Annotated in this window: 47 protein-coding genes; 29 read left to right on the forward strand and 18 right to left on the reverse strand. The window is 66.4% G+C overall.

Annotated features, from left to right (window positions below; translation table 11 throughout):
* Positions 1 to 1,011 (reverse strand): M20 aminoacylase family protein (locus A6M56_RS04455; RefSeq protein WP_286757808.1); only part of this gene is annotated, 1,011 nt, incomplete at its 3' end.
* Between the two features lie 267 nt (positions 1,012 to 1,278).
* Between A6M56_RS04455 and argE the strand changes: the two genes are divergently transcribed.
* A complete protein-coding gene (gene argE, locus A6M56_RS04460; protein ID WP_102080140.1) occupies positions 1,279 to 2,475 on the forward strand; it encodes an acetylornithine deacetylase in 1,197 nt (398 codons plus the stop codon).
* A gap of 103 nt (positions 2,476 to 2,578) precedes the next feature.
* On the opposite strand, the gene A6M56_RS04465 is transcribed toward argE, so the two are convergent.
* The 4 genes from A6M56_RS04465 to ptsP all read right to left on the reverse strand — a co-directional run bounded on the left by A6M56_RS04465 (position 2,579) and on the right by ptsP (position 9,094).
* Entirely contained in the window at positions 2,579 to 3,733 is a 1,155-nt protein-coding gene (locus A6M56_RS04465; RefSeq protein WP_045785903.1) for an ABC transporter substrate-binding protein, read from the reverse strand.
* Between the two features lie 128 nt (positions 3,734 to 3,861).
* On the reverse strand, positions 3,862 to 5,568 hold the full coding sequence (locus A6M56_RS04470) for a PTS fructose transporter subunit IIC (RefSeq protein ID WP_045785904.1): 1,707 nt from the start codon (positions 5,566 to 5,568) through the stop codon (positions 3,862 to 3,864).
* A gap of 35 nt (positions 5,569 to 5,603) precedes the next feature.
* Positions 5,604 to 6,554, reverse strand: coding sequence for a 1-phosphofructokinase (gene pfkB, locus A6M56_RS04475; protein ID WP_062738013.1), 951 nt, complete (start codon positions 6,552 to 6,554; stop codon positions 5,604 to 5,606).
* Positions 6,551 to 9,094, reverse strand: coding sequence for a phosphoenolpyruvate--protein phosphotransferase (ptsP, locus tag A6M56_RS04480; RefSeq protein ID WP_062738012.1), 2,544 nt, complete (start codon positions 9,092 to 9,094; stop codon positions 6,551 to 6,553). The genes pfkB and ptsP overlap by 4 nt, the downstream gene beginning before the upstream one ends.
* A 224-nt stretch (positions 9,095 to 9,318) precedes the next feature.
* Here ptsP and A6M56_RS04485 point away from each other — a divergent pair, with 224 nt between their 5' ends.
* From A6M56_RS04485 to A6M56_RS04500, 4 genes are all read left to right on the forward strand, one after another.
* A complete protein-coding gene (locus A6M56_RS04485; RefSeq protein WP_102080139.1) occupies positions 9,319 to 10,308 on the forward strand; it encodes a LacI family DNA-binding transcriptional regulator in 990 nt (329 codons plus the stop codon).
* Positions 10,309 to 10,392: 84 nt separating this feature from the next.
* The gene (locus A6M56_RS04490) at positions 10,393 to 12,489 is read left to right on the forward strand and encodes a molybdopterin-containing oxidoreductase family protein (protein ID WP_102080138.1); all 2,097 of its coding nucleotides are present in this window, start codon (positions 10,393 to 10,395) and stop codon (positions 12,487 to 12,489) included.
* An 8-nt stretch (positions 12,490 to 12,497) separates the two neighbouring features.
* Positions 12,498 to 13,598 (forward strand): aminopeptidase, encoded by a 1,101-nt coding sequence (locus A6M56_RS04495; protein WP_102080137.1) that lies wholly within the window; start codon positions 12,498 to 12,500, stop codon positions 13,596 to 13,598.
* 150 nt (positions 13,599 to 13,748) lie between these two features.
* Positions 13,749 to 15,458, forward strand: a complete 1,710-nt coding sequence (locus tag A6M56_RS04500; RefSeq protein ID WP_045785909.1) for a long-chain fatty acid--CoA ligase — start codon at positions 13,749 to 13,751, stop codon at positions 15,456 to 15,458.
* Positions 15,459 to 15,519: 61 nt separating this feature from the next.
* Here the strand turns inward: A6M56_RS04500 and trhA are convergent, their stop codons facing one another.
* Together trhA and A6M56_RS04510 are read right to left on the reverse strand one after the other, a co-directional pair.
* A complete protein-coding gene (gene trhA / locus A6M56_RS04505; protein WP_102080136.1) occupies positions 15,520 to 16,137 on the reverse strand; it encodes a PAQR family membrane homeostasis protein TrhA in 618 nt (205 codons plus the stop codon).
* A gap of 102 nt (positions 16,138 to 16,239) precedes the next feature.
* Entirely contained in the window at positions 16,240 to 17,157 is a 918-nt protein-coding gene (locus A6M56_RS04510) for a LysR family transcriptional regulator (RefSeq protein WP_062738007.1), read from the reverse strand.
* 87 nt (positions 17,158 to 17,244) lie between these two features.
* Between A6M56_RS04510 and A6M56_RS04515 the strand changes: the two genes are divergently transcribed.
* Positions 17,245 to 17,772, forward strand: coding sequence for a DMT family transporter (locus tag A6M56_RS04515; protein WP_062738006.1), 528 nt, complete (start codon positions 17,245 to 17,247; stop codon positions 17,770 to 17,772).
* On the opposite strand, the gene A6M56_RS04520 is transcribed toward A6M56_RS04515, so the two are convergent.
* From A6M56_RS04520 to A6M56_RS04530, 3 genes are all read right to left on the reverse strand, one after another.
* The gene (locus A6M56_RS04520) at positions 17,773 to 19,089 is read right to left on the reverse strand and encodes an MFS transporter (protein ID WP_045785913.1); all 1,317 of its coding nucleotides are present in this window, start codon (positions 19,087 to 19,089) and stop codon (positions 17,773 to 17,775) included. It abuts the gene before it with no gap.
* Positions 19,090 to 19,176: 87 nt separating this feature from the next.
* Positions 19,177 to 20,202, reverse strand: coding sequence for a tripartite tricarboxylate transporter substrate binding protein (locus tag A6M56_RS04525; RefSeq protein WP_062738005.1), 1,026 nt, complete (start codon positions 20,200 to 20,202; stop codon positions 19,177 to 19,179).
* A 122-nt stretch (positions 20,203 to 20,324) separates the two neighbouring features.
* A complete protein-coding gene (locus A6M56_RS04530; protein WP_045785915.1) occupies positions 20,325 to 21,503 on the reverse strand; it encodes a porin in 1,179 nt (392 codons plus the stop codon).
* A 379-nt stretch (positions 21,504 to 21,882) separates the two neighbouring features.
* Between A6M56_RS04530 and coq7 the strand changes: the two genes are divergently transcribed.
* From coq7 to lpxC, 18 genes are all read left to right on the forward strand, one after another.
* On the forward strand, positions 21,883 to 22,524 hold the full coding sequence (gene coq7, locus A6M56_RS04535; RefSeq protein ID WP_045787772.1) for a 2-polyprenyl-3-methyl-6-methoxy-1,4-benzoquinone monooxygenase: 642 nt from the start codon (positions 21,883 to 21,885) through the stop codon (positions 22,522 to 22,524).
* A gap of 369 nt (positions 22,525 to 22,893) precedes the next feature.
* Complete coding sequence (mraZ, locus tag A6M56_RS04540) at positions 22,894 to 23,322, forward strand: division/cell wall cluster transcriptional repressor MraZ (RefSeq protein ID WP_045785916.1); 429 nt, start codon at positions 22,894 to 22,896, stop codon at positions 23,320 to 23,322.
* 9 nt (positions 23,323 to 23,331) lie between these two features.
* Complete coding sequence (rsmH, locus tag A6M56_RS04545) at positions 23,332 to 24,291, forward strand: 16S rRNA (cytosine(1402)-N(4))-methyltransferase RsmH (RefSeq protein ID WP_045785917.1); 960 nt, start codon at positions 23,332 to 23,334, stop codon at positions 24,289 to 24,291.
* A gap of 28 nt (positions 24,292 to 24,319) precedes the next feature.
* Positions 24,320 to 24,652, forward strand: a complete 333-nt coding sequence (ftsL, locus tag A6M56_RS04550; protein WP_045785918.1) for a cell division protein FtsL — start codon at positions 24,320 to 24,322, stop codon at positions 24,650 to 24,652.
* Positions 24,649 to 26,436: a peptidoglycan D,D-transpeptidase FtsI family protein gene (locus A6M56_RS04555; protein WP_045785919.1), complete on the forward strand. Its 1,788-nt coding sequence runs from the start codon at positions 24,649 to 24,651 to the stop codon at positions 26,434 to 26,436. The genes ftsL and A6M56_RS04555 overlap by 4 nt, the downstream gene beginning before the upstream one ends.
* Entirely contained in the window at positions 26,433 to 27,986 is a 1,554-nt protein-coding gene (locus tag A6M56_RS04560) for a UDP-N-acetylmuramoyl-L-alanyl-D-glutamate--2,6-diaminopimelate ligase (RefSeq protein WP_045785920.1), read from the forward strand. Before A6M56_RS04555 ends, A6M56_RS04560 begins: the two co-directional genes overlap by 4 nt.
* Positions 27,983 to 29,422, forward strand: a complete 1,440-nt coding sequence (locus A6M56_RS04565; RefSeq protein ID WP_102080135.1) for a UDP-N-acetylmuramoyl-tripeptide--D-alanyl-D-alanine ligase — start codon at positions 27,983 to 27,985, stop codon at positions 29,420 to 29,422. Before A6M56_RS04560 ends, A6M56_RS04565 begins: the two co-directional genes overlap by 4 nt.
* 16 nt (positions 29,423 to 29,438) lie before the next feature.
* Complete coding sequence (gene mraY / locus A6M56_RS04570; RefSeq protein ID WP_045785922.1) at positions 29,439 to 30,608, forward strand: phospho-N-acetylmuramoyl-pentapeptide-transferase; 1,170 nt, start codon at positions 29,439 to 29,441, stop codon at positions 30,606 to 30,608.
* 127 nt (positions 30,609 to 30,735) lie between these two features.
* Entirely contained in the window at positions 30,736 to 32,235 is a 1,500-nt protein-coding gene (gene murD / locus A6M56_RS04575; RefSeq protein WP_180964261.1) for a UDP-N-acetylmuramoyl-L-alanine--D-glutamate ligase, read from the forward strand.
* Positions 32,232 to 33,473 (forward strand): putative lipid II flippase FtsW, encoded by a 1,242-nt coding sequence (gene ftsW, locus A6M56_RS04580; RefSeq protein ID WP_045785924.1) that lies wholly within the window; start codon positions 32,232 to 32,234, stop codon positions 33,471 to 33,473. Before murD ends, ftsW begins: the two co-directional genes overlap by 4 nt.
* Positions 33,470 to 34,558, forward strand: a complete 1,089-nt coding sequence (gene murG, locus A6M56_RS04585) for an undecaprenyldiphospho-muramoylpentapeptide beta-N-acetylglucosaminyltransferase (RefSeq protein WP_102080133.1) — start codon at positions 33,470 to 33,472, stop codon at positions 34,556 to 34,558. Before ftsW ends, murG begins: the two co-directional genes overlap by 4 nt.
* A gap of 20 nt (positions 34,559 to 34,578) precedes the next feature.
* Complete coding sequence (gene murC, locus A6M56_RS04590) at positions 34,579 to 35,994, forward strand: UDP-N-acetylmuramate--L-alanine ligase (RefSeq protein ID WP_045785926.1); 1,416 nt, start codon at positions 34,579 to 34,581, stop codon at positions 35,992 to 35,994.
* 5 nt (positions 35,995 to 35,999) lie between these two features.
* A complete protein-coding gene (locus tag A6M56_RS04595) occupies positions 36,000 to 36,995 on the forward strand; it encodes a D-alanine--D-alanine ligase (protein ID WP_045785927.1) in 996 nt (331 codons plus the stop codon).
* Positions 36,996 to 37,032: 37 nt separating this feature from the next.
* Positions 37,033 to 37,917, forward strand: coding sequence for a cell division protein FtsQ/DivIB (locus tag A6M56_RS04600; RefSeq protein WP_045785928.1), 885 nt, complete (start codon positions 37,033 to 37,035; stop codon positions 37,915 to 37,917).
* Positions 37,914 to 39,146, forward strand: a complete 1,233-nt coding sequence (ftsA, locus tag A6M56_RS04605; RefSeq protein WP_045785929.1) for a cell division protein FtsA — start codon at positions 37,914 to 37,916, stop codon at positions 39,144 to 39,146. Before A6M56_RS04600 ends, ftsA begins: the two co-directional genes overlap by 4 nt.
* A gap of 139 nt (positions 39,147 to 39,285) precedes the next feature.
* Entirely contained in the window at positions 39,286 to 40,485 is a 1,200-nt protein-coding gene (ftsZ, locus tag A6M56_RS04610) for a cell division protein FtsZ (protein ID WP_045785930.1), read from the forward strand.
* A gap of 364 nt (positions 40,486 to 40,849) precedes the next feature.
* Positions 40,850 to 41,350 (forward strand): peroxiredoxin, encoded by a 501-nt coding sequence (locus A6M56_RS04615; protein WP_045785931.1) that lies wholly within the window; start codon positions 40,850 to 40,852, stop codon positions 41,348 to 41,350.
* 244 nt (positions 41,351 to 41,594) lie between these two features.
* Entirely contained in the window at positions 41,595 to 42,512 is a 918-nt protein-coding gene (gene lpxC / locus A6M56_RS04620; protein ID WP_045785932.1) for a UDP-3-O-acyl-N-acetylglucosamine deacetylase, read from the forward strand.
* 49 nt (positions 42,513 to 42,561) lie between these two features.
* On the opposite strand, the gene A6M56_RS04625 is transcribed toward lpxC, so the two are convergent.
* Positions 42,562 to 43,071 carry a DciA family protein gene (locus tag A6M56_RS04625; RefSeq protein ID WP_102080132.1) on the reverse strand — a complete coding sequence of 170 codons (510 nt, stop codon included), beginning with the start codon at positions 43,069 to 43,071 and terminating at the stop codon, positions 42,562 to 42,564.
* 68 nt (positions 43,072 to 43,139) lie between these two features.
* On the opposite strand from A6M56_RS04625, the gene A6M56_RS04630 reads away from it, so the two are divergent.
* The 5 genes from A6M56_RS04630 (at position 43,140) to A6M56_RS04650 (ending at position 49,819) form a co-directional block, all read left to right on the forward strand.
* Complete coding sequence (locus A6M56_RS04630; RefSeq protein WP_286757819.1) at positions 43,140 to 44,105, forward strand: M23 family metallopeptidase; 966 nt, start codon at positions 43,140 to 43,142, stop codon at positions 44,103 to 44,105.
* A 247-nt stretch (positions 44,106 to 44,352) separates the two neighbouring features.
* The gene (gene secA / locus A6M56_RS04635) at positions 44,353 to 47,157 is read left to right on the forward strand and encodes a preprotein translocase subunit SecA (RefSeq protein WP_102080130.1); all 2,805 of its coding nucleotides are present in this window, start codon (positions 44,353 to 44,355) and stop codon (positions 47,155 to 47,157) included.
* A gap of 92 nt (positions 47,158 to 47,249) precedes the next feature.
* Entirely contained in the window at positions 47,250 to 48,479 is a 1,230-nt protein-coding gene (gene argJ / locus A6M56_RS04640) for a bifunctional glutamate N-acetyltransferase/amino-acid acetyltransferase ArgJ (RefSeq protein WP_045785936.1), read from the forward strand.
* Positions 48,480 to 48,495: 16 nt separating this feature from the next.
* Positions 48,496 to 49,380 (forward strand): ATP-binding protein, encoded by an 885-nt coding sequence (locus A6M56_RS04645; protein ID WP_102080129.1) that lies wholly within the window; start codon positions 48,496 to 48,498, stop codon positions 49,378 to 49,380.
* The gene (locus tag A6M56_RS04650; protein ID WP_045785938.1) at positions 49,370 to 49,819 is read left to right on the forward strand and encodes an NUDIX domain-containing protein; all 450 of its coding nucleotides are present in this window, start codon (positions 49,370 to 49,372) and stop codon (positions 49,817 to 49,819) included. Before A6M56_RS04645 ends, A6M56_RS04650 begins: the two co-directional genes overlap by 11 nt.
* A gap of 3 nt (positions 49,820 to 49,822) precedes the next feature.
* On the opposite strand, the gene yacG is transcribed toward A6M56_RS04650, so the two are convergent.
* The 7 genes from yacG to A6M56_RS04685 all read right to left on the reverse strand — a co-directional run bounded on the left by yacG (position 49,823) and on the right by A6M56_RS04685 (position 57,000).
* Positions 49,823 to 50,029, reverse strand: a complete 207-nt coding sequence (yacG, locus tag A6M56_RS04655) for a DNA gyrase inhibitor YacG (RefSeq protein ID WP_045785939.1) — start codon at positions 50,027 to 50,029, stop codon at positions 49,823 to 49,825.
* 8 nt (positions 50,030 to 50,037) lie between these two features.
* Positions 50,038 to 50,796, reverse strand: coding sequence for a cell division protein ZapD (gene zapD, locus A6M56_RS04660; RefSeq protein WP_062737999.1), 759 nt, complete (start codon positions 50,794 to 50,796; stop codon positions 50,038 to 50,040).
* 134 nt (positions 50,797 to 50,930) lie between these two features.
* Positions 50,931 to 51,545: a dephospho-CoA kinase gene (coaE, locus tag A6M56_RS04665; RefSeq protein ID WP_045785941.1), complete on the reverse strand. Its 615-nt coding sequence runs from the start codon at positions 51,543 to 51,545 to the stop codon at positions 50,931 to 50,933.
* 12 nt (positions 51,546 to 51,557) lie between these two features.
* Positions 51,558 to 52,439: a prepilin peptidase gene (locus tag A6M56_RS04670; protein WP_062737997.1), complete on the reverse strand. Its 882-nt coding sequence runs from the start codon at positions 52,437 to 52,439 to the stop codon at positions 51,558 to 51,560.
* Positions 52,439 to 53,704, reverse strand: coding sequence for a type II secretion system F family protein (locus A6M56_RS04675; RefSeq protein WP_045785943.1), 1,266 nt, complete (start codon positions 53,702 to 53,704; stop codon positions 52,439 to 52,441). The genes A6M56_RS04670 and A6M56_RS04675 overlap by 1 nt, the downstream gene beginning before the upstream one ends.
* 44 nt (positions 53,705 to 53,748) lie before the next feature.
* Complete coding sequence (gene pilB / locus A6M56_RS04680; protein WP_045785944.1) at positions 53,749 to 55,476, reverse strand: type IV-A pilus assembly ATPase PilB; 1,728 nt, start codon at positions 55,474 to 55,476, stop codon at positions 53,749 to 53,751.
* Positions 55,477 to 55,725: 249 nt separating this feature from the next.
* Complete coding sequence (locus A6M56_RS04685; protein WP_045785945.1) at positions 55,726 to 57,000, reverse strand: HlyC/CorC family transporter; 1,275 nt, start codon at positions 56,998 to 57,000, stop codon at positions 55,726 to 55,728.
* Positions 57,001 to 57,243: the final 243 nt, after the last annotated feature.

The following is a 57,243-nucleotide window of genomic DNA, read 5'->3' on the forward strand; positions in this document are numbered from 1 at the left end:
CAGCATGAACGAAAAATCCTCCGCCCCCAACGTCGGGTCGATTGTGGCGTCTACATTGTCTGCTCCGACGAGCTCACGCATGACTTCTGCCGCGAACTGCGTTTCGGCCTCCGTGTTCACCGTGGGGGGATAGTTGCGGTGGAAGACGAAGTCCACGGTGCAATCGTATGCGGCGGCGATCGCCTTGGAGACCTCTTCCATCCGACGCTCGATCAAGTCGAGGACGTCGGTCGAGAACGTGCGCACCGTGCCGCCAATCCATGCTTCGTTCGGGATGATGTTGGTCGCGTCGCCGGCATGGAATTGCGTTACCGACAGAACCGCGGTGTCGATGGGGCGCTTGTTGCGCGTGATGATGCCCTGCAGCCCGGATACCACCTGAGCGCCAACAAACACCGGGTCGTTGCCATTGTGCGGAAGCGCCGCATGCGCTCCTTTGCCCTTGATGGTGATACGGAATTCGTTGCTCGACGCCATCAGTGCGCCGACGCGCGTGCCAAATGCTCCGACGGGCACGCCAGGCCAGTTATGCATGCCGAAGACTGCGTCGCAGGGGAAGCGTTCGAACAGGCCGTCCTTGATCATTTCGCGTGCGCCGCCACCACCTTCTTCGGCGGGCTGAAAGATCAGGTGCACCGTCCCTTTGAAGTTGCGGTGTTTCGCCAGGTAACGGGCGGCGCCCAGGAGCATGGCCGTGTGGCCATCGTGTCCGCACGCGTGCATTTTCCCTTCATGCCTGGAGCGATGTTCGAACTGGTTCGCCTCGGCCAGGGGCAGGGCGTCCATGTCGGCGCGCAAGCCGATGCTCTTGCCGTCGCCGTTGCGGATGACCCCGACGAGCCCCGTCTTGCCAAGGCCGCGGTGCACCTCGATGCCCCATTCCGTCAGCCTGGCGGCGACGAGGTCGGCGGTGCGTCGCTCTTCAAAGCACAATTCGGGATGCGCGTGGATGTCGCGTCGCAGCGCCTGGATTTCAGGCTGCGCAGCTTGGATTTCTGGAATCAGCTTCATGGGATGCGCGTGTTCTGAGTGAAAGTTCGCAATCACATCGATGATACGCCGAAGGACAGATCCCGGCCGGCCATCGGCTGATCGCATGGGCCATGGAAGCTTTGCGCGCGCGGCTCCGCACGGGCAACAGAGGCGCGGTGTGCGGCGATCCGGCCGAAGGGCCTACACTGGGGCCTGCGAGCCCGGCACCGTAGGCCTTTCGATGCCGTCCGTCCCTTGCTGACGCGATCCCGCTTGCCGCAGATGAACGAATGACCCCAGTCCGCCATGTCCACACACGCCATCCCCGCACCGCCGTCCGACGAAGTCCTGCAGTTGGTCCGTACTCTCGTTGCATTCGACACCGTCAGCCGGCATTCGAATCTCGGCCTCATCGAATGGGTGCGCGACCGCCTGCGTGCCGAGGGTGCGGAGTGCCGCCTCACGTATGACGCCACCGGCGGCAAGGCGAACCTGTTTGCCACGCTGTCGCCGGGGCGCAAGCCGGGGCTGGTGCTGTCGGGGCATACCGACGTGGTGCCGGTCGACGGCCAGGCCTGGGACACGGATCCGTTCGACGCGCAGATTCGCGACGGCCGCATGTACGGACGCGGCACCGCCGACATGAAGAGCTTCATTGCCGTTGCACTGGCACATGTGCCGGCCTTCATGGCGGCCGAGGGCGACGCCAGCTTCCACCTGTCGCTGTCGTACGACGAAGAGATCGGCTGCGTGGGTGTACGCAGTCTGTTGCGCGACCTCGAGGCCAACGGCATTCAGCCCGCGGGTTGCATCGTTGGCGAACCCACGTCGATGCGTGCCATCGTCGCGCACAAGGGTAAGCGCGCGTACCGCTGCTGCGTGCGCGGCAAGGAAGCGCATTCGGCACTGACGCCGCAGGGTGTGAACGCCATCGAGTTCGCCGCGCTGCTGATCGCGCATATCCGCACCCTTGCCGCGCGTCTTGCGGCAGAAGAAGCGCGCGACACCGACTTCGTCGTACCGCACACCACGCTGAATACCGGCACGATCCACGGCGGCATCGCCAGCAATGTCGTGCCGCGCGATTGCGAATTCACATTCGACTTCCGCTATCTGCCGGGCACGGATCCGGATTGGCTCTTCAGCGAGATCGAGCGGTACGCGCAGCACACGCTCCTGCCGCAGATGCGCGAGATCGCTCAGGACGCCGACATCCGCTTCGCCATGGAGGCCAACACGCCGGGCCTGTCCATCGCGCCGACGCACGAGCTCGTGGCACTGGCCCAGGCGCTGGCCGACAGCCGCGGCGTGGTGGGCAAGGTCGACTACGGCACCGAAGCCGGCCTGTTCTCACGCGCCGGCATCCCGACGGTGGTCTGCGGCCCCGGCAATATCGAACAGGCGCACAAGCCCAACGAATACATCGAGCTTGCGCAGATCGCCCAGTGCGAGGCATTCATGCGGCGCCTGGCGCAACAGCAGCCACACCCGCAGCCGGCGTAACGCGGCTGCCAAAGCGCGGCTCGCCACCCTCTCAAGCCGCCAGGCGCACGCATGAAAAAACCGGGCACGCAGCCCGGTTTTCATGGCAAAAGATGCCGTCAACTCAGCGAATCACCTGTCCATTCGAATTGATGATCGTCATCTCGACGAACTTCGAGCCGACGTGGTTGGACGGCGAGAAGTTGACATTGAAGCCGCCCAGATCATAGTTGCCCATCGACTCGAGCGCGGTGATGAGCTTCTCACGCGTGAGGTCGCGGCCCGCGCGCTTCAGCCCTTCCACGAGGGCGCGTGCAGCGACGTAGCCTTCCATGCTGCCGTAGTCGAAATCGGTGATGCCTTCCGCCTTGAGCAGCTTCTGGTAGTCGCGCACCAGCGGCGACGCGCCGCTATACGGGTACGGCATTACCTGCGAGATGACCACGCCGCCGCCGGCCTTGCCCAGCGCATTGGCCAGCGCCTTGGTGCCGACGAACGACACGTTGTAGAACTGTCCCGCGTAACCCTGCTCCTGCGCGGCCTTCACCAGCGCGGCCACCGTCTGGTATGCGCTCACGGCGACGATGGCATCGGGCTTTTGCGCCAGCACGGTGCCGAGCGCGCCTTTCACGTCGGTCGTGTTGCGCACCACGCTGGCCTGCGCGACGAGCGACACGCCCTGGTTCGCTGGCAGCTTCAATGCACGTTGCACCCCGTCCAGCCCGGCCTTGCCGTAGGCATCGTCGTTGTAGACCACGGCGATGCGCTTCAAGCCCGTGGTGTGAATCTGCTGAACGATGGCAGCGGTCTCGTCGTTGTAGCTCGCACGCATGTGGAAGACGTTGCGCGCGAACGGCTCGCGCAGCGCCATGGCACCGGAGTACGGCGCGAAGAACGGCACGCCCGCCGGATTGGCAATCTTGAGGGCCGCCAGGCTGGTCGGCGTGCCGACATAGCCGAACAGGGCGAACACCTTGGTGTCGTCGATCAGCGTCTTCGTGTTGCGTGCGGTGGCGTCGGGCTCGTAAAAGTCGTCGAGCACCTTCAGCTCGATCTTGCGGCCATTGACGCCGCCCGCCGCATTGACGGCATTGAAGTACAGCTTGGCGCCCCGGTTCATCTGCTGGCCGAGCTGGGCGGCCGGGCCGCTCAGTGGCACAGATTGCCCGATGAGGATGGTGTCGTTTGTGACGCCGGTTTCTGCGTGTGCAGCGGCGGCCAGCCCCATGGCGCCCGCCGCGAACATCGCCAGCAGCCCGGTGAATCTGCGTGCCTGCATGCTCTCCCCCCGAAGAGATTGGTTTGCCCGGCATCATAGCCAAACGGGCGGGGCAGGCAAACAGGATCGGCTCGGACTGTGGCAGTTTTGATGGTTTTTGAGACAGGCACCCCCGTGCGGTGCGGTGCTCAGGCCGCCTGCGCCGGCACGCGCCGCTTCAGGATGGCCAGCAGCCCCGCAGTGACGAGCGTACCCGCCACCAGCGCAACCATATAGCCGCCCAGGTGCGTGACGGCATTCGGGATCGGCAGCACAAAGGCGCCCCCATGCGGCACGCGCAATTCCACCCCGAACCACATCGACAGCGCACCCGCGCAGGCCGATCCCGCCACCAGCGCCGGAATGACGCGTAGCGGGTCGCGTGCGGCATACGGGATCGCGCCCTCGCTGATGAAGGCCAGGCCGAGCACCGCCGTGGCGCGTGCCGCCTGGCGCTCGTCGCCGGTAAAGCGCGAAGGGAAGAGCCATGCGGCCAGCGCAATGCCAAGGGGCGGCGTCATGCCGGCTGCCATGGTGGCCGCCATCGGCGTGTAGACCTGCGCGCCGATCAGCCCCGTGCTGAATGCGTACGCGGCCTTGTTGATGGGGCCGCCCATGTCGAAGGCCATCATGCCGCCGAGCAGCGCCCCCAGCGGCACCGCATTGGCGCCCTGCATGCCGCGCAGCCACGTTGTGAGCGACGTCAACAGCGCTGCCACCGGCGCACCGACCACGTACAGCATCACGAGGCCGGTGACCAGGCAACCGAGCACCGGCAGGATCAGCACCGGCTTCAGCCCCTCCAGGTTGCGCGGCAGCTTCAGCCAACGGTTCAGGGCCTCGGTGCCGTAACCGGCTACGAAGCCCGCCACGATACCGCCCAGGAAACCCGCGCCCAGGCTGGCGGCCAGCATGCCCCCGACCATGCCCGGCGCAATGCCCGGCCGGCTGGCGATCGAATAGCCGATGTAGCCCGCCAGCACCGGCACCATCAGCGCAAACGCCGATCTGGCGCCGATCTGGAACAGCGCACCGCCGAGCGTGCCGCGCGCTGCGTCTTCCGTCACGTAGATGCCGCCGAGGGCAAAGGCCAGCGCGATCAGGATGCCGCCCGCCACCACGAACGGCAGCATGAAGGACACGCCGGTCATCAGGTGCTTGTAAGGGCCGGTGCGCTCGGCGGCCGGCGCGGCTGCAGCCTGCGCTGCGGCGGGCGCTTCGACGGTGGCCTCGCTGAGCGCCCGGCGGATCAGCCCCGGGCCATCGTGGATGGCCGCCTTGGTGCCCGCCCGAAAGAGCGGCTTGCCGGCGAAGCGCGACAGGTCGACCTGCGTATCCGCCGCGATGAGTACGAGGTCCGCGCGTGCGATCGCATCGGCGGACAGCGTGTTCTGCGCGCCCACCGAGCCTTGCGTTTCGACATGGATCGCGTGGCCCAGCTCAGCGGCCGCCTGCGTGAGTGCCTCCGCCGCCATGAACGTGTGGGCGATACCTGTCGGGCACGACGTGATGGCGACGATCCGCTTCGGTTCCGCATCGGCCGCGGGCGCGGCGGGCGCACTCCCCATCATGCGATCCAGCACGGCGCGCGCGTTGTCGAGCACCTCGTCGAGCGTGACTTCGATCGTGCGCGGATTGGCCTGGCGCGCGGCGGTGTCGGGCGACACGCCGGCCCATACGACGGCATCCGCGGTGGCCAGCACGGAGGTGTTGACGACGGAGGCGGTGTCCGGCGCGCGCACGTCCACGTCGAGCTTGCAGCCGGTTTCGCGCGCGGCGTGCCGCAGCGCTGCACCGGCGAGCATGGCGCGGGTGGTGCGGCCGTCCGCGCCGAGAATTGCCAACAGGTTTGCCATGGTCGGCTCCTTGATGATGTTGACCGCGCGCGGGCTCAGGCCACGCGCTGCATGCGTACGACGGCAGCCCGCTCGCGCACGTGCTCGGGCGGTGGCAGATTTGGCCCGAGGCGCTGGAGCTTGCACGCGGCAAACGCCACGGACAGGCGCACGGTGTCTTCCATGCTTGCGCCGGCATGCCAGCCGGCCAGCACGCCCGCCACCATGGCATCGCCCGCGCCTACGGTACTGGCGGCGCGCACGGGCGGCAGGCTCGCTTGCCAGGTGCCCTCGGCGGTGACGAACAGCGCGCCGTCTTCACCCAGCGAGACGATCACCTGCGCGACGCCGCGCGCGTGGATTCCGCGCGCTGCCTCCACCACGTCCTGCAGCGTGGGCAATGGCGCGCCGGCCCACACCTCGAGCTCATGCCGGTTCGGCTTGACGGCTGTCGGCAGCGCGTGGCGCGGAGCTGCCAGCGCCAGTGCGAGCGGTGCGCCGCTGGTATCGAGCAGTGTCCGGACGCCGCGCGCGTTCAACGGCGCCAGCAGTTGCACGTACGTATCGGCCGGCAGGCCGCCGGGCAGGCTGCCGCATAGCGCCACGCCGGCCACGTCGGTCATCGCATCGATGCGCTTGCATAGCGCATCCAGGTCCAGCGCGGTCGCGGCGATGCCGGGCAGGTTGATATCGGTGGTCTGCCCATCCGCGGCGTCGCTGATCTTGATGTTGGTGCGGTTGCTGCCCTGCACACGGTAGAAGCTGTCGACGATGTGCTTGCGGGCGAACAGCGCTTCGAACAGCTCGGCATTGTCCTGGCCCAGCAGGCCGGTGGCCACCACGGGCACCTGCCAGTCGGCCAGGCAGCCGGCCACGTTGACGCCCTTGCCGCCGGCCTGGTGCGTGACACTGCGGCCCAGGTTGACGCGGCCGCGTTCGAGCCTGTCCAGCCCGACCGTCATGTCGATGGCGGGATTGAGCGTGACGGTGACGATGCGCGTAGTCATGCTGTGGCCAACTCCTTGCCGTTCGCGGCCACGGCGAGGGCGCTTTCCAGCGTGCGCACCTCCTGCGCCGACGCGCATGCCAGCGCGCGGCCCGCCAGCTCGGCGAGTGCGGAGCGTTCTGCTGCACGCAGTCGCGCCTTCACGGCGGGAATGTCGCGCGGGCTCATCGACAGCTCATTCACGCCGAGCCCCGCTAGCAGCAGCGCGCCAAACGGATCGCCCGCCAGGCCGCCGCACACGCCCACCCAGCGGTGGTGGCGTGTGGCGCCTTGTACCGTTTGCTGAATCAGTCGAAGCACGGCCGGGTGCAGGCTGTCGGCCTCGGCGGCGAGGTCGGGATGCTGGCGGTCGATGGCCAGCGTGTATTGCGTGAGGTCGTTCGTGCCGATGGAGAAGAAGTCCACGTGTTCGGCCAGCCGGTCGGCCAGCAGCGCGGCGGCCGGGACCTCGACCATGATGCCGAGCGGCACCGCCGGCGCGCCCACTTCGGCGCGGATGCGCTCGCACGCCGCGCGCACGGCCATCACTTCGTCCATCGACGTGATCATCGGGAACATGATCGACAGCGCGTTGCCGCTGCCGGCATCGCGTGCGGCGCGATAGAGTGCGCGCAATTGCGGCTCCATGAGGTCGGGCCGGCGCAGCAGCAGGCGTGCGCCGCGCACGCCGAGGAACGGGTTGTCTTCCGTGGGCAGGTTCAGATGCGGCACCTGCTTGTCGCCGCCGATGTCCAGCGTGCGCACGATCAGCGGCCGGCCGTCGAGCGCCTCGAGCATGTCTGCGTAGACGGCGTACTGGGTGTCTTCGTCGGGTGTGTGGTCGCGTTCGAGGAAGAGGAATTCGGTGCGCATCAGGCCGACGCCCTCCGCGCCGAGCGTGATGGCCTCGGCGGCCTGCGCGGGCAGGTTGACGTTGGCGGCGATCTCGACGGTGTAGCCGTCGCGTGTGCGCGCCGGGAGGCTGCGCTCGGCCTGCTCGCGCTGCGCCCGAGCGGCTTCTTCGTCCAGCCAGCGGCGCGCGCTGGCGATGCTGGCCACATCCGGGTCGAGCACCAGCCGGCCGCCCGTGCCGTCGACGATGGCTTGCGTGCCGGGCGCCACATCGAGCACTGCCGGGCCGGCAGCCACCACGGCGGGAATGCCGAGCGTGCGCGTGAGGATGGCTGTATGCGACGTCGGCCCGCCTTGCGCGGTGACGATGCCGAGGATGCGGCGTGTGTCCAGCGCAGCGGTGTCCGATGGCGACAGATCTGCCGCCACGAGAATGCAAGGCGTGTCGGGCAGCGTTTGCGCCGCCTTGCGCAGCGACGGATCGAGATGCCCCAGCACGCGCCGGCCCACGTCGCGCAGGTCGGCTGCGCGCGCGGCCAGCAGCGGATTGCCCAGCGCCGCGAGCCGCTCGGCCAGCCGCTCCACGGCGTGATGCCACGACCACGCCACGCCGTGGCCTTCGACCATCGCCTGGCAGGTCAGCGTCATGAGGTCGGTGTCGCCCAGCAGTTCCGCTTGCGCCTTGAAGATGCCGGCCTCGGCCTCGCCCAGGCGGGCGGCGGTGTCTTGCGCGAGTGCGGCAAGTTCGGCGCGCGTGTCGGCGAGCGCCTTGTCGAGCAGGTCGCCGCCCGTGGTGAGCGCGACCGGGTGGTCGGGCACGGCCGCCGCGCCATGCTGCAGCACGTGGACGGGGCCGATCGCGAGGCCCGGGCTTGCTCCAATGCCGCCGATGGCGGGCAAGGCGACCTCGGCTTGCCAACCGTGTGCGCTCTGGCGCGTGCGGGCGGCTTGAGCGTCACGCACGGCCTGCGCGCGTTCCTGCGCGACAAGGCCGCGAATGGTCTGTTGCAGGGCGTCGAGCGCGGCGCCGGCATCCGGGCCTTCCGCTGACAGCGTCAGCTTGGCGCCCGCCGCCAGCCCCAGTTGCAGAAGCGCGACGAGGTTCTTGGCGTCCGCCGTCTCGTCCCCGTGGCGGACTTGGATGCGTGCCGCAAACCGGCGTGCGGTCTCCACCCACTGGGCGGCGGGGCGGGCATGCAGGCCGCTCGGGTACTCCAGGGTGAGGGCGCGCTGCTCGGCCAGGTCCGTGCCGGGGGCGCTCGCCGCCTGGGCGGGCGCATCGCTGGACAGCGCGGCGACGATGTCCTCGGCGTCCTGCGTGGTGAAGAGCTGGCGCAGGCGTGCATCGTCATTGAGCAGGCGGGTGAGGCGGCGCAGCAGCACGATGTGCTCGTCCGACTGCGCTGCGATGGCGAAGACAAGGTGCGTCGTCTGCCCCGGGTGCCACTCCAGCCCGTCGGGAAACTGCAGTACCGCAATGCCCGTCTGGCGGATGAGGTGGCGGTCTTCGCCCATGCCGTGCGGAATGGCCACGCCGTGGCCGAGGAAGGTGTTGGCGACGGTTTCGCGGCGCAGCAGGCTGTCAATGTAGGCGGGGTCGATGCAGCCTGAGTCGGCCAGCAATTGCCCGGCGGCGCGGATGGCGCCTTCCTTGTTGGTGGCGCGTTGCTGCAGGCGGATGCGTTCAGCGCAGATGAGGGCGGTAGCCATGCGGCGGGGTCTCCTGCGGGCGGCCGCGCGGGAGGAGGCAGGCGCGGCTTGGCGTGTCGTTGATGTGGTCGCATTGAAATCGATTACAGTGAGGGTGTCAATGTGCAATGCGGCGCAAAGTGACGTGTATCCCGCTGTTTACGGGGTTTCCCCTGAGAAAGCGTCGCATTGGTGGCGCGGCCGGCTTTGGCTATCATGACGCTTTCTTTGGAAACGATTTCAGCATGACGGTTCGGATCAAGGACGTAGCGGCGGCGGCGGGCGTGTCGGTGGCGACGGTGTCGCGTGCGCTGGCCGGCGGCCCCGTGAGCGCGGAGCTGCGCCGGCGTGTCGATGCGGCGGTGGCCGCGTCGGGGTATCGGCCCAACCTGTCGGCGCGGCGGCTGCGCTCGCAGCAGGCGCAGACCGTCGGGCTGATCGTGTCGGACATCCGCAACCCGTTCTTCACCAGCGTCAGCCGTGCGGTGGAGGATGCAGCGTACGCGGCGGGCCAGCGCGTGATCCTGTGCAATTCCGATGAAGACCCCGACAAAGAGGCGATGTACCTGCGACTGATGGAGGAGGAGCGCGTGACCGGCGTGATTCTCTCGCCCACGCGCGGCATTGCGGAGGCGCCGCGGCCGGTCGAACTCGGCTACCCCGTCGTGCTGATCGACCGTGCCGGGCCCGCGTGCGGCACCGATGCCGTCGTGCTCGACAACCAGCAGGCGGCGCAGGCGCTGGCAGACCACCTTGCCGCGCAGGGCTATCGCCGCATCGGCGGGCTCTTTGGCCGCACCAGCAGCACGGGCGCCGAACGCCAGGCCGGCTTTGCCGCCGCGCTCGCCCGCCACGGCGTGAGCGCCGAAGCACGCTTCATCCTGCCCACCGCGGAAGCCGCCGAGACCGAAACGCTGGCGTGGCTCTCCAGCGGCGAGCGGCCCGACGCCCTCGTCGCAAGCAACGCGCAATCGCTGCTGGGCGTGCTGCGTGCGCTGCGCCGGCTGTCGCTCGAGGTGCCGCGCGACATTGCAGTCGCCGGCTTCGACAACGAGCCGTGGACGGAACTGGCCGGCCCGGGCATCACCGTGATCGAGCAGCCGGTCTACGACATCGGCCGCATGGCCATGGCGATGCTGCAAGGCCGCCTCGCAGACAGCACCTTGCCGGCGCGGCGGGTCCTGCTGACCGGGCGCCTGGTCGCGCGCGGTTCGACGCCGCTGCGCCCGACGTAGCGCGCGATTACAATTTCCGGATCATCGCAGCCGCGCAGGTGCCTGTAGACGCAAGCGGCCGCCACCCCACTCCGGAGTCTCCCGATGTCCACCCAAGTGATCCGTGCCGCCTGCCCGCACGACTGCCCCGACACCTGCGCCTTGCTCGTCACCGTGGAGGACGGCCGCGCCACCCGCGTGCAGGGCGACCCGGACCACCCGACCACCGCCGGCGTGCTCTGTACGAAGGTCAACCGTTACACCGAGCGCACGTATCACCCGAACCGCCTGCTCTCGCCGATGAAGCGCGTCGGCGCGAAGGGCGAGGGCAAGTTCGCGCCCATCACGTGGGACGAGGCGCTCGACACCATCGCCAGCCGTCTCGGCGAGATCGCCTCGCGCAATCCCGAAGCGATCGTCCCGTACAGCTATGCCGGCACGATGGGCCTCGTGCAGGGCGAAAGCATGGCGGCGCGCTTCTTCCACAAGCTGGGGGCATCGCTGCTAGATCGCACGATCTGCGCATCGGCCGGCGCGACGGCGCTGCGCTATACGTATGGCGCGAGCCTCGGCATGGACATCGAGCACGTGCAGGATGCCAAGCTGATCCTGATCTGGGGCGCCAATCCCATCGCCTCGAACCTGCATTTCTGGACGCGCGCGCAGGAAGCCAAGCGGCGTGGGGCGACGCTGGTGGCGATTGATCCGTATCGCTCGCTGACGGCCGAGAAGTGCCATCGGCACCTGGCCGTGCGTCCGGGCACCGATGCGGCGCTGGCCATGGCGATGATCCACGTGCTGATCCGCGACGACCTGCTTGACCACGATTACATCGCCAACCACACGCTCGGCTTCGAGGCGCTGCGCGAGCGCGCCCAGCAATACACGCCCGAATATGCTGCCTCGCTGTGCGGCATCGACGCCGCGGACATCGAATGGCTCGCCAAGCTGTACGGCACGACCGTCGTGCTCGACCGGCAGCCGGCGGCCATCCGCCTGAACTACGGCATGCAGCGCGCCCATGGCGGCGGGCAGGGCGTGCGTGCGGTGGCGTGCCTGCCATCGCTGGTGGGGGCTTGGCGCGATGCGGCGGGCGGGCTGCAACTGTCGACGTCGGGCTTCTTCCCGATCGATAACGCGAAGCTGCAGCGCCCCGATCTGCTCCCGGGCTGGCCCAAGTTGCCGCGCGCCATCAACATGAGCACCATCGGCGATGCGCTGCTGCATCCGGGCGATGCATCGTTCGGCCCGAAGGTGGAGGCGGTGGTGGTCTACAACAGCAACCCCGTGGCGGTGGCGCCGGATTCGCGCAAGGTCGCGGCCGGCTTCGCGCGCGAAGACCTCTTCACCGTGGTGCTGGAGCACTTCCAGACCGACACCGCCGATTACGCCGACATCCTGCTGCCCGCCACCACACAGCTCGAGCACGTAGACGTGCACAAGGCGTACGGCCACACCTACGTGCTGGCGAACAACGCCGCCATTGCGCCGGTGGGGCAGGCGCTGCCGAACACCGAGATCTTCCGCCGGCTTGCGCAACGCATGGGCTTTACCGAGGCGTGCTTTGCCGATTCCGATGACGAGATCGCGGCCCAGGCCGTGCGCCGCGACGATCCTGCCGCCGCGCACATCGACTGGGAAACGCTCAAGCGCGAGGGCTGGCAGAAGCTCGCGCATCCGGCCGCGCCGCTCGCGCGAGGCGGTTACCGCACGCCGTCGGGCCGCTGTGAGTTCTATTCCGAGCAGATGGCCAAGGACGGCCTGGACCCGCTGCCCGGCTACGTGCCGCCGCACGAATCGGCCATCAGCACGCCTGAGCTGGCGAAGCGCTATCCGCTCTCCATGATCTCGCCGCCGGCGCGCAACTTCCTGAACTCCACCTTCGTCAACGTCGACAGCCTGCGCAGCACCGAAGGCGAGCCGCATCTCGACATCCATCCCGACGATGCCCTGCCGCGCGGCGTGGTGGATGGCGGACTGGTCCGCATCTTCAACGACCGAGGCGCCATGCAGGCGCGTGCCCGCGTGACGGACCGCGCCCGCCGGGGCGTGGTGGTCGGCCTGTCGATCTGGTGGAAGAAGCTCGCGCCCGACGGCACCAATGCCAACGAAGTCACCAGCCAGCGCCTGACCGACATGGGCCGCGCACCGACCTTCTACGACTGCCTGGTGGAGGTCGCACCGGCGGCGCAGACCGCCTGAGGACGGCCATGCGGAGGGCCCGCGGGCTGTGTCTGGCGTTGTCCCTGGCGGGCACTGCGTTGCTGGCCGGTTGCGACACGGTCGGCTATTACTATCAGTCGGTTGCCGGGCATCTCTCGCTGATGGCGCAGCGCGAGTCCATCGACAAGGCCATCGAAGATGCCCGCGCGGCGCACAACGACAAGCTCGCCAGGCGCCTCGAGGATGCCCGCAGCATCCGCATCTACGCGTCGCGCGAGCTGGCGCTGCCCGATAACGGCAGCTACCGCGTCTACGCCAACCTCAAGCGCCCGTTCGCGGTGTGGAACGTTTTTGCGGCGCCGGAGCTGTCGGTCAAGCTCAAGGAGTGGTGCTTCCTCATCGTCGGCTGCGTGACCTACCGCGGCTATTACGACCGCAGCGCCGCCCTGGCCTATGCCGACACGCTGCGCGCCGAAGGTCTGGACGTGGACGTGGCCGGCATTCCTGCGTATTCCACACTGGGTTATTTCGACGACCCGCTGCTCAACACCTTCGTCGGCCTGCCCGAAGGCGAGCTGGCGCGGCTGATCTTCCACGAGCTCGCCCACCAGGTGGCCTACGCCAAGGGCGACACCGCCTTCAACGAATCGTTTGCCACCACCGTCGAGACGATCGGCGTCGAGCGCTGGCTGGCCGATGCGGCAACGCCGGAAATTCGCGCGGAATACGCCGTTTACGATGCCCGCCGCGTACAATTCCGCGCCCTGCTGCTGGCGTACCGCAGCCGGCTCGAAAAGCTGTACGCGAGCCCCGTCTCCGATGACGAGAAGCGCGCCGGCAAGCGTGCCACCTTTGCCAGCCTGCAGGCCGATTACGCCAAGCTGAAGGCAAGCTGGGGCGGCTATACCGGCTACGACCGCTGGTTCGCGCAGCCGCTGTCGAACGCCCATCTGGGCGCGGTGGCGAGCTATCTGGAGTGGGTGCCCGCGTTCACGGCGCTGTATCACCGCGATGGCGGAGACTGGGCGCGCTTCTATGCCGACGTGAAAGCCCTGGCGCGCGAACCCAAACCAGCGCGCGAGGCCGTGCTGCGGAGCCTTGCCCCTCCAGCGTCGCCGGAGGCGGATGGCACCCCTTTGCAAAAGTGATGCCGGCGGCGGTCGGTGCACCCGTTTCGAGCATGCCGGACCGCCCGAGGGAATCGTCTAAGTTATTGTTTTGACACACACATCCGCGTACGATGCGGAAAAAATCGAACGATCATTCGAAAAAATCGACAATCGCCAGGAGACACGCCCATGGATAAACCGTGGCTGAAGCAGTACCCCCCCGGGGTGCCGGCCGAGATCGACGCATCGCAGTACCGATCGCTGGCCCATCTGCTTGAGGATTCTTTCCAGAAGAACCGCAACCGCCGTGCATTCGAATGCATGGGCAAGGTGCTGACCTACGGCGAGCTCGATACGCTGTCGCGCCAACTGGCGGCGTGGCTGCAGTCGCGCGGCCTGGGACCGGGCGCGCGCGTCGCGCTGATGATGCCGAACGTGCTGCAGTACCCCGTGGCGCTGGCCGCCGTGCTGCGTGCCGGCTATGTGGTCGTCAACGTCAATCCGCTTTACACCCCGCGCGAACTGGAACACCAGCTCAAGGACAGCGGTGCCGAAGCGATCATCATCCTGGAGAACTTCGCGACGACGCTGCAGCAGGTGCTGCCGAACACGCCGGTCAAGCACATCGTTGTGGCCAGCATGGGCGACATGCTCGGCGGGCTGAAGGGCATGCTCGTCAATTTCGTCGTGCGCAGCGTCAAGAAGATGGTGCCGGCGTGGGAGCTGCCCAACTGCATCCGCTTCAACGCCGCCCTGCAGGAGGGCGCCAGGCAGACGCTCAAGCCCACGTCGGTCGGCCCCGACGACATCGCCTTCCTGCAGTACACGGGCGGCACCACCGGTGTGTCGAAGGGCGCGACGCTGCTGCACCGGAACATCGTCGCCAACGTGCTGCAGTCCGAGGCGTGGATGAACCCGGCGCTCACCAAGCCGGGCCGCGACGGCCGCATGCTGGGACCGGACGAAGAGATCATCACCATCACGGCGCTGCCGCTGTATCACATCTTCGCGCTCACGGTGTGCTGCCTGCTGTCGATGCGCAAGGGCGGACTGGCCGTGCTGATCCCGAACCCGCGCGACATCCCGGGCTTCATCAAGGTGCTCAAGCAGTACCGCTTCCACATGTTCCCGGCCGTGAACACGCTGTACAACGCGCTGCTGAACCATCCCGACTTCAAGAACGTCGACTGCTCCAACCTGCGCGTGGCCAACGGCGGCGGCATGGCGGTGCAGGAAGCTGTGGCCAAGAAGTGGCTCGAGGTGACGGGCTGCCCGATCATCGAAGGCTACGGCCTGTCGGAAACCTCGCCGTCGGCCATCTGCAACCCGACCAATACCGACACGTTTTCCGGCACGGTCGGCTTGCCGATCCCGGGCACCGAGGTCGCCATCCGTGACGACGAGGGCCACGATCTGCCGATCGGGCAGGCGGGCGAAATCTGCATCCGCGGCCCGCAGGTCATGGCCGGCTACTGGAAGCGCCCCGACGAGACCGCCAAGGTCATGTACGCCGACGGCTTCTTCAAGACCGGCGACGTGGGCGTGATGGACGAGCGCGGCTACACCAAGATCGTCGATCGCAAGAAGGACATGATCCTGGTGTCGGGCTTCAACGTGTACCCGAACGAGATCGAAGGCGTGGTGGCGATGTGCCCGGGCGTGCTGGAAGTCGCCGCCGTGGGCGTGCCAGATGTGCACTCGGGCGAGGTCGTGAAGCTGTTTGTCGTTCGCCGCGATCCGACGCTGACCGAAGAGAAGCTGCAGGAGTTCTGCAAGGAACAGCTCACCGGTTACAAGCGGCCGAAGTTCATCGAGTTCCGCAATGAGCTGCCGAAGACGAATGTCGGCAAGATCCTGCGCCGAGAGTTGCGGGACGAAGCGATGAAGAAGCGCGCGTGAGTCTGCGTTTCCGTAAAAAAAAGCCGCGAGGAATCGCGGCTTTTTTTGTTGTGGGGGCAGATCAGCCCACGTACAGCAGAATGCTCACGAACTGGCACGCACTGCTCGCCAGCACGAACAAGTGCCAGATGCCATGGAAGTGCTTCACCTTCTCGTCAAAGAGAAAAAAGCCGACGCCCGCGGTATAGAACGCGCCGCCCGCGACCACCCACCACAGGCCGGGCGCAGGCAGTGCGGCCATCAACGGCCCCATGGCGATCAGTACCAGCCATCCCATCACCACGTAGATCACCAGCGACAGAACGCGCGTGCGACGGCCGATCCAGAGCTCCTGCGCAATGCCGACGGCCGCCAGGGCCCAGTTGACGCCGAACAGCGTCCACCCCCACGGGCCGCGCAGCGTCACCAGTGCAAACGGCGTGTAGCTGCCGGCGATCAGCAGGTAGATGGCGCAATGGTCCAGGCGCTGCAAGACGCCCTTGGCCGGGCCGCGCAGGCTGTGATACAGCGTGGAGATGGTGTAGAGCAGGACCAGCGTGGTGCCGTAGACGACCGAGCTGACCACCTTCCACGCATCGTGGTGCAGCGCCGAGGATGTCACCAGCACCGCCATGCCCGCAGCGGCAAGGATGGCTCCGGCGAGGTGGCTGAAGCCGTTGAAACGTTCTCCGTGATACATGCGCGGATCTCCGGAAAGGCTCGGTGTGGGTGTGCGTTTTCGCGAGTGCAGACGCCGCATTTTCGCATGGGGTAGCGGCCAGGGCAGGCAGGCGCGTTCGAATCAGGAAGGCGCAGGTGCCCGCACAACGTCGGCAATCACGCCACGCAGCCACTGATGCGCCGGATCGTTCTGCCGCCGCGGGTGCCACAGATGCCCGAACGCAAATGGCTCGATCGGAAACGGTGCGGCAAACACACGCAGCCGCGCATCGCCGTCGAGCCGATCGAGATTGCGCCGCGCAACGGTGAGGACGAGGTCCGTTCCCGCAATCACCTCATTGGCCACGCCCCAGTGCGGCAGGGTGATCGCGATGCGTCGTGTGTGTCCGAGCCTGGCCAGCGCGCGATCGATTTCGTTGTCGACGCCGCCGCGCATGGCGACCAGCGCGTGCGGGCGCGCAAGCCATGCCTCCAGGGTCAATGTGCCGCAGGCCGGCAACGTGGATGCATCCGCCGCACAGGCGAAAGTGTCGGTGAACAGCGTCTGCGCCAGGAGTTCGGACGGCGGCGATGGAAAGACGCCGAGTGCCAGGTCCACCTCGCCGTCGAGCACCTGCAACTGCATCATCTCGCGCGTCGATTGCGTGACCACCAGGTCGATGCCGGGCGCTTCGGTGCGCAGGCGCCGCATCAGCCCAGGCAGCACGGTGCGCGCGCCGTAATCGGACATCACCAGCCGGAACACGCGCTGTGCTTCGGATGCGTCGAAAGCGGACGGGGCCAGCAGCGCGCCGAGCTGCGCCAGCACGTCCTCGAGCGGCTGCGAGAGCTCGCGCGCCCGCGCCGTCAACTCGAGCTTGCCGCCGCGGCGCACCAGCAGCGGGTCGCCAAACAGCGCACGCAGATGCGCCAGCGCATGGCTGACCGCGGGCTGGCTCTTGTGCAGCCGCACGGCCGCGCGCGAGATATGGCGTTCGGTCATCAGCGCGTGGAGGGTCACGAGCAGGTTGAGGTCAACACGCTGCAGAGGATTCGTCATGCGAATAATGGGAATGCGTCATTCGAATTTCCATTCGCGCTATTCATAAAGGAACATTGGCAGCAAGACAACTTCCGGAGTGGAGCGATGACGAATCCGCTGTCTTTTTCTGCGATGGGGCTGGCGCTGGTGGCGTTGGTGGCCGGCGCGCTCGTGCCGTTCCAGGCCGGCAGCAATGCGGTCCTGGGTCGGGCGCTTGGTCATCCGCTGTGGGCGACGGTGGTGTCGCTGCTGGTGAGCCTCCTGATGGTGGTGCCCGTGCTGATTGCGCTGCGTGCGCCGGCGCCGCTGCTCGGGCAAGCGGCGCGCCTGCCGCTGTGGGCGTGGTTCGGCGGTGTCGCGGGCGTGATCTACCTGACGGCTGCGCTCATGCTCACGCCCAGGCTGGGTGCGACCACGTTCATCGTCAGCGTGATTGCGGGGCAGATGCTCACCTCGCTGCTGATCGACCATTTCGGCCTCGTGGGGCTGCCGGTCAAGCCCGTCAATGTGGGCCGCATTGCCGGCGTGGCGCTGATCTGCGCGGGGATGCTGCTGGTGCAGTGGTTCACGCAGGCGCAGCCCGCGCCGGCCGGCAACGCTGCCAGCGCGGCGCGGGCGCGGTCTTCGCCCTGATTACATCAGGCGCGCATCGCGCGTCTCTCGCATGCAGAGCACGCCGCACAGGCTGACCACCGCAGCCGCCGATACATACATCCCGACCCAACTGAGCCCGCCCTGTTCGGCCAGCTTCTGCGCGATATACGGCGCAATCGATGCACCGAGAATGCCGCCCAGGTTGTACGAGACGCCTGCGCCCGTGTAGCGCACGTTGGTCGGGAACAGCTCCGGCAGCAGCGCGCCCATCGGCGCGAAGGTCACGCCCATCAGGAACAGCTCGATGATCAGGAAGAGCGCCACCAGGGGCGTCTGGCCGCTGCCGAGCAGCGGTGCCATCGTGAAGCCCGACAGAATGGCCGCGATGATGCCGACGATCAGCACCGGTTTGCGCCCGAAGCGGTCCGACGCCCACGCCGACAGCGGCGTCGCCAGCCCCATGAACACCACCGCCAGGCACAGCAGCCCCAGGAAGCTCGGCCGCGAGAAATGCAGCGTGCCCACGCCGTACGACAGCGAAAACACCGTCGAGATGTAGAACAGCGTGTAGCAGACCACCATGGCCAGCGCGCCCAGCAGCGTCGGCCACCAGTGGTGCGCCAGCAGCGTGGCGACCGGCACCTTCACACGTTCCTGGCGGTCGATGGCGGCCTGGAATGCGGGCGTCTCGGCGATCTTCAGGCGCACGTACAGGCCCAGCGCCACGAGCACCGCGCTGACGAGGAAGGGAATGCGCCAGCCCCAGCTGCGGAACTGCTCGTCCGACAGTGCAAGCGCCAGCCCGAAGAACAGCCCGTTCGATGCCAGGAAGCCCACCGACGGCCCCAGCTGCGGAAACATGCCGAACCAGGCGCGCTTGCCCTGCGGCGCGTTCTCGGTGGCCAGCAGCGCCGCGCCGCCCCATTCGCCGCCCAGGCCGATGCCCTGGCCAAAGCGCAGAATGCACAGCAGGACAGGCGCCAGCGTGCCGATGCTGTCATAGCCCGGCACCAGCCCGATCAGCGTGGTGGAAATGCCCATCACCAGCAGCGACGCCACGAGCGTGGATTTGCGCCCGATCCGGTCACCGAAGTGGCCGAACAGGAACGAGCCGATCGGCCGTGCGATGAACGCGATCCCGAACGTGACGAAGGCCGACAGCGCTTGCGCCGTAGCCGATCCGTGCGGGAAGAACACGGGCCCGATCACCAGCGCCGCGGCCGTGGCGTAGACGTAGAAATCGTAGAACTCGATGGCCGTGCCGATGAAGCTCGCAAAGACGATGCGCGAGCGGCTGGCGTCCGTGGCTGGATCGGCGGCGGGCGCCACCATGGCGGAGGAAGTCGAAGAGGACATGCGGGTCTCCCGGGGACGTTGTGTTGTTGTCGTTATGAAGGCCGCCCATTGTGCGCGCGGCGGGCGGGGTGCTCAATGGCTGCGCGGTCAATCCACCTTTGCGCCCGAGGCCTTCACGACCGCGGCCCACTTCGCCGTCTCGGCACGGATGTGCGCGGCGAACTGCTCGGGCGTATCGCCCACGGGCTCGGCGCCTTGCGCTTCGAGCTTCTCCTTGACGGCGGGGCTTGCCAGCGATTTCGCCACCGCCTGCTGGATGCGCGACACGATGGCCGGCGGCGTGCCGGCTGGCGCCAGCAGCCCGAACCACGAGCTGGCCTCGTATTGAGGCAGGCCGGCGGCTTGCGCGACGGTCGGCACGCCGGGCAGCGCCGGCGAGGGTTTGGCGCTCGTGACGGCCAGCGCCTTCAGCTTGCCGCCCTTGATCTGCGGCATGGCCGAGGGCAGGTTGTCGAACATCAGGTCCATCGTGCCGCCGATCAGATCGGTCAGCGCCGGACCGCTGCCCTTGTACGGCACGTGGACCATGCTCGTGCCCGTCTGCGTCTTGAACAGCTCGCCGGCCAGATGGATCGACGTTCCGTTACCCGACGACGCCATGTTCAGCTTGCCCGGATTGGCCTTCGCGTAGTCGATGAGGTCCTTCACCGAGTTGATCTTGTTCTTCTGCGCAAAGGCCGGGTTGACCACGAGCACGTTCGGCACGGAGGCCACCAGCGTGATCGGCGCAAAGTCCTTGATCGGATCGAAACCCAGCCGCACGCCGTTCTGCGAGTACAGGGTCTGGTTGATGGCGTGCGTGCCGACCGTGCCCATCAGCAGCGTGTAGCCGTCGGGCGCGGCCTTGGCCACGAGCGTCGAGCCGATGTTGCCGCCCGCGCCAGGCCGGTTGTCCACGATGACGTTCCAGCCGGCGCCGCGCGTGAGTTCTGCCGCGACGGCGCGCGCCAGGATGTCGGTCGTGCCGCCCGGCGTGAACGGCACGACGATGGTGATCGGCTTGGCCGGATACGGCGGGGTTTGCGCTGCTGCCGGCAACGCGATGGCGCCGGCAGCAGCACCGGCAAAGGCTGCGCGCAGCAAGGCACGGCGCAGCGTGCAAGGCACGGTCATGTCTCCTCCGATGATGTTTTTGTGTCGGCACAGCATAGCGCGCGGCCATGCAAAAAGGCACCCGAAGGTGCCTTCCTGCGCCCGCCAAGGAGAGGGGGCGGCGGGCAACAACACAGTGCGCGTCAGAACTTGTGACGCAGGCCGATCGCCACGCCGACCTGGCTGTCCGAGTTCGGCGTGATGAAGTACGTCTGCGATGCGGCCGGCAGGTAGCCCACCGACGTCTGCGCGCCCGTCGCCGGGTTCGTCACATAGCCGATCGAATCCCAGTTCAGCGACGCATTGCGTGCATACGCGGCGCTCAGGTACACGTCGGTGCGCTTCGAGAAGTTGTAGTCGGCGATGAACTGCCACTGCTGCGGGTTACGCGGGTTGACCGTGGCGCCGCCGATGGTCGCTTCCTTGATGTTGTCGTAGTAGTACGCCAGCGTCAGGCCCAGGGCCGGCGTCACCTGGTAGTTCACGCCCGCCCAGTAATAGTCGTCGCGGTGCGGCAGCAGCGCCAGCGTGGCGCCAGACGAAGCCGTGTCGGTCTTGCCGTAGCGATAGCCGCCCATGACCTTGACCGGGCCCACCGTGTAGCTCGCGGCGATGGCGGCGCGCTTGTCCTTGGCGTACTCGTTGCCGGGGCCGCCCAAGGCTTCGGCTGCCGTCAGCACCTTCACTTCGTCATAGGCGATCCCCACGCCGAACGGGCCGGCAAAGTAGTTGGCGCCAACCCCGTACGCCGAGTTGGCGGTCTGGCTGCCGGCGCGCTCGCCGAACGACCAGTGGCCTTCCACGGTCAGCGGGCCGAATGCGCCCGTGTACTTGATGACATTGTCTTCGCGGAAGTTCGGGCCCAGCTGGCCGACCACCGGCTCATACTGCGTGGCGTAACCGGTCGGCGAGAAGTTCGCCATCATGTCGAAGATCGTGGTGTATTGCCGGCCCAGCGTGATCTTGCCCCAGTTGCCCTGCAAGCCGACAAACGCCTGGCGGCCGAACAGGCGCCCGCCCTGCTGCAGCGTGCCGGTGTCCATGCCGTAGCCCGACTCCAGCACGAACAGGCCCTTGAGACCGCCACCGATGTCTTCAACGCCGCGCAAGCCCCAGCGATTGGAAGACAGCCCACCGGCCTGCATCGCCAGGCGCGAACCGCTGCTGCCCGGGATGACCACCCCCGCGGCCGTCACGGCTTGCGCGTGGTTGACGTACTCAACGTTGGCGTCGACCACGCCATACAGCGTCACACTCGACTGAGCCTGCGCAACACCTGCAAATGTGCCCAGCACTGCCAATGCCAGCAGCGATTTCTTCATCGGTCGGTCTCCAGAATCTTATTTATTGAATTCGGTGGCAGGCAGACCCTCCGTTCTTGTCTTCCCACCCCATGACTTTCAAGCGAAGTCGCTGACTAATGTAGCAACCCGTTGCAGGCGCCGGTCGAAATTTGCGAACGAATGTTCGTAAACGCGCGTTTGCTGTCTGATCCCGGCAACAGGCTGTTTCCGAAATCGAAATAGAAGTGGCATGTGCGCCTGCAATTCCTTGCGGTTTTGGATGCGATCCGCGCGCCAGCAGGGTTATCCCGTACAGTTGTGTTTGGCCGTGTCCGGTCTGACGCAGGACAAGATGCCGGCGGATGGCCGCCTTACAATGACGCCTGCGCCGTCCGCCATTGCCGGCGGCGCTGCTCTCATGCTCGATCGCTTCCTTTCTGAATTTGACCGCGCCCTGCGCGCCGTGGCCGGCGTCACGCGGGCCAGCCGTCCCAATCCTGCCGACGCGGTCGTCGCGCCGGCCACCTCCGACGACGTGGCCAAGCTCTCCGAGGCGGACCGCCGGCATGCCGCCGGCCTCATGCGCGTGAATCATGTGGGCGAGGTCTGCGCCCAGGCGTTGTATCAAGGGCAGGCCCTGTTCGCGCGGGATCCCGCGATCCGCGCGCAACTTGATCAGGCCGCGCGCGAAGAGGAAGACCACCTTGCCTGGTGCGCCCAGCGCCTGCAGGAGCTGAACGACCGGCCCAGTCTGCTCAACCCGCTCTGGTATGCCGGTGCCTTTGCCATCGGCGCGGTGGCCGGGCGCCTGGGCGACAGGATCAGCCTCGGCTTCGTTGCCGAGACCGAGCGCCAGGTCGAGCATCATCTCGACGGCCATCTCGACGCATTGCCGGACCACGACACCCGCTCGCGCGCCATCGTCGCCCAGATGCGCGATGACGAAATCCGCCACGGCGACCATGCGCGCCAGGCTGGCGGCATCGAGCTGCCGGCGCCCATCCGCCATGCGATGCGCGCCGCCTCGCGCGTCATGACGACGACCGCCTACCGCATCTGAGGCCGCGCGCGCGTTTCACGGCGCGGCGCTCCTCCGTTTATCCGACCTCGCGGCTGCGTCCTGCGTGAGCGCGCAGCGCGCGCGCCTGCGCATCGTTCTCTCACGTGGTTTCTCCATAAACCGCGCTATCTCCTTCATTTGATTGGGAAAAGTGCCGTGCGCACTCGTGCTGTGTGCGCTAAGTCATTGTTCTGATTGCAAATTTTCCGTCTCGCGGGCCGCTGCAAGCCTTGACCGTCCAAAATGGTTCCTCTAAAGTGGGAAACAGTGTCAGAAAGTGTAGTTTTGTGGTTTGAAGAGGCCGTTTTGCAGGCCATTTGACGGCAAGGTTGACGGCGAAGGCGTCGCTGTCCGGAGAGAGAATCCAACGTGTTCCAGGGTGCGTCGGCGCTGACGCTGGATGCCAAGGGGCGGATGTCCATTCCGTCGCGGCACCGCGAAGCGCTCCAGCTGCAGGCCGAGGGCCGGGTGACTGTGACCAAGCACCCGGACGGCTGCCTCATGCTGTTTCCGCGCCCGGAGTGGGAACGCTTTCGCGAGCGCATCGCCGCGCTGCCGATGGAAGCGCACTGGTGGAAGCGGATCTTCCTGGGCAGCGCCGCCGACGTGGAGCTCGACACCGCCGGCCGTGTCCTCATCACACCTGAATTGCGCACCGCGGCCGCCCTTGAGCGCGACGTGATGCTGCTCGGCATGGGCAGCCACTTCGAAATCTGGGACGCCGCCACGTACACCGCGAAGGAGCAGGCCGCCATGGCGCAAGGCATGCCCGACGCCCTCAAGAATTTCTCCTTTTGATGACGCGCGATGACAACCCAAGCCAGTACGGGACTGCGCCATCAAACGGTGCTTTTGGACGAAGCGGTCGATGCGCTGATCTGGCGCGACGACGGCATCTATATCGATGGAACCTTCGGGAGAGGCGGGCACAGCCGCCGCATCCTGGAACGGCTGGGGCCCGGCGGCAGACTCGTCGCCTTCGACAAGGACCCGGCAGCAATCACCGAAGCGGGCACCGTAGAGGATGCCCGCTTCGCTATTGAGCATGACAGCTTCGCGCAGATGGCCCAGTGCCTGGACGCGCGCGGCATTGAACGGGTGGCCGGCGTGCTGCTGGATCTGGGCATCAGCTCGCCCCAGATCGACGAAGGCGCACGTGGCTTCTCGTTTCGGATGGATGGCCCGCTCGACATGCGGATGGACACCACGCGCGGCATCACCGCAGCCCAATGGCTGGCCGAGGCCGATGAGCGCGACATTGCGAGGGTGATACGGGACTATGGGGAAGAACGGTTTGCTGTACAGATTGCAAAGGCGATTGTTGCTCGCCGGAGCGAATCCGGGACTCGAGGTCCTCTCGATCGCACATCCGAGCTTGCCGCGCTCGTGGCGCAAGCCGTCAAAACACGCGAGAAGGGCCAAGACCCTGCGACCCGCACCTTTCAAGCTTTACGGATTCACGTCAATCAAGAGCTTGCGGACCTCGAAACCGGTCTGAAGGCCGCCTTTGAACGCCTGGAACAGGGGGGACGTCTCGTCGTGATCAGCTTCCATTCGCTGGAAGACCGCATCGTCAAGCGCTTCATGCAGGCCTTGGCGCGTCCGGAGCAATCCGCCGCGCCGGAACTGCGTCGGGCGCCGCTGCGTGCGCATGAGCTGCCGGCGCCGCAGTTGCGCCTGCTCGGCCGCGTGAAGCCGTCGGAGGCCGAGGTGTCGGCCAACCCGCGTGCGCGCTCGGCCATCATGCGCGTGGCCGAGCGTTGCTGACAGCTGCTGACTCGCGGAGACCCACGCCATGAACCGCCTGAACATGTTCCTGCTGACCGCGCTGGTGCTGTGTGCGCTGTCGCTGGTCAACGCACAGCATCAGGCGCGGCAACTGTTTGTCGCGCTCGACCGTGCGCAGGCGGAAGAGAAGCAACTGAATATCGACTGGTCGCGCCTGCAATATGAGCAGAGCGCACTGGGCAAGAGTGCTCGCATTGCCGACATTGCGAGCCGGCAATTGAAGATGGCGCCCGCGCAGGCGGGCCGCACGCAGTATCTGCAGGGGTTTGCCGATATGCCGACGACGGAGGCCTCCTCCGCAGCGGCCAGCGCGCCCACGGCTTCCGGAGTTCAGCCATGAGCGGTGCACGCAAACCTAACGGGACCACGGCGCGCGCGCGCCTGGGCCAGTTCTCGGCCAGCCCGGTGCTGGGGCTGCGCCTGCCGATGTGGCGCTCGAAACTCGTGGTGTTCCTGATGTTTGCCGCGTTCATGGCGTTGATCGGCCGTGCGCTGTGGATCCAGGGTCCGGGCAACCGGTTTTACGAGGCCGAGGGCAAGAAGCGCTTCCAGCGCACGCTGGAGCTGCCCGCCACGCGCGGCAAGATCCTTGATCGCAACGGCCTGGTGCTGGCCACCAGCCTGCCGGTCAAGGCCATCTGGGCCGTGCCGGAAGACGTGCCCAACAACGTGCCCGGCGAGGACATGAAGAAGCTCGCCAAGCTCCTTGATATGAGCCCGAAGGAGCTCGCCGGCAAGCTCGGTGAAGACAAGGGCTTCGTCTACCTCAAGCGCCAGGTGCTGCCTGAAGTCGCCGAGCAGATCGCCGCGCTCAAGATCGAAGGCATCTATCAGACGCGCGAGTACAAGCGCTTCTACCCCGAAGGCGAGGCGATGGCGCACATCGTCGGCTTCACGAACGTCGAGGACAAAGGCCAGGAAGGCGTGGAGCTGGCGCGCCAGGCCGAGCTCGCAGGGGCGGCTGGGCAGCGGCAGGTGATCAAGGATCGCCTGGGCCGCGTGGTGGAAGACGTGGGCGTGCTCAAGGCGCCGCGCGATGGGCACGACCAGACGCTTTCCATCGACGCCAAGATCCAGTACCTGACCTTCAACGAGATCAAGGCCGCGGTCGAGCGCACCCGCGCGAAGGCGGCCAGCGCCATCGTCCTCGATGCGCAGACCGGCGAAGTCCTGGCGCTGGCCAACTACCCGACCTACAACCCGAACGATCGCAGCCGCCTGTCGGGCGAGCAGCTGCGCAACCGCGTGCTGACCGACACCTTCGAGCCCGGCTCGATGATGAAGCCGATCACTATCAGCCTGGCGCTGCAACTCAAGCGCGTGACGCCCAACACGCTGGTGCAGACCAACGGCAAATACAGCTTCGAAGGCGCCACCATTTCCGACACGAGCAACTACGGCACGCTGACGGTCGCGCAGGTCATCCAGCACTCGAGCAACATCGGCACGACGAAGATCGCGATGCTGCTCAAGCCGCAGGAAATGTGGGACATGTTCACCAGCGTGGGCCTCGGTCAGGCGCCCAAGATCGGCTTCCCGGGCGCCGTGGCGGGACGGCTGCGGCCGGCGAACAAATGGCGCCGCATCGAGCAGGCGACCATGTCGTACGGCTACGGCCTGTCGGTGTCGCTGTTCCAGATCGCACACGCGTACACCATCTTCGCGCACGACGGCGAACTGATTCCGATCACGATGTATCGCACCAATGGCCAGCCGCCGCAGGGCGAGCGCGTGATCTCACCTGAGGTGGCGCGGCAGGTCCGCCAGATGCTCGAGACCGTCACGGCGCCCGGCGGCACCGCGCCGCAGGCCCAGGTGATGGGCTATCGCGTGGGCGGCAAGACCGGCACGGCGTGGAAGCATACCGGGCGCGGCTATGACCGCTCCAAGTATCGCGCCTCGTTCATCGGTCTGGCCCCGATGTCCAACCCGCGCATCATCGTGGCCGTGAGCGTGGACGAGCCCACGGTGGGCAACCGCTACGGCGGTGGCGCGGCCGGCCCGGTGTTCTCGCAGATCGTGGGGGGCACCTTGCGTGCGCTGAACGTCCCGCCCGATTCGCCTGTCCGCCAGCTCGTGATGACCCCGGACGTGCCGGAAGAACCGGTGGGGGGGTTGCAATGACGAGCCGTTCCACCACCGTGACTTCCGACCGCCCGCCCGTGGCCGTGCGTCTTGCGGCTGTTCTCGACTGGCTCCGCACGCAGGTGCCGGCCGGTGCCGACATCACCAGCGACACGCGCAAGCTCAAGACGGGCGATGTTTTCGTCGCGTATGTGCTCGGCAACGCGCGCCAGCGCGGCGACGGCCGACCGCACATCCCGCAGGCCATTGCGGCCGGGGCGTCTGCCGTGCTGGCCGAAGCGCACGGCTACGTGGTGCCCGCCGATGCGCCGGTGCGCATTCTGCCGGTGGATGGCCTGGCCGAGCTGGCCGGGCCGCTCGCTGCGCAATGGTATGGCGTGCCGGGCCCCGAGGCATTGCGTGTCATCGGCGTGACCGGCACCAATGGCAAGACGTCGTGCTCGCAATGGATCGCGCAGGCGCTCACCCGGCACGGCGAGCGCTGCGCAGTGGTGGGTACGCTGGGCACCGGGTTCGTCGATGCGCTGGTGGCCACGGGCTTCACCACGCCCGACGCCATTCAGCTGCAACACAGCCTGGCCGAGCTGCACCGGGCGGGCGCTCGCGCAATCGCCATGGAAGTCTCGTCGCACGGCCTGGAGCAGGGCCGCGTTGACGGTACGTATTTCGACATCGCGGTGTTCACCAACCTCACGCAGGATCACCTCGACTACCACGGCACGATGGCCGAATACGAACTTGCCAAGGCGCGCCTGTTCGGCTGGCCGGGTTTGCGGGCGGCCGTGATCAACCGGGACGATGCAGCAGGTGTGCGACTGCTGCGGAACGCGCGCGCCGACGTTGAAACCATCGAATACGGCATCGACGGCGATGCCGCTGCGCAGCACGGCGCCAAGCAGTGGCTGCGTGCCGCCAACGTGCGCGCGCACCGCACCGGTACGACGTTCGAGGTGGACGGCAGCTTCGGCCGCGCAACGGTGCATGCGCCCACTGTCGGTCTGTTCAACGTTTCGAACCTGCTGGCTGTGCTCGGCGCGTTACTGGCGGCCGGCGTGCCATGGCAGGACGCCATCGCGCGCATCGAAAAGCTCCAGCCCGTGAGCGGCCGCATGGAGCGCTTTGGCGGCGAGGACGGCCCGCTGGTGGTGGTCGACTACGCGCACACGCCCGATGCGCTCGAACAGACGCTGCGCGCGCTTGCGCCAATGACCGAGGCGCGCGGCGGCAAGCTGTGGGCCGTGTTCGGCTGCGGCGGCGACCGCGACCCCGGCAAGCGCCCGAAGATGGGCGCCATTGCAGAGCGGCTGGCGCAGCATGTCGTACTGACTTCCGACAACCCGCGCAGCGAAGATCCGCAGCACATCCTCGACGAGATTGCCGACGGCATGGACCACCCGAGCGCCGCCGCGCAGATCGAAGACCGCGCCGCCGCGATCCTGCACGCGGTGCGGCACGCCGATGCGCACGACGTGATCGTCGTGGCGGGCAAGGGGCATGAATCGACGCAGGAGATCGCCGGCCGCAAACGCCCGTTCTCCGATCAGGAACACGTGCGCTTGGCGCTGGCTGCCCGCGGGGTGAACGCATGAGCGCCGCCCAGACCGTGATGATGCACGCGACCGATGCCGCTTCCTGGATGGCGGGTGCCTACCTGGCCGGCCCCGATGCGGCCATCCTGCGCGTCACTACCGACAGCCGTACCGTGCAGCCCGGCGACCTGTTTGTCGCGCTGATCGGCGAACGGTTTGATGCCCACGACTTCCTGCCCGAAGTGGTGGCGCGCGGCGCGGCCGCCGTACTGGTGTCGCGCGCGCCGGCCGCCACGCTGGATATGTCGAACGTGGCCGTTCTGACGGTAGCCGATACGCGCGTCGGGCTCGGCGAGCTTGCAGCGGGCTGGCGCCGCCAGTTTCCGATTCCCGTGGTGGCCGTGACGGGCAGCAACGGCAAGACCACGGTCAAGGAGATGATCTCGGCCATCTTCGCGCACGCCGTGGGTGAAGACGCCCGCCTGGCAACCGCCGGCAATTTCAACAACGAGATCGGCCTGCCGCTCACGCTGTTCCGCCTGAACGCGCAACACAGGCTGGCGGTGCTCGAACTCGGCATGAACCACCCGGGTGAGACCGCCGTGCTGGCCGCCATCGCCCAGCCGACGGTGGCGATGATCAACAACGCGCAGCGCGAGCACCAGGAATTCATGGTGAATGTGCAGGCCGTGGCCGAAGAACACGCCGCCGTGCTGGCGGCGCTGCCGGCTGACGGCGTGGCGGTGTTCCCGCGCGACGCGGCCAACGGCGGTGAGTTTGCGCCGGTATGGCAGGCGGCTGCGGGTTCGCGTCGCGTGCTCGATTTCGGCATCGAGGCTGGCGCTGTGAAGGGCGCCGTCACCGATGCTGCCGACGGCCAGCGCATCGACGTGCAGGCCGAGGGGCAGCGCTTCGTCATCACGCTACCGCTGCTTGGGTTGCACAACGCGCGCAATGCACTGGCGGCAACGGCGTGCGCGCTGGCTGCCGGTGTGGCGCCCGAGGTCATCGTGCAGGCGCTCGGCAGCTTCGCGCCGGTCAAGGGGCGGCTGCAGCGCAAGCCGGGCGCACACGGCGGCCTCGTCATCGACGACACGTACAACGCGAATCCGGATTCGGTGCGCGCCGCGATCGAGGCGCTCATCACGCTGCCGGCGCCGCGCTGGCTGGTGCTCGGCGACATGGGCGAGGTTGGCGCGCAAGGGCCGGCATTCCACGCGGAGATCGGTGCCTATGCGCGTGAGCGCGGCATCGATGCGGTGCTGGCCACCGGCGAGCTTGCACGGCATACGGTCGACGCGTTTGGCGCGGGCGCACAGCATTTCGCGTCGGCCGAAGCGTTGATTGAACACGGTGTGCCGGCCATCGGGCCCGGTGCGACGGTATTGGTGAAGGGCTCGCGCTTCATGCGGATGGAACGCATTGTGGAAGCGCTGGTCTTGAAAGACCCGGCTGCAACATCGGCCGCCGGGTCTTCCACGCAACAGAAGCATTAAAGGGATGTAAGAACCCATGTTATTGGCATTGGCGCAGTGGCTGCAGAACGACTACGGCTTCCTGCGCGTTTTCAACTATCTGACGTTCCGGGCCGTGATGGCATCCCTCACGGCGCTGGTGATCGGCCTCGGGTTCGGGCCGTGGGTGATCCGTCGGCTGACGGAACTGAAAGTTGGCCAGGCCGTGCGCAGCTATGGTCCGCAGACGCACCTGGTCAAGGCCGGCACGCCGACCATGGGCGGCGTCCTGGTGCTCATCGGCATTGCGGTGTCCACGCTGCTGTGGGCCGACTGGGGCAACCGATTCATCTGGATCGTGCTGCTCGTCACGCTCGGCTACGGCGCTGTTGGCTGGGTGGATGACTACCGCAAGGTCGTGCACCGTGACCCGAAGGGCATGTCCTCGCGCGAGAAGTTCTTCTGGCAGACCGTGATCGGCCTGTTTGCCGCGGCGTACCTGGCGTTCTCGGTGTCCGAGACGAGCAACATGCGCGTGCTGGAGCTGTTCATGGAATGGGTGCGCAGCGGTCTGTCGCTGAACCTGCCGGCCAAGTCGCACCTGATCGTGCCGTTCTTCAAGGAAGTCAGTTACCCGCTCGGCGTGTTCGGTTTCATCGTGCTGACTTACCTCGTGATCGTCGGCTCGAGCAATGCGGTGAACCTGACGGACGGCCTCGACGGCCTCGTCATCATGCCGGTGGTGCTGGTCGGCAGCGCGCTGGGTGTGTTTGCTTACGTGATGGGCAGCGCGGTCTACAGCAAATACCTGCTGTTCCCGCATATTCCGGGCGCGGGTGAGCTGCTGATCTTCTGCTCGGCGATGGCCGGGGCGGGGCTCGCCTTCCTGTGGTTCAACGCGCATCCGGCGCAGGTGTTCATGGGCGACGTCGGCGCGCTGGCGCTGGGCGGGGCGTTGGGCACCATTGCCGTGATCGTCCGCCAGGAAATCGTGCTCTTCATCATGGGCGGCATCTTCGTGGCCGAAACGCTCTCGGTGATGCTGCAGGTGACGTGGTTCAAGTTCACGAAGAAGCGCTATGGCGAGGGTCGGCGCCTGTTCCGCATGGCGCCGCTGCATCACCATTTCGAGCTGGGCGGCTGGAAAGAGACGCAGGTGGTCGTGCGCTTCTGGGTCATCACCATGATGCTGGTGCTGATAGGCCTGTCGACGTTGAAGCTGCGGTGAGGGCGACATGACAGACACGATCGACATGGCCGAACCCGCCCGCCCCGACGACGACATGGATGTCGTCGCCACCACGCTCGACTCCACCGAGCCGACGCCGCCGGCTGAAACAGCGCAGGCGCCGCGCATGTTTGGCGAATTCGACGCGCCGTTCGTGCTGGTGCTCGGCCTGGGCGAGTCGGGCCTCGCCATGGCGCGCTGGTGCGCCCGCCACGGTGCGCGCGTGCGCGTGGCCGATACGCGCGAGACACCGGCCAACTTGCCGACCTTGCGCGCCCACGTGCCGGACGCCGAATTCGTGAGCGGCCCGTTTGTCGCATCGCTGCTGGAAGGCGTGACGCTGGTGGCGATCAGCCCCGGCCTGTCGCCGCTGGATGCGAACGTCGCTGCGCTGCTTGCCGCCGCCAGCGAACGCACGGTGCCCGTCTGGGGCGAGATCGAACTGTTTGCTCGCGCGCTGGCCGGCCTCAAGGCCGTGCAGGCCTACGCGCCGCGTGTGCTGGCCATCACGGGCACCAACGGCAAGACCACCACGACGGCGCTCACGGGCGCGTTGGCCCAACGTGCCGGCAAGACCGTCGGTGTGGCCGGCAACATCAGCCCCTCCGCGCTCGATAAGCTCAGCGAATGCATCGACGCAGGCGTGCTGCCCGACGTGTGGGTGCTCGAACTGTCCAGCTTCCAGCTCGAGACCACGCATACGCTGGATGCCGACGCCGCGACCATCCTCAACATCACGCAGGACCACCTTGACTGGCACGGCTCGATGGAAGCCTACGCCGCAGCCAAGGGCCGCATCTTCGGCGCCCGCACCGTGCGCGTGCTGAACCGGCAGGACGCCGGCGTGATGGCGTTCGCGAGCAAGCACGGCATCGACGTGACCTTTGGCACCGACGAGCCTGCTGCGCCCGATGCGCTTGGCCTGCTGCGCGAGGGCGGCATGCCGTGGATCGTGCTGGCCGAAGCCGAGGACGACGACCTTCCCAAGCCGGCACGCCGCAAGAAGGGCGACACGGCGCCCGCCGCGCCCGTGCCGGTCCGTCTCAAGCGCCTGATGCCGGCGGACGCACTGCGCATCCGCGGCCTGCATAACGCCACGAATGCGATGGCCGCACTCGCCCTGTGCCGTGCGATCGACCTGCCGGTGAGCGCACTGTTGCACGGCCTGCGCGATTACGTCGGCGAGCCGCACCGTGTTGAACTCATCGCCGCGTTCGATGACATCGAATTCTTTGACGACAGCAAGGGCACCAATGTCGGCGCAACGGTGGCGGCGCTGTCTGGCCTGTCCAAGCACGTCGTCCTGATTGCGGGCGGAGACGGCAAGGGCCAGGACTTTTCGCCGCTGGCTGCGCCCGTCGCGCAGTACGCGCGTGCGGTGGTGCTGATCGGCCGCGATGCGCCGCGAATCCGCGAGGCGCTGGCGGGTACCGGTGTCGCACTCATCGATGCACCCACGCTTGAGGCTGCCGTGAACCAGGCAGCCGCGCACGCCCAGCCCGGTGATGCCGTGCTGCTGTCGCCGGCCTGCGCGAGCTTCGACATGTTCCGCAACTACGAACATCGCGCGCAGGTGTTCCACGAAGCCGTGGTCGCGCTCGCCGCCGACCGGGGAGTGCTGCTATGAGCGACACCCAGATCAAGCGCAGCGGCTTCATCGGGGCGACCATCGGCAGCGCCTGGGGCGGGCTGCGCGACGCTGTTTCGGGCGTCAAGCCAACGCGCTCCAAGATGATGGAATACGACCAGCCGCTGATGTGGGTGGCGATCGTGCTGCTCGGCCTCGGGCTGGTGATGGTGTATTCGGCGTCGATTGCGCTGCCCGATTCACCGAAGTACGCCAACTATACGAATGGGCACTTCCTGACGCGCCACGCCTTCTCGCTGTTGATCGGCGTGATCGGGGCCGTGGTGGCATTCCAGATCCCAGTGAAGTTCTGGGACAAGTACGCGCCCAAGCTGTTCATCCTCGCGCTGGTCCTGCTGATCGTGGTGCTGATTCCGCACGTGGGCAAGGGCGTGAACGGCGCGCGGCGCTGGTTGCCGCTCGGCATCATGAACTTCCAGCCTTCCGAGCTGATGAAGCTGGCGGTCGTGCTGTACGCGGCCAATTACACCGTGCGCAAGCAGGACTGGATGCAGAGCGTGCGCAAGGGCTTCCTGCCGATGGGCGTGGCGGTGGCGTTCGTCGGTTCGCTGCTGCTGCTGGAGCCCGACATGGGCGCGTTCCTCGTGATTGCCGCCGTGGCCATGGGCATCCTGTTCCTGGGCGGCGTGAACGGCAAGCTGTTCGGCGGACTGGTGCTGACGGCCGTCTCGACGTTCTCGCTGCTGATCGTGGCATCGCCGTGGCGGCGCGAGCGCATCTTCGCGTACCTGAACCCGTGGCAAGAGGAATACGCGCAGGGCAAGGCGTACCAGCTGACGCACTCGCTCATCGCCTTCGGGCGCGGCGAGTGGACCGGCGTCGGCCTGGGCGGCAGCATCGAGAAGCTGCACTACCTGCCCGAAGCGCATACCGACTTCATCCTGGCCGTGATCGGCGAGGAGCTCGGTTTTGTCGGCGTGCTGATCGTGATCCTGCTGTTCTACTGGATGGTGCGCCGCGCGTTCGAGATCGGCCGCACCGCGCTGCAGCTCGACCGCACGTTCGCCGGGCTGGTCGCCAAGGGGCTGGGCATCTGGATCGGCTGGCAGGCGTTCATCAACATGGGCGTGAACCTCGGTCTGCTGCCGACCAAGGGCCTGACGCTGCCGATGGTCAGCTACGGCGGCTCGGGCATCCTGATGAACTGCGTGGCGCTCGCGCTGCTGCTGCGCATCGACTATGAAAACCGCGTGCTGATGCGTGGGGGCAAGGTATGACGGTCGGCACGCCATCGCGCACGCTCCTCGTCATGGCCGGCGGTACGGGCGGCCACATCTTCCCCGCGCTGTCGGTCGCCAAGCTGCTGGCCGCGCGTGGCTGGAAGGTGGTTTGGCTGGGCAACGCGAACGGCATGGAAGGCCAGCTTGTGCCCAAGCACGGCTTTCCGCTGGAGTCGGTGCAGTTTGGCGGTGTGCGCGGCAAGGGTCTCGTCACCAAGTTTCTGCTGCCGCTCAATCTGCTGCGCGCGTTCTGGCAAAGCCTCGGCGTCGTGCGCCGCGTGCGTCCGAACGTGGTGCTCGGCATGGGCGGCTATATTACCTTCCCGGGCGGCATGATGAGCGTGCTGCTGGGCCGCCCGCTCGTGCTGCACGAGCAGAATTCGATTGCCGGTCTCGCCAACCGCGTGCTGGCGCGTGTGGCGGATCGCGTGCTGTGCGCCTTCCCTAACGCGCTGGCCGGTGCCGAATGGGTCGGCAACCCGATCCGCGCGGACCTGGCAGCGCTGTCGTCGCCGCAGGCGCGCTATGCGGAGCGCACCGGCCCGCTGCGCGTGCTGGTGGTGGGCGGCAGCCTCGGGGCGGCGGCCCTGAACGACGTGGTACCGAAGGCGATGGCGCTGCTGCCGGCCCACACGCGCCCGATCGTCATCCACCAGGCCGGCGCCAAGCAGATCGACACGCTGCGCGCGAACTACGCCGCAGCGGGCATCGACGAGGCCCACGCGCATGCCGTCCCGTTCATCGACGATATGGCGGCCGCCTATGCGCATGCCGATCTCGTGATCTGCCGCGCGGGCGCCATGACCGTCTCCGAAGTGGCCGCGGCCGGTGTCGCTGCGCTGTTCGTTCCGTTCCCGCATGCAGTGGACGACCACCAGACCACCAACGCGCGGTTCCTTTCCGAACGCGGCGCGGCCTTGCTGGTGCCCCAGCCGGAACTGAGTCCGGCGTCGCTGGCAGATACACTCGCGCACCTGACGCGTGCCCAATTGGCCGATATGGCGGCCAAGGCACGCGAGCAGGCGAGGCCGGAAGCGGCCGAGCGGGTTGCCGACGTGTGTGTCGCCGTAAGCCGCACATAGGGGCATAGGAAAGAATCGATATGAAGCACATTGTCAAAAACATCCATTTCGTGGGCATCGGCGGGGCCGGCATGAGCGGCATCGCCGAGGTGCTGCTGAACCTGGGCTACCGCGTGACGGGCTCGGACCTGGGCAGCAGCGCGACCACGCAGCGCCTGGCATCGCTGGGCGCGACCATCATGCAGGGCCATGCGCCGGAACACATCGTCGGCGCGAATGCCGTGGTGGTATCGACCGCCGTGCGCGGCGACAACCCGGAAGTCCTGGCCGCACGCGCCAAGCGCATTCCGATCGTGCCGCGCGCCGTGATGCTGGCCGAACTGATGCGTCTGAAGCAGGGCATCGCGATTGCCGGCACGCACGGCAAGACGACGACCACGAGCCTCGTTGCCTCCGTGCTGGCCGAGGGCGGCCTCGATCCGACCTTCGTGATCGGCGGGCGCCTCAATTCTGCCGGCGCCAACGCACGGCTTGGCACGGGCGATTTCATCGTCGCCGAGGCGGACGAATCCGACGCGTCGTTCCTGAACCTGTTCCCCGTGATCGAAGTCATCACCAACATCGATGCCGACCACATGGACACCTACGGGCACGACTTCGCGCGGCTGAAGCAGGCGTTCATCGAGTTCACGCATCGCCTGCCGTTCTACGGCATCGCGGTGCTGTGCGTGGATGATCCGAACGTGCGCGAGATCCTGCCATTCGTCTCCAAGCCCGTCGTGCGCTATGGCTTCGCCGAAGACGCGCAGATTCGTGCCGTCAACGCGCGCGCCGTCGATGGCCGCATGGAATTCACCGTCATCCGGCAGCTCAACGGCCACGCCGAGCCGCCGCTGGCGATCACGCTGAACCTGCCGGGCATGCACAACGTGCAAAACGCGCTGGCTGCGATCGCCATCGCCACCGAGCTGGAAGTGCCCGACGAGGCCATCGTCAAGGCGCTGGCCGAGTTCAACGGCGTGGGCCGCCGCTTCCAGCGTTACGGCGAAGTGCCGACCGCCGACGGCAAGGGCACCTTCACGCTCATCGACGACTACGGTCACCACCCGGTCGAGATGGCCGCCACGCTGGCCGCTGCACGTGGCGCGTTCCCCGATCGACGCCTCGTGCTGGCGTTCCAGCCGCACCGCTTCACGCGCACGCGGGATTGCTTTGAAGACTTCGTGAAGGTGCTCGGCACGGTGGATGCGCTGCTGCTGGCCGAGGTCTATGCCGCTGGCGAGCCGCCTATCGTGGCGGCCGACGGTCGCTCGCTCACGCGCGCGCTGCGTGTAGCCAACAAGGTCGAGCCCGTATTCGTGGAACAGATTGAAGACATGCCGCAAGCGATCCTCGATGCGGCACAGAACGGCGACGTGGTCATCACCATGGGCGCAGGGTCCATCGGCCAGGTGCCCGGCCAGGTCGCCGCGCGTCAGGCAGGAGCACGGGCATGACGACTATGACGACCGGTCCGTTCGTTGCGCATCCGGCCATCGATCCGAAAGCCCTCGGCAAGGTGGGCGTCCTGCTGGGCGGCCGTTCTGCCGAGCGTGAAATCTCGCTGCTGTCGGGCAAAGGCGTGCTGGCGGCGCTGCGTTCGCGTGGCGTCGACGCGCATCCGTTTGATCCGGGCGTGCAGCCGGTGGCCGACCTCGCCAAACAGGGTTTCGACCGCGTGGTGATCTCGCTGCACGGCCGCTTTGGAGAAGACGGCACGATCCAGGGCCTGCTCGAGCAGTTTGGCATTCCGTACACCGGTAGCGGCGTACTCGCGTCTGCGCTGGCGATGGACAAGGAAGCCACCAAGCGCCAATGGCAGACGCATGGCCTGCCGACGCCCGACTTCGTCATGCTGCACGCAGACGCCGACTGGCAAGCCGTGGCCGACCGGCTTGGCCTGCCGCTGATCGTCAAGCCCGCGCGTGAAGGTTCGTCGATCGGCCTGACGAAGGTGACGAACGTGGCTGAACTGCCTGCCGCCTACGAGAAGGCCGCGCGCCTGGACCGCGACGTGATGGCCGAGCAATTCATCGACGGCGACGAGCTGACCTGCCCCGTCATCGGCGAGGGTGAGAGCGCCACGGCGCTGCCGCTCATCCGCATCGTCGCGCCGCAGGCCAACTACGACTACCAGAACAAGTACTTCACCGACGACACGCGCTACGAGTGCCCCGCACCGATTCCCGCCGATGTGGCCGCACGCGTGCAGGCGCTGGTGGTGCAGGCGTATCGCGGGCTGGGGTGCCGCGGTTGGGGCCGCGCCGACATCATGCTGCGCAAGTCCGACAACGCGCCGTTCCTGCTGGAGATGAATACGTCGCCGGGCATGACCGGCCATTCGCTGGTGCCGATGGGCGCGCGCGCCGCGGGCATCAGCTACGAAGACTTCGTGCTGCAGCTGGCGGCCTCCGCATCGCTGGAGCTGCACGCGAGCAGCGACTGGAAACCTGAATAACCGACCAAACGTCAGCCAAACCGGATAGCACAACGTTATGTGGCACAACACCCGTCTCCTCAATACCGTCGCGACCGCGCTGTATGCGCTGCTCGCGCTGGCGGCATTGGGCGTGGGGGCGATGTGGCTGATACAGCGTCCGATGTTCCAACTGCAGCACGTGCGCGTGATGCCGATGGCCGGCAGCGAGCTGCGCCATGTGAACGTGCCCAGCGTGCGCGCGAATGCGCTGGTGAAGCTGCGGGGCAACTTCTTCACGCTGAACCTCGACGAGGCGCGTGCCGCGTTCGAGTCGGTGCCGTGGGTGCGGCGTGCGAGCGTGCGCCGCGTGTGGCCGAACGGGTTGCTGGTGGAAGTGCAGGAGCACGAAGCACTCGGCACCTGGGGCGGCAATGAGTCCGGCAAGCTGGTCAACACGTATGGCGAAGTGTTCGTCGCCAACCTGGCCGAAGCCGAGGACGACACCGATCTCGTCGCGCTGGCCGGGCCGGAGGGGACCGAGCAGGACGTGGTCGACAAGCTGGAAACGATGACCGAGTGGTTCAAGCCGCTGAATGCCGAGCCGGTGAGCGTGACGCTGACAGATCGCTACGCCTGGCGTGCCAGGCTGTCCAACGGCACGGTCGTCGAGTTCGGCCGGGAGTTGAATGACGATGACCGCAGCGCGCTGGCTGCGCGTGCCCGCCGCTTCGTGCGCGCGTGGCCGCAGGTGACGCAGCGCTGGGGCGGTCAGATCGAATACGCCGATCTGCGCTACCCAAACGGGTTCGCAGTTCGGGCGGCGGGTGTGCGCTTCCTGACCGATGCGCAGGCTGCGGTGCTGGCCAAGGGGGGCAAGCTGCCCAGCACCGGCAATGCTGCAAAGAAGACGAATGCAGCGGCCAACAACAAAGCAACGCGAAGCACAGAGAAAACGCGATGAGCAAGGAATACAAGGATCTTCTGGTCGGGCTGGATATCGGCACCTCCAAGGTGGTGGCGGTGGTGGCCGAGTTGCGTCCCGACGGCGCCTACGAGGTCATCGGCATGGGCCAGACCGAATCGAAGGGGCTGAAGAAGGGCGTGGTGGTCAACATCGAGGCGACCGTCCAGTCGATCCAGAAGGCGCTCGAAGAAGCGGAGCTGATGGCCGACTGCAAGATCAGCGAGGTCTTCACGGGCATCGCCGGCAGCCATATCCGCAGCTTCAACTCCAGCGGCATGGTGGCGATCAAGGACAAGGAAGTCACCTCCACCGACGTCGCGCGCGTGATCGAGACCGCCAAGGCCGTCAACATCCCGACCGACCAGCAGATCCTGCACATCCTCACGCAGGAATTCATCATCGACGGCCAGGAAGACGTGCGCGAGCCGATCGGCATGAGCGGCATCCGGCTCGAGGTGAAGGTGCACATCGTGACCGGCGCGGTGAGCGCGGCACAGAACATCGTGAAGTGCGTGCGCCGTTGCGGGCTCGAAGTGCATGACCTGATCCTGCAGCCGCTCGCCTCGAGCCTGGCGGTGCTGACCGAAGACGAGAAGGAACTCGGCGTCGTGCTGGTCGACATCGGCAGTGGCACGACCGACATCGCCATTTTCAGCGAAGGCGCGATCCGCCACACGGCCGTGATCCCCATCGCCGGCGACCAGATCACCAACGACATCGCCATGGCCCTGCGCACGCCCACGCCGGACGCCGAGGACATCAAGATCCAGTACGGCATCGCCAAGCAGGTATTGGCCGATCCGGACGAGATGATCGATGTGCCGGGCGTCGGCGACCGCGGCCCTCGCACGCTGAGCCGCCAGGCGCTGGCCGCCGTGATCGAGCCGCGCGTGGAAGAGCTGTTCTCGCTCGTGCACCAGGTGGTGCGCGAATCCGGCTACGAGGAGCTGCTCTCCAGCGGCGTGGTCCTCACCGGCGGTACGGCAATGATGCCGGGCATGGTCGAGCTTGGCGAAGACATGTTCCTGAAGCCGGTGCGCGTGGGCGTGCCCGAGTACCGCGGCAATCTGCACGAAGTCGTGAAGAGCCCGCGTTACGCCACGGTGATGGGCCTGTTGCAGGAAGGCCGCGTGCAGCGCATGCGTGGCCGCAAGGTGGTGGTGCAGTCCGGTTCGGTCAAGCAGATCTGGACGCGCATGAAGGAATGGTTCATCGGCAATTTCTAGGCGCGTGTGCGCTCAGGGTTGGCGATGTGCTCCCCGGGGGAGCAAGTGGGTTTCTTGTTTTTGATGTTTTTCGTTCAGGAACCAGGAGTTGCGGCGGGGAGGCTGCATCGTCTGGGACTGATCACTTCTGGAGGCAATGATGGACTTTGACATGATCGAAACGGAAATGCAGGACGGCACCATCATCAAGGTGGTCGGCGTCGGTGGTGCGGGCGGGAACGCCGTGCAGCACATGATCAACCGCGGCGTGCAAGGCGTGGAATTCATCTGCATGAACACCGATGCGCAGGCGCTCAAGCGCTCGACCGCATCGCGCGTGCTGCAGCTGGGCAACACGGGCCTGGGCGCGGGCGCCAAGCCCGAGGTCGGCAGGCACTGCGCAGAAGAAGCCCGTGAGCAGATTGCTGACGCACTGCGCGGCGCACACATGGTGTTCATCACCGCCGGCATGGGCGGCGGCACGGGCACGGGCGCCGCTCCGGTCGTCGCACAGATCGCCAAGGAGATGGGCATCCTGACCGTGGGCGTGGTCTCCAAGCCGTTCGATTTTGAAGGCGCACGCCGCGCCAAGGTGGGCGAGTCGGGCGCCAACGAACTGGAAGGCAACGTCGATTCGTTGATCGTCGTGCTCAACGAGAAGCTCTTCGAAGTCATGGGCGACGACGCCGAGATGGACAAGTGCTTCCAGTGCGCCGACGACGTGCTGCACAACGCCGTGGCCGGCATCGCCGAAATCATCAACGTCGATGGCCTGGTGAACGTCGACTTTGAAGACGTGAAGACGGTGATGGGCGAACAGGGCAAGGCGATGATGGGCACGGCTACCGTGTCCGGCGTCGACCGCGCACGCCTGGCTGCCGAGCAGGCCGTGGCCAGCCCGCTGCTGGAAGGCGTGGACCTGTCGGGCGCACGCGGCGTGCTGGTCAACATCACGGCCAGCCGCTCGCTCAAGCTGTCCGAGACCAAGGAGGTGATGAACACCATCCGCAGCTATGCCGCGGAAGATGCCACCGTCATTTTCGGTACGGTCTACGACGACGCCATGGGCGATGCGCTGCGCGTAACGGTCGTGGCCACGGGCCTGGGCCGCGCCAACCGGAACAAGCAGCAACAGCAGCAGACGATGACCCTGCTCAAGACCGGTACCGACAACCAGCCGGTGGCCTTCGGCGGCGGCGCCGGCCATTCGGTGGCGGCCGCGCCGGACTACAGCAACTTCGACACCCCGGCTGTGTGGCGCAGTTCGCGTGAGTCGGCATCGGCCCACGTGGCGGCACTGCAAGAGAAGGGCGTCGACACGTACGACATTCCGGCCTTCCTGCGCAAGCAGGCGGACTGATCCGGCACGTTGGCAGGATAGGTAGCGCCCGCGCACGTCAGGCTGCTTGCGGCACGCCGCGCTGCGTGCGGTTCACGGCTCCCCTCCGTGACCGCCGTCGTGTGGTGGATCGCTGCTCGCCGGCCGACAGCGCGCGACGCCACGGACACAGTCGTTGCCGCCGGGTGGGTTGGCCTCTGGCCGCCTCCCCGGAAGGGTCCAGCCCGCCCGGTGGGTGTGCCCGTTCGTCGCGTAGCGCGCGGTCTCCCGTCCTGCCTGCTGCCGCGTGATGTCGTTGTCTCCCAAGACCGCCCGCGTGAGTCGCTCTCGCGCGGGCGGTCTCGTTCTATGATCGCGCTATCCGCGCATACGCTTTCCGACCAACATGATCCAGCCTGGCCAACCGCTGCCCGACGCGACGCTCTACGAGTTCTTTGAGGTGGAAAAGGACGGCTGCGCGCTCGGACCGAACGCGTTTTCCGTGTCGCTGCTGGCCGAAGGCAAGACGATCGTCGTCTTTGGCCTGCCGGGCGCCTTTACGCCGACGTGCTCGGCGCGTCATGTGCCCGGTTACCTCGAGCACTTCGATGCCCTGCGCGCCAAGGGTGTCGACGAAATCTGGTGCGTGTCGGTCAACGACGCCTTCGTGATGGGCGCCTGGGCGCGCGCGCAGGGCACGGACGGCAAGATCCGCATGCTCGCCGACGGCAGCGCGGAGTTCACGCGCAAGCTGGGGCTGGAGCAAGATCTTTCCCAGCGCGGCATGGGCATCCGGTCACTGCGCTATGCGATGGTCGTGAGAGACGGTGTGGTAACTGCGCTACAGGTCGAGGCGCCCGGGCAGTTCGCCGTCAGCAGCGCCGAAGCGGTCCTCGCGATACTCTGACGCCACACCCGGATCTCCCCCAAATGGCGGAGCACCGCCGCCATCCGGCACCGCCTCTACGCTGAGAAGACCCGGGCGCCGAATCTGCGTGCACTAAGGTTGAGAGGCCTGTGTGCACGCCTAACATCCCGATACAAAAGTCGTTTTGAAGGCAGGGATGTGAAAATGGTATGCTTAGGGTTATCACCTATGCGGACTGCATAGATAAAAACAATCGTAGGAATTTCGTGAGTTGAGGGCGGCCATGTTGAAACAACGCACCATCAAGTCCCTCGTCAAGACCGTCGGCATCGGGTTGCACTCGGGCCGCAAGGTGACGTTGACGTTGCGCCCGGCAGCCGCAGGCACCGGCATCGTTTTCACGCGCGTGGACCTGGACCCGGCCGTCGAGATTCCCGCCACCGCCAGCGCCATCGGCGATACGCGCCTCGCTTCCGTGCTGCAGAAGGACGGCGCCCGCGTGTCGACCGTCGAACACTTGATGTCGGCCTGTGCCGGCCTCGGCATCGACAACCTGTACGTGGATGTCGACGCGGAGGAAATCCCAATCATGGACGGCAGCGCGGCCTCGTTTGTGTTCCTGCTGCAGTCGGCCGGTATCGAGGAGCAGGGGGCGGCCAAGCGCTTCATCCGCGTGACCAAGCCCGTCGAAATCCGTGACGGCGACAAGCTCGCCCGGCTCGACCCGTACTTCGGCTTCAAGCTGTCGTTCACGATCGAGTTTCGCCACCCCGCCGTCGACAAGACCGGCCAGACGTTCGAAATCGACTTTGCCGACACGAGCTACACGCGTGAAATCGCCCGCGCCCGTACGTTCGGCTTTGCGCACGAAGTCGAGATGCTGCGCGAGGTCGGTCTGGCACGCGGCGGTAGTCTGGACAATGCCATCGTGCTCGACGAGCACCGCATGCTCAACAACGATGAGCTGCGCTACGGCGACGAGTTCGTCCGCCACAAGATCCTTGATGCGATCGGCGATCTGTACGTGGTCGGCCATCCGCTGATCGCGGCGTACACGGCGCACAAGTCGGGGCACGGGTTGAACAATGCGCTGCTGCGCGCGCTGCTGGCCGACGAAACCGCCTATGAGATCGTGACGTTCGACAAGGCGGAAGAGGCGCCGCGCGCGTTCCTGCCGCAGTTGCAACCGGCGTTCTCCTGATCCACTGCGGTCGCGACGACGAAAATAAAGCGCCCTGCGGGGCGCTTTTCTATTTGGACGCGGTATGCCGCGCGACCATCTCGGCCAGCGCCTGTCGCAGCGGGGAGTCGGGCAGCTCGTTCGCCAGGGCGGCCAGGCTGTTGAGCCCAACTGCGGTCATCTTGGCGCGTTTAGGCGGCTTTTCGGTCTCTTGTGGCCATAAACTGTCCCGGCCCCCCTGCGGTTGTACCCGCACCCGAATTGCGGTAATCTGCGATCCCCGGCGCTGCAGACGCTCCAGCAAGGTGGGCACCACCTGCCGTAGGCGCGCCGCTGCCGCACTATGTGCGGCGAGCAACACCAGAGTCGCTTCCCGGCTGTCGCGTGCATCGTTCTTGATACCGCCGATGGCCACGCCGCCGCCCAGTCCGGGCGGCAACAGCGACAACACCTCCGCTTCCAACGACGCCAATTGTCTGGCCGCCTGCATCAGCGGGCCGACCGAACCGGCACCCGAGAGCCAGTCCTGGACCGGTTTTGCCACGAGTGTCTTGAGAGCGGGATGAACGAAGATTCGCATGCCGGCATTGTAGGGCGCCTGACCGCGCTTTCGTGTCGTCGGGCGGCTTTTTTGTCCGGAAAAGAGCAATGCAGATCATCCTGATTCATCCGCGCAAGGCGGGCGCGGTGCACCTGTCGCGACGCGGGGTCTTCGTGGCCATTGGGGCGGCGCTGCTGACCGTGGCGGCGCTGTCTGTCGGCGGAACATGGCTGGCTGCCAAGCAGGGCCTGCTGCCCGGAGCCAGCGCTTCGGCCACGGCCGCTGCGGACCCGCGCATCACCCGCGAAAACCTCAACCTCATGGCCGCGCGCATCGGCGAGATGCAGGCGCAGATCGCGCGCCTCGATGCGCTGGGCGCCCGCGTGTCGGGTCTGGCCGGGGTGCCGCCGCGCGAATTCAACTTCAAGTCGCAGCCGGGCCGCGGTGGTCCGGAGGGCGCGTTCTCCCGGCCGATGTCGATGCCCGAGATCCAGTCGGAGCTGGATCGGCTGACGCGCTCGGCCGATCAGCGCAACGACTACCTCAGTGTGCTCGAAAGCACCCTGATGGACCGCCAGATCCACGCCAAGCTGATGCCGACCGTACGCCCGGTCGCCACGGGCTACGACTCGTCCGGCTTTGGTGTGCGGATCGATCCGTTCACCGGCCGGCGCACGCAGCATGATGGCGTGGACTTCGTCGGCCCGGTCGGTACGCCGATCGTGGCGGCCGCCGGCGGGGTGGTGGTGGCCAGCGAGTTCCATCACGAATACGGCAACATGATCGACATCGACCACGGCAACGGCCTGAAGACGCGCTACGCGCATGCGTCGAAGGTGTTCGTCAAGGTCGGTGACATCGTCAAGGCCGGCGAGCGCATCGCGCTGATCGGCCGCACGGGCCGCGCAACGGGCCCGCACCTGCATTTCGAGGTGCACGTCAACGACGTGCCGCAGAATCCGGTGGCGTTCCTGGAAAACGCCGGTCAGCCGAAGATGGCAGTCAACAAGGCGCCGGCGCCATCCGTGGCGGCCGCCGATATCGGCAAGAGCATGGCGGCTGCGGGCCACTGATCGGGCCCGGGTTGCAATCGGGGGCGCCCGTCCCCAATTCAGCGTGATTGTGTGCCGGTCCGGCGCGGTGGACGCTGCACCAAAGTGCGGCGTTCCTGCCACATCGGGCCGGCCTCCCGCCATCAAGCGGGTGTTGTGCACATGCTAAACTCCCGCCTTTGCGCCAACCCTTTTCGGGCCGTTGCGCTGCCTGGTTTCGCGGTATTTCGCGAAGCGGTTTCGGGTGGCTCGCCGGCCCTCGCCATCGATGATCACGGGCCTTCTCAAGAAGATTTTCGGCAGCCGCAATGAGCGGCTGATCAAACAGTACCGCCGCAAGGTGGCGCAGATCAATGCGCTCGAGCCCAAGTTCGAAGCGCTTTCCGATGCCGAACTGCAGGCCAAGACCGAAGAATTCCGCCAACGTTTTGCCAAGGGCGAGACGCTGGATGCGCTGTTGCCCGAAGCGTTTGCCGTGTGCCGCGAGGCCAGCAAGCGCGTGATGAAGATGCGGCACTTCGACGTCCAACTGATCGGCGGCATGGTGCTGCACGACGGCAAGATCGCCGAAATGCGCACGGGTGAAGGCAAGACGCTGACCGCCACGCTGCCGGTGTACCTGAACGCCATCTCCGGCCAGGGCGTGCACGTCGTCACGGTCAATGACTACCTCGCCCAGCGCGACGCCGAGTGGATGGGCCGCCTGTACAACTGGCTGGGCCTGTCGGTGGGGGTCAACCTGACCACCATGGACCACGACCAGAAGCAGGCTGCCTACGCGGCGGACATCACCTACGGCACGAACAACGAGTTCGGCTTCGACTACCTGCGCGACAACATGGTCTACGACGCCGGCCAGCGCGTGCAGCGTCCGCTTAACTACGCCATCGTCGACGAGGTGGATTCGATCCTGATCGACGAAGCGCGTACGCCGCTGATCATCTCGGGCCAGGCCGAAGACCATACTGACCTGTACCGTCGCATGAACAGCATCCCGGCGCAGCTGACCCGCCAGATCGGCGAAGAGAAGGCGGATGGCACGGGCGTCGAGAAGCCGGGCGACTACTACGTCGACGAAAAATCGCATCAGGTCTACCTGACCGAGTCGGGCCACGAGAAGGCCGAGCAGATCCTGCTGCAGGCGGGCCTGATCGGCGAGGGCGAATCGCTCTACGCGCCGCAGAACATCACGCTGATGCACCACCTGTACGCCGCCCTGCGCGCGCACAGCCTGTTCTTCCGCGACCAGCACTACGTGGTGCAGAACGGCGAAGTGGTGATCGTCGATGAATTCACCGGCCGCCTGATGACGGGCCGCCGCTGGTCCGACGGCCTGCACCAGGCCGTGGAAGCCAAGGAAGGCGTGCAGATCCAGCAGGAAAACCAGACGCTGGCGACCATCACGTTCCAGAACTACTTCCGCATGTACGGCAAGCTGGCCGGCATGACCGGCACGGCGGATACGGAAGCGTACGAATTCCAGGAGATCTACGGGCTGGAAACGGTGGTGATCCCGACCAACCGTCCGCCGCAGCGCAAGGACTTGCAGGACCAGATCTACAAGACCTCGAAGGAGCGTTACGACGCCGTCATCCGGGATATCCGCGACTGCTACGAGCGCGGTCAGCCGGTGCTGGTCGGCACGACCTCCATCGAAAACTCCGAGCTGCTGTCGAACCTGCTCACGCAGGCCAAGCTGCCGCACCAGGTGCTCAACGCCAAGCAGCACGCGCGTGAGGCGGAGATCATCGCGCAGGCCGGCCGGCCCAAGATGATCACCATTGCCACCAACATGGCGGGCCGCGGCACCGACATCGTGCTGGGCGGCAACGTGGAGAAGCAAGCCGGCTTCGTGATGGCCGACGCATCGCTTTCCGACGAAGAAAAGGCGGCGCGCGTGAAGCAGCTGCAGGATGAGTGGCAATCGCTGCACGAGCAGGTGAAGGCTGCTGGCGGCCTGCACATCATCGGCACCGAGCGCCATGAGTCGCGCCGGATCGACAACCAGCTCCGTGGCCGTGCCGGCCGCCAGGGTGACCCGGGTTCGTCGCGCTTCTATCTGTCGCTGGACGATCAGCTGCTGCGCATTTTCGCGGGCGACCGCGTGCGCGCCATCATGGACCGCCTGAAGATGCCCGAGGGCGAGCCGATCGAAGCCGGCATCGTCACGCGCTCGATCGAATCGGCGCAGCGCAAGGTGGAAGGCCGCAACTTCGACATCCGCAAGCAGCTGCTGCAATACGACGACGTTGCCAACGACCAGCGCAAGGAAATCTACAAGCTGCGTAACGAGATTCTCGAAGCGCAGGATGTGGGTGAGCTCGTCAAGAACCTGCGCGAGTCCGTGTTCACGGAACTCTTCCGCACGTATGTGCCGGCCGAGACCATGGAAGAGCAGTGGGATGTCGCCGGTCTGGAGAAGACGCTGCGCGAAGACTGGGGCGTCGATCAGCCGCTGGTGAAGACGCTGGAAGCGGCCCAGTCGATCGAAGACGAAGACCTGCTGAAGATGGTGCTGGACGCCGCCGAAGCCGTGTACGAAGGCAAGGTCGCGCAGGTTGGCCGCGAGTCTTTTGCCGGCTTTGAGCGCTCGGTGATGCTGCAGAGCCTTGATACGCACTGGCGCGAGCACTTGGCCGCGCTCGACATGCTGCGCCAGGGCATCCACCTGCGCGGCTATGCGCAGAAGGATCCGAAGCAGGAATACAAGCGCGAGTCGTTCGAGCTGTTCGGTCGCCTGCTCGACACGATCCGCAACGAAGTCACCCGCATCATCTTTACGGTGCGCATCCAGTCGCAGGAAGAACTGGAGCAGGCTTCGGAGCAGATCGAGGAAGACCTGTCCGCGTTGAGCAACGTGCAGTACAAGCATGACGAGTTCAACGAGCTGGCCGAAGTGGCCGCCGGCGATGCCGAGATGCATGGCGCCACGCCGGCAATGGCCGCCCCGCGCTCCGCGGCCTCCGCCGCCGCTGCGGCCCTGGCAGGCGAGGTGCCGAAGGTCGGCCGCAACGACCCGTGCCCGTGCGGCTCGGGCAAGAAGTACAAGCAGTGCCACGGCAAGCTGGTCTGATGTGATCGACCGCGCCGTGTGCGCGGCGCATTCCGTTTTCTGTTGATTCACGATGCCCGCGATGCGGGCATCCTCATTTGAAAGGTGTGTCCATGGCTGTGAATCTCGTCGCGCCCGCTGCCGACTCCCTCTTGCCGATCGATGGCGTGGACCTGGGCTGGGCCGAGGCCGGTGTACGCAAGGCCAATCGCAAGGACGTGCTGCTGGTCCGCATTGCAGAGGGCTCGAGCGTGGCCGGCGTCTTCACGCAGAACCGCTTCTGCGCGGCGCCCGTCCAGGTGTGCCGCGAGCATCTGGCGAGCGGCAAGAGCACCCGTGCCATCGTGGTGAACACCGGCAACGCCAACGCGGGCACCGGCGCGCCCGGCCTCGCGCATGCGCGCCAGACCTGTGATGCCGTCGCCAGGCTGCTCGGCGTATCGCCCGAGCAGGTGCTGCCGTTCTCGACCGGCGTGATCCTCGAGCCGCTGCCGGTCGATCGCATCATCGCAGGGCTGCCTGCCGCGCAGGCCAACGCGAAGCCGGACAACTGGCTGGCCGCCGCCGAGGCCATCATGACCACCGACACCGTACCGAAGGCGGCCTCGGCAACGTGCACGCTGTCGGGCAAGACCGTCCGCCTGTCGGGCATCAGCAAGGGTGCCGGCATGATCCGCCCGAACATGGCCACCATGCTCGGCTTCATCGCCACCGACGCCAACGTGGATGAAGCCGTGCTGCAAGGCCTCGTGCGCCACGCGGCGGATCACTCGTTCAACAGCGTGACGGTGGATGGCGATACGTCGACCAACGATTCGTTCGTCGTCATCGCCACCGGCCGTGCCGGCACGCCGCGCATCGATTCCGAATCCCACCCCGACTACGCTGCCTTGCGCGATGCGCTGACCGGCCTCGCCCAGGAGCTGGCGCAGAAGATCGTGCGCGACGGCGAGGGCGCAACCAAGTTCATGACCATCCGCGTGGAAGGCGGGCGCCATGTCGAAGAATGCCGCCAGATCGCGTATGCGGTGGCGCATTCGCCGCTGGTCAAGACCGCGTTCTACGCATCGGACCCGAACCTGGGCCGCATCCTGGCCGCCGTCGGTTATGCCGGCGTGACGGACCTCGACGTCAACGGCGTCAACCTGTGGCTCGACGATGTATGGGTCGCGCGTGACGGCGGGCGCAACCCCGACTACCGCGAAGAAGACGGCCAGCGCGTGATGAAGCAGGCCGAGATCACCGTGCGCATCGCGCTCGGTCGCGGTGACGCTGCTGCCACGGTGTGGACGTGCGACTTCTCGCACGACTACGTGTCGATCAACGCGGATTACCGCTCCTGACCGGAGGCCCGTGCTGATGTCGTCCGATCTTTCCGCACGGCTCGAGCGCTTTCTCGGACGGCTCGAGCAGTGGCTGCCTCCCGAACTGACCGAAGCCGACTGGAACGAGGCCGTGGCCTTTCGCTGGCGCAAGCGCCAGAGCCTGTTCGGCAACATCGGCTACCTCGCGCCGGTCCGCCAGCTGCCGCCGATTCATCTGAGCGACCTGCACAACATCGAGCGCCAGAAGGCCGCCATCGTCGCCAACACGCGACAGTTCGTGCGCAGGCTGCCGGCCAACAACGTGCTGCTCACGGGGGCGCGCGGCACGGGCAAGTCGTCGCTCATCAAGGCGTGCCTGAACGAATTCGTGAACGAAGGCCTGCGCCTGGTCGAAGTCGACAAGGACGACCTGGCTGACCTCGGCGACATCGTCGAGCGCTTAGCCTCGCGCCCCGAGCGCTTCGCGATCTTCTGCGACGACCTCTCGTTCGAGGACGGTGAATCGGGCTACAAGGCGCTGAAGTCGGCGCTGGACGGCTCGGTGGCGGCGCAGTCGGACAACGTGCTGATCTACGCCACCTCGAACCGGCGCCACCTGCTGCCCGAGTACATGAAGGACAACGAGACCTACCAGCACACGTCGGACGGTGAAATCCATCCGGGCGAGGTGGTGGAAGAGAAGATTTCGCTGTCCGAGCGCTTCGGCCTGTGGCTGTCGTTCTACCCGCCGAAGCAGGACGAGTACCTGACCATCGTGGGCCACTGGCTCAAGCATTTCGGCTGCAGCGACGAGGACATCGCCGCTGCACGGGGCGAGGCGCTGGTGTGGGCGCTCGAACGCGGTTCGCGCTCGGGCCGTGTGGCCTGGCAATTCGCTCGCGACTGGGGCGGCAAGCACGGGCGCCAGCATGTCGACTGACAACCTGACGCAAGTGCCGCCCACGCACACGCCGGACGGCCGCAAGATCACCGAAGTGGCCGTGGGCGTGCTGGTGCAGCCGGACGGCCGCTTCCTGCTGGCCCAGCGCCCCGAAGGCAAGCCGTATGCAGGCTACTGGGAATTCCCTGGCGGCAAGCTGGAGTCGGGCGAGTCGGTGGAAGCCGCTCTCACGCGGGAACTGAAGGAAGAGCTCGACATCACCCTGCGCACATGCGAGCCCTGGCGCACGATCGAACACGACTATCCGCACGCCTATGTGCGGCTGCACTTCTGCAAGGTGACGGCGTGGGAAGGGACGTTGCGGGCGCTGGAAGGGCAGGACTTTGCGTGGCAGACGCTGCCGGTCAGCGTCGAGCCGGTGCTGCCGGCCACACTGCCCGTCTTCGAATGGATGCGCGAGGAAGCGAGCGCCAGTTGACCGCTAGTTGAGCTTGCTGGTCGTATCGCCGCCCGGAGCGTCGGGCGGCAAGTCGTCGTCTTCCACCACGGGAATCGTGTACTGCTCGGCCGCCCAGGCGCCCAAGTCGATCTGCTTGCAGCGCTCGGAGCAGAACGGGCGGTAGCGGCTTTCCGGCACCCATGGCACCGGCTTGCCGCAGGTCGGGCATTTGACGGTCTTCACGTTCATCGCAAAGGCTAGAAATTACAGAGCTTGAGCTGGAACGGGATATCCGCGTCGACCGGCTTGGGTCGCAGGTCGCCATCCTGCTGGGTGAAGCGTACCCAAAGCATGTACTTGTTGGCGCTGATCTCGGGAATGAAGCCCAGCGCCGCATCATCCAGGCGCACCTGCATGAGCTGGTACACGCGGCCCGACAGCATCTGCTGATAGCTACCTGCGTTAGCAATGACCTTGCCACTCTGGCCCGATTCGCGCAGCAGGCGCAGCACGATCATCGTGGCGTCGCGCAGTGGCACCAGCGGTTGGGCCCATTTGATGATGTCGGTGCGGCGGCGCTCGGCCGGATGATGCTGCCATGCAAAATACGCCGGCAGGTCGAACTCGCACGTGCCGCCCGGGATGATGGCGCGGCTGCGGATGCTCGTCAGCCATTCGTTGTCGGCGATGAGCTGGCCGGCCTTGCCCTGCGTGGCGGTGAGGTTGCCCGAGGCGGTTTCGAGCTCGCTGATGACGCTGTCGAGGGCATCCTGGTCGATCTGCGGATTGGCGCGCAGGGCGGTCAGCGTCTGGCGCTGGCGGTCCAGCTCCTTGAGCAGGTCGGACTTGAGATCCGCGCGGCCTGCCACGTCGACGATCTCGAACAGCGTGGTCAGCGCCACATGGTGCTGCAGCGGGTGTTCCTGCACGAGAAAGAAATCCAGACGCTCGAACAGGTCTTCGAGGCGCAGCAGCGTCCGAATGCGTTCGTTGAAGGGATATTCGTACAGGATCAAAACTGGGTGCCCGGTTTGCTGGCCGGCTGGCATATGCGGCCGTGAAGCCCGTTTGGCTTCAATCTGCCCGCATTCTATGCGAGACCCTCGCGCATCACAATGCAAAGGACTGTGACAGGCGCTTTCCGGCGGCTTCAGCTCGACCGGTAGGCTTGGTCCAGACGGTCGATCTGGGGGGTGAGGTCGTCGAGCGTGCCGCTGTTGTCGATCACGTCGTCGGCCGCGGCCAGGCGCGCTTCTCGCGGAGCCTGGCGTGCGACGATGGCTTCCACCTGCACGCGCGGCAGCCCATTGCGGGCCATGACCCGTGCGATCTGCGTTTCCACGGGGCAATCGACCACCAGGATGCGGTCGACGAGTTTGCGCCAGCTTTGCGGCCCGGCGAGGGATTCCACCAGCAGCGGCACCACGTAGACGAGGTATGGGCTGGCCCCAAACGCCTGTGCCGCGGCCCCGCGCGACAACGCAATCTCGCGGATGAGGGGATGCGTGATCTGCTCGAGCCGCGCCTTGGCCGTCGCATCGGAAAAGGCCAGCGCGCGCATGGCGTCGCGGTCCATGGCTCCGTCGGCGCGCAGGATGCCGGCACCGAAGGTTTCGACCAGTTTGGGGATGGCGGCGCCGCCCGGCGCGGTGATCTCGTGCGCGATGGCGTCGGTATCGACGATGGCGGCGCCGCGATCGGCGAGGCGGTCCGCCACGTAGCTCTTGCCGCTGCCGATGCCGCCGGTGAGGCCGATCACGCGCATGATGGCTGCCTCTTACGGCCCGAGCAGCGGCCCGAACCCGGCCATCACGAGCAACTGCGGCCCGGCCAGCAGGGCGATCGCGCCGGCCCCTGCAATGAACGGCCCGAACGAGAACGGCGATTCGCTCTTGGCGCCGCGCGCGATGCGCACCAGCCCGAAAACCAGGCCCACCACCGAGGACAGCAGCACCAGGAGCGGCAGCGCCTGCCAACCGAACCACGCGCCGAGCGCGGCCATCAGCTTGAAGTCGCCGTAGCCCATGCCTTCGCGGCCGCGCAGCAGCTTGTAGGCCCAGTAGATGGACCACAGGAAGAGGTAGCCGGCCATCGCCCCGATCACGGCGTCATCCAGGTGCGCAAACATGCCGAACAGATTCACCCCCAGGCCGAGCCAAAGCAGCGGCTGCGTGATGGCGTCGGGCAACAGCTGGGTGTCGGCATCGATCATCGTGCCGGCAATCAGGAACCACAGCAGCACCGCCGACGCCACCGCCACCCAGGTCGGACCAAAATGCCACAGGCAAGCCGCGGTCAGCAGGCCCGTGACGAATTCCACGGCGGGGTATCGCCACGAGATAGGCGTCTTGCATGCGCTGCACCGGCCGCGCAGCGCGAGCCAGCTCAAGACGGGGACGTTCTCGAGCGCCCTGATCTGGTGGCCGCACGACGGGCACGCCGAGCGCGGCACGACCAGGTTGTAGGTCTCGGGGTGTGGCAGTGGTTCTTCGCGCAGTTCAGCGATGTAGTTCGCTTCTTCGCGCTCGATCATGCGCGGGAGCCGGTGAATCACCACGTTGAGGAAGCTGCCGACCAGCAGGCCGACCAGCGCGCCGGACCCGATCACGAACCACGCCGGCAATTGCGCCAGCGTGGAGATGACAAACATGTCGGGCATCAAACCACCTGACCCAGCTTGAAGATCGGCAGATACATCGCCACCACCATGCCGCCGATCAGCACGCCGAGGATCACGATGATGATCGGCTCGATCAGCGCCGAGATATTCGCCACGGCGTCATCGACTTCACGCTCGTAGAACTCGGCCACCTTCAGCAGCATGCTGTCCAGCGCACCGGACTCTTCACCGATCTGCGTCATCTGCAGCACCATGTTGTCGAACACGTGGGTGGCCTGCATGGCGTTGGTCAGGCTCGTACCGATGCGCACCGCCTGCTGGATGTCGATCGTCGCGTCGTGATAGACCCAGTTGCCGGCAGCACCTGCCACGGATTCCATCGATTCCACCAGCGGCGTGCCGGCCGCGAACATCGTCGCCAGCGTGCGCGTCCAGCGCGCGATGGTTGCCTTGCGGATGATGTCGCCGAAGATCGGCATTTTCAGGATCCACCGGTGCGTGGCGCGCTGCACGTTCTCCGATCGCTTGAATGCCCGGACAAATGCGACGATGCCGATGATCGGCACGAAGACGATGAAGTACCACCACTGCACGAAGAAGTCGGAGATGCTCATCACCACCAGCGTCGGGGCGGGCAGCGTGGCGCCGAAGCTCGAGAACACCCCCTTGAACGCCGGCACCACGAAGATCATCAGCACCACCGTCACCAGGAACGCCACCGTCAGCACCGAGATCGGGTAGATCATGGCCGACTTGATCTGCGCCTTCAGCGCGATCGACTTTTCCATGTACAGCGACAGCCGCTCGAGCAGCGCATCGAGGATACCGCCCTGCTCACCGGCGTCGATGAGGTTGCAATAGAGCGTGTCGAAGTACCGGGGGTGGCGTCGGAACGCCTGCGCCATGCTGCTGCCCGACTCGATGTCCATGCGGATCTCGGTCAGCAGCTGCGTGAAGTTCGGGTTCGCGTGGCCGCGCGCGATGATGTCGATCGACTGCAGCAGCGGCACGCCGGCCTTGAGCATGGTCGAGAGCTGGCGCGTGAAGTACGCGATGTCCTTCGGCGTGATCTTCTTGCCGCGCGCGGCACGGCGGCGCTTGGACTTGGTGATCGACAGCCCCTGCTTGCGCAGGATCGCGTTGACCTCGGTGATGGTCTCGGCGCGCATTTCACCCTTGAAGATCTTGCCTTTGCGGTCTTTGCCTTCCCACTCGAAGATGTACTGCGTGGGCGCCTTCGTCTTGGCGGTCTTGCGTGCCGGCGCGGCGGCCGCGCGGTTTGCGGCTGGTGCTCGTGTGGCCATGGTTGGTTCCTACCCCCCGGTATGGGAACGATTGATCGAGAAGGTCATTGGTTCGTCGTGGCCAGCACTTCCTCGAGAGAAGTCAGCCCCAGCTTCACTTTCTTCAGGCCCGCTTCACGCAGCGACAGTACGCCTTCCTTGCGCGCCTGCTCGGCAATCTGCAGCGCCGTGCCGTGCGTCAGGATGATCTCCTGGATCGCCTCCGTAATCGGCATGACCTGGTAGATGCCGACCCGCCCCTTGTAGCCGCTGCCGTTGCAGGTCTCGCAGCCGACCGGGTGATACGGTTGCCATGAGCCGTCGAGGTCGGCCTCGGTAAAGCCGGCGTCGAGCAGCGTTTCCTTCGGCAGCGGCCCCGGTTTCTTGCAGTCCTTGCACAGCCGGCGCGCCAGACGCTGCGCCGTGATCATCAGCACCGACGACGCAATGTTGAACGGCGCCACGCCCATGTTCATCAGGCGCGTGAGCGTGGTCGGAGCGTCATTCGTGTGCAGCGTGGAGAACACCAGGTGGCCCGTCTGCGCGGCCTTGATCGAGATATCGGCCGTTTCCAGGTCCCGGATTTCGCCCACCATGATGATGTCCGGATCCTGCCGCAAAAACGACTTGAGCGCCGCCGCGAACGTCAGCCCCGCCTTGTCGTTCACGTTGACCTGGTTGATGCCGGGCAACTGGATTTCCGCCGGGTCTTCTGCCGTGGAAATGTTGATGTCGCCGGTGTTGAGCATGTTGAGGAAGGTGTACAGCGACACCGTCTTCCCCGAGCCTGTCGGCCCCGTCACCAGCACCATGCCGTACGGCCGCTTGATCACGTCGAGCAGCAGCTGTTTCTGCTCGGGCTCGTAGCCGAGCTGGTCGATATCGAGCCGCTCGGTGGACGACTCCAAAATCCGGATCACGATCTTCTCGCCGAACAGCGTCGGCAGCGTCGAGACCCGGAAGTCGATGGCGCGATCGATCGTCTCCTTGTTGTCCTTGTCCTTGCGGTCCTTCGGGACGGTGATCAGCAGCTTCATGCGGCCGTCCTGCGGCACGCGCTTCTCGGAAATGTCCAGGCGCGAGAGCACCTTGATGCGCGTGGCGATCTTGTCGCGGATGTCCAGCGGCGGCTGGGCCACCTGCATCAGCACGCCGTCGATGCGAAAGCGCACGCGGTAAAACGTTTCAAACGGCTCGAAATGCAGGTCGGAAGCACCGCGCAGCAGGGCTTCGGTAAAGAGCTTCTGCAGAAAGCGCACGACGGGGGCATCGTCGATGCCGTCGGCCGTGGTGCGGCGCGTGGCCGCCGCGGCGCCCGGGTCGTATTCGATCTGTACGGCTTCCTGCTTGGGGAAGAGGGATTTGATCTCGGCCGGCGCTTCGTTGGCCAGGTTGAGTTGGCGCACCAGCTTGTCGTGCTCGACGATGACCGTTTCGATCGTCACGTTCATCTTCTGGCGCAACTCTTCGATCGGACGCGCGTCGCTGGGGTCGGACGTGGCAACGATCAGCCGGTTTTCGCGCCGGGCCAGCGGCAGCAGGCGCAGTTGCGCGAAATGCTTGTTGGCCGTGAGCACGGCCGGCACCGTATCCAGCTTGTACTGCGCCAGATCCAGCAGCGGCATCTGGTACTTGCTGGCCACGAACACGGCAAGGTCGTGAGCGCTCATGATCCCGCTGCTCACGAGTTCGTCGATCAGTTGCGTGCGCTTTTCACGCGCGCTCTGTTCGAGCTGGGTGAGTAACGTCGGCGCGATCCGCCGGCTCTGCGCTAGAGCGAGTCCGAGAGTCATGAATCCGTCTGGCTGACCATGTTCAGCGCGCGCCGGGCCCCACTGCCGCAACGCGTGCCCGCCCCCCTAGGCGAGTTGTTTTATGTTCTGCAGCCGGCATCCCACCCATTCGTGGGGGGTGGTGCCCGGGATCGGGGCAGTTTGCCCACCGGGCCTGGATTTGTAAAGCGCACCGCCCGGCGCAGCTTGCATTTGTGCCACATCGGCACGAAAGGGGCAGGACTGAAGCTTCCGGCGTCGCGTGTGGCTTCAGCTGCGCTTCGTGGGCGGCGGCTGGTGCAGCCTCACCGTGCGGATCGACTGACTGTCCATCTGCACGATGTCCATCACGCACCCCGCGATCTTCACACTGACCGTCGCCTCGGGAATCTCCTCCAGCACTTCGAGCAACAGCCCGTTGAGGGTCTTCGGCCCGTCCGTGGGCAGCGTCAGGCCCAGGCGCCGGTTGAGGTCGCGCAGCGACATGCCGGCATCGGCCATGTACGTGTGCTGGGCGTCCCAGGCAAGCTTGCCGGCGTTCGGCAGCGTGGTGGTGAATTCGCCGATCATCTCCTCGATGATGTCTTCGAGCGTGACCAACCCGAGCATGTCGCCGTACTCGTTGACGATCAGGCCGATGCGGCGGCGGTTCTCCTGGAAGTATTGCAGCTGGCGGAAGACCGGCGTGCCGCTGGGCACGAAATACGGCTCGACGAGCAGGCCGCGGAAGTCGTCGTGCGTCAGTTCCGTGTGGCCGAGCAATGACAGCGCCTTGCGCACGTGCAGGATGCCGATCACCTGGTCGCTGTCCTGCTCGAATACGGGCAGCTTGTTGTGATAGCAGGTTTCGAGCTGCTGGATGACCTCGTCGATCGGGCGCGACAGGTCCAGCGATTCCACGCGCGCGCGCGGCGTCATCACGTCATCCACGGTGATCGCGTCGAGATCGAACAGGTTCAGCAGGATGCTGCGGTGCTTGTGCGGAATGAAGTTGCCCGACTCCAGTACCAGCGTGCGCAGCTCTTCGGGCGACATGCGCTGCTCCGGCGCCTTGCTCGTATTGATGCGCACCAGCCGCAGCACGCCCATGGCAAACGCGTTGACCACCACGACCAGCGGCGTCGATACCTTCATCAGCGGCTTGATGATGAAGCTGGCCGGAAAGGCGATCCGCTCGGGGTACGTCGCACCGACGATCTTCGGCGCAATTTCGCAGAAGACAATGATCAGGAAGGCGACCACAGCCGTGGCGATCGACAGCGTTGTCCCGCTGTTGCCGAAGTAGTGGATCGCCAGGTTCGCGATCAGCACCGGCACGGCCGTGTTGATCAGGTTATTGCCGATGAGGATGAGCGAGAGCAGCTTGTCGGTCTGGCCCAGCAACTGCTGCGTGTTGCGCGCGCCCGAGACGTTGGACTTGGCAAGATGGCGCAGGCGATGGCGGTTGAGCGCCATCATCGCGGTTTCGGAAATCGAGAAGAAGGCGGAGCAGCACAGCAGCAGCGCGACAGCGCCGAGTTGCGCCCAGAGCGGCCAAGAGTCCAAAGCGGGAGAAGAGAGGCGACGAAGCGCCCACTATAGCAGAGGGGTTTGCCGCGCCGGCGGCGGGAGCCGTGCCTGCGCGCACGGCAAAATACGCTGCGGCACCGAGCGGGAATACGAAGGATGCTGGGAAATTGCTGTGCGGGCGAGGCCAGAAAACCGTGCCGCAGGAACCACTTGAATACGAGAAACTGGTCGGGGTGAGAGGATTCGAACCTCCGGCCTCTACGTCCCGAACGTAGCGCT

Source organism: Ralstonia sp. RL (assembly GCF_001683835.1).
Classification (GTDB): domain Bacteria; phylum Pseudomonadota; class Gammaproteobacteria; order Burkholderiales; family Burkholderiaceae; genus Ralstonia; species Ralstonia mannitolilytica.

Excerpts from the sequence above, each read along its gene's own strand:
- A6M56_RS04615 (WP_045785931.1), top strand. The coding sequence starts at position 40,850 with ATGATCCAGCCTGGCCAACCGCTGCCCGACGCGACGCTCTACGAGTTC.
- murC (WP_045785926.1), top strand. The coding sequence starts at position 34,579 with ATGAAGCACATTGTCAAAAACATCCATTTCGTGGGCATCGGCGGGGCC.
- ftsZ (WP_045785930.1), top strand. The coding sequence starts at position 39,286 with ATGGACTTTGACATGATCGAAACGGAAATGCAGGACGGCACCATCATC.
- A6M56_RS04500 (WP_045785909.1), top strand. The coding sequence starts at position 13,749 with ATGGATAAACCGTGGCTGAAGCAGTACCCCCCCGGGGTGCCGGCCGAG.
- A6M56_RS04650 (WP_045785938.1), top strand. The coding sequence starts at position 49,370 with ATGTCGACTGACAACCTGACGCAAGTGCCGCCCACGCACACGCCGGAC.
- A6M56_RS04670 (WP_062737997.1), bottom strand. The coding sequence starts at position 52,439 with ATGCCCGACATGTTTGTCATCTCCACGCTGGCGCAATTGCCGGCGTGG.
- A6M56_RS04565 (WP_102080135.1), top strand. The coding sequence starts at position 27,983 with ATGAGCGCCGCCCAGACCGTGATGATGCACGCGACCGATGCCGCTTCC.
- A6M56_RS04510 (WP_062738007.1), bottom strand. The coding sequence starts at position 17,157 with ATGACGAATCCTCTGCAGCGTGTTGACCTCAACCTGCTCGTGACCCTC.
- A6M56_RS04485 (WP_102080139.1), top strand. The coding sequence starts at position 9,319 with ATGACGGTTCGGATCAAGGACGTAGCGGCGGCGGCGGGCGTGTCGGTG.
- ftsA (WP_045785929.1), top strand. The coding sequence starts at position 37,914 with ATGAGCAAGGAATACAAGGATCTTCTGGTCGGGCTGGATATCGGCACC.
- A6M56_RS04495 (WP_102080137.1), top strand. The coding sequence starts at position 12,498 with ATGCGGAGGGCCCGCGGGCTGTGTCTGGCGTTGTCCCTGGCGGGCACT.
- A6M56_RS04645 (WP_102080129.1), top strand. The coding sequence starts at position 48,496 with ATGTCGTCCGATCTTTCCGCACGGCTCGAGCGCTTTCTCGGACGGCTC.
- A6M56_RS04525 (WP_062738005.1), bottom strand. The coding sequence starts at position 20,202 with ATGACCGTGCCTTGCACGCTGCGCCGTGCCTTGCTGCGCGCAGCCTTT.
- A6M56_RS04560 (WP_045785920.1), top strand. The coding sequence starts at position 26,433 with ATGACGAGCCGTTCCACCACCGTGACTTCCGACCGCCCGCCCGTGGCC.
- pfkB (WP_062738013.1), bottom strand. The coding sequence starts at position 6,554 with ATGACTACGCGCATCGTCACCGTCACGCTCAATCCCGCCATCGACATG.
- A6M56_RS04470 (WP_045785904.1), bottom strand. The coding sequence starts at position 5,568 with ATGGCAAACCTGTTGGCAATTCTCGGCGCGGACGGCCGCACCACCCGC.
- coq7 (WP_045787772.1), top strand. The coding sequence starts at position 21,883 with ATGCTCGATCGCTTCCTTTCTGAATTTGACCGCGCCCTGCGCGCCGTG.
- lpxC (WP_045785932.1), top strand. The coding sequence starts at position 41,595 with ATGTTGAAACAACGCACCATCAAGTCCCTCGTCAAGACCGTCGGCATC.
- coaE (WP_045785941.1), bottom strand. The coding sequence starts at position 51,545 with ATGCGCGTGATCGGCCTCACCGGCGGCATCGGCAGCGGCAAGAGCTAC.
- pilB (WP_045785944.1), bottom strand. The coding sequence starts at position 55,476 with ATGACTCTCGGACTCGCTCTAGCGCAGAGCCGGCGGATCGCGCCGACG.
- A6M56_RS04520 (WP_045785913.1), bottom strand. The coding sequence starts at position 19,089 with ATGTCCTCTTCGACTTCCTCCGCCATGGTGGCGCCCGCCGCCGATCCA.
- A6M56_RS04490 (WP_102080138.1), top strand. The coding sequence starts at position 10,393 with ATGTCCACCCAAGTGATCCGTGCCGCCTGCCCGCACGACTGCCCCGAC.
- murD (WP_180964261.1), top strand. The coding sequence starts at position 30,736 with ATGTTTGGCGAATTCGACGCGCCGTTCGTGCTGGTGCTCGGCCTGGGC.
- A6M56_RS04555 (WP_045785919.1), top strand. The coding sequence starts at position 24,649 with ATGAGCGGTGCACGCAAACCTAACGGGACCACGGCGCGCGCGCGCCTG.
- yacG (WP_045785939.1), bottom strand. The coding sequence starts at position 50,029 with ATGAACGTGAAGACCGTCAAATGCCCGACCTGCGGCAAGCCGGTGCCA.
- A6M56_RS04630 (WP_286757819.1), top strand. The coding sequence starts at position 43,140 with ATGCAGATCATCCTGATTCATCCGCGCAAGGCGGGCGCGGTGCACCTG.
- argJ (WP_045785936.1), top strand. The coding sequence starts at position 47,250 with ATGGCTGTGAATCTCGTCGCGCCCGCTGCCGACTCCCTCTTGCCGATC.
- secA (WP_102080130.1), top strand. The coding sequence starts at position 44,353 with ATGATCACGGGCCTTCTCAAGAAGATTTTCGGCAGCCGCAATGAGCGG.
- A6M56_RS04465 (WP_045785903.1), bottom strand. The coding sequence starts at position 3,733 with ATGCAGGCACGCAGATTCACCGGGCTGCTGGCGATGTTCGCGGCGGGC.
- A6M56_RS04625 (WP_102080132.1), bottom strand. The coding sequence starts at position 43,071 with ATGCGAATCTTCGTTCATCCCGCTCTCAAGACACTCGTGGCAAAACCG.
- ftsL (WP_045785918.1), top strand. The coding sequence starts at position 24,320 with ATGAACCGCCTGAACATGTTCCTGCTGACCGCGCTGGTGCTGTGTGCG.
- A6M56_RS04675 (WP_045785943.1), bottom strand. The coding sequence starts at position 53,704 with ATGGCCACACGAGCACCAGCCGCAAACCGCGCGGCCGCCGCGCCGGCA.
- murG (WP_102080133.1), top strand. The coding sequence starts at position 33,470 with ATGACGGTCGGCACGCCATCGCGCACGCTCCTCGTCATGGCCGGCGGT.
- A6M56_RS04515 (WP_062738006.1), top strand. The coding sequence starts at position 17,245 with ATGACGAATCCGCTGTCTTTTTCTGCGATGGGGCTGGCGCTGGTGGCG.
- mraY (WP_045785922.1), top strand. The coding sequence starts at position 29,439 with ATGTTATTGGCATTGGCGCAGTGGCTGCAGAACGACTACGGCTTCCTG.
- A6M56_RS04595 (WP_045785927.1), top strand. The coding sequence starts at position 36,000 with ATGACGACCGGTCCGTTCGTTGCGCATCCGGCCATCGATCCGAAAGCC.
- argE (WP_102080140.1), top strand. The coding sequence starts at position 1,279 with ATGTCCACACACGCCATCCCCGCACCGCCGTCCGACGAAGTCCTGCAG.
- A6M56_RS04600 (WP_045785928.1), top strand. The coding sequence starts at position 37,033 with ATGTGGCACAACACCCGTCTCCTCAATACCGTCGCGACCGCGCTGTAT.
- ptsP (WP_062738012.1), bottom strand. The coding sequence starts at position 9,094 with ATGGCTACCGCCCTCATCTGCGCTGAACGCATCCGCCTGCAGCAACGC.
- A6M56_RS04530 (WP_045785915.1), bottom strand. The coding sequence starts at position 21,503 with ATGAAGAAATCGCTGCTGGCATTGGCAGTGCTGGGCACATTTGCAGGT.
- ftsW (WP_045785924.1), top strand. The coding sequence starts at position 32,232 with ATGAGCGACACCCAGATCAAGCGCAGCGGCTTCATCGGGGCGACCATC.
- trhA (WP_102080136.1), bottom strand. The coding sequence starts at position 16,137 with ATGTATCACGGAGAACGTTTCAACGGCTTCAGCCACCTCGCCGGAGCC.
- rsmH (WP_045785917.1), top strand. The coding sequence starts at position 23,332 with ATGACAACCCAAGCCAGTACGGGACTGCGCCATCAAACGGTGCTTTTG.